Origin of the sequence: Kitasatospora sp. NPDC057940 (assembly GCF_042887425.1) — a bacterium.
Classification (GTDB): Bacteria; Actinomycetota; Actinomycetes; order Streptomycetales; family Streptomycetaceae; genus Kitasatospora.
The window spans coordinates 57,672-112,233 of the sequence record NZ_JBHVPH010000023.1 but is presented as its reverse complement, the minus strand read 5'-3'; the positions used below and the strand labels follow the sequence as shown (position 1 = coordinate 112,233).

General features: G+C 71.5%; 57 protein-coding genes and 6 pseudogenes (2 of these 63 only partly in view). 20 read left to right on the top strand and 43 right to left on the bottom strand.

What is annotated here, in order from left to right; translation table 11 throughout:
- From ACFVTF_RS28785 to paaK, 3 genes are all read right to left on the bottom strand, one after another.
- On the bottom strand, positions 1-297 hold the 5' end (the start) of the coding sequence (locus ACFVTF_RS28785) for a class I SAM-dependent methyltransferase (RefSeq protein ID WP_387817309.1). Its footprint begins 465 nt before the window's first position; only the first 297 of its 762 coding nucleotides appear in the window; it begins with the start codon at positions 295-297; its stop codon lies beyond the left edge, outside the window.
- Between the two features lie 45 nt (positions 298-342).
- Complete coding sequence (locus tag ACFVTF_RS28780) at positions 343-1,398, bottom strand: substrate-binding domain-containing protein (RefSeq protein WP_387817308.1); 1,056 nt, start codon at positions 1,396-1,398, stop codon at positions 343-345.
- A gap of 360 nt (positions 1,399-1,758) precedes the next feature.
- Positions 1,759-3,015: a phenylacetate--CoA ligase PaaK gene (gene paaK / locus ACFVTF_RS28775; protein ID WP_387817340.1), complete on the bottom strand. Its 1,257-nt coding sequence runs from the start codon at positions 3,013-3,015 to the stop codon at positions 1,759-1,761.
- Positions 3,016-3,449: 434 nt separating this feature from the next.
- On the opposite strand from paaK, the gene ACFVTF_RS28770 reads away from it, so the two are divergent.
- From ACFVTF_RS28770 to ACFVTF_RS28760, 3 genes are all read left to right on the top strand, one after another.
- Complete coding sequence (locus tag ACFVTF_RS28770) at positions 3,450-5,093, top strand: hypothetical protein (RefSeq protein ID WP_387817307.1); 1,644 nt, start codon at positions 3,450-3,452, stop codon at positions 5,091-5,093.
- Positions 5,094-5,113: 20 nt separating this feature from the next.
- A complete protein-coding gene (locus tag ACFVTF_RS28765; RefSeq protein WP_387817306.1) occupies positions 5,114-5,509 on the top strand; it encodes a hypothetical protein in 396 nt (131 codons plus the stop codon).
- Between the two features lie 247 nt (positions 5,510-5,756).
- The gene (locus ACFVTF_RS28760) at positions 5,757-6,935 is read left to right on the top strand and encodes an ROK family protein (RefSeq protein WP_387817305.1); all 1,179 of its coding nucleotides are present in this window, start codon (positions 5,757-5,759) and stop codon (positions 6,933-6,935) included.
- A 145-nt stretch (positions 6,936-7,080) separates the two neighbouring features.
- Here the strand turns inward: ACFVTF_RS28760 and ACFVTF_RS28755 are convergent, their stop codons facing one another.
- The gene (locus tag ACFVTF_RS28755) at positions 7,081-7,854 is read right to left on the bottom strand and encodes a GntR family transcriptional regulator (protein WP_387817304.1); all 774 of its coding nucleotides are present in this window, start codon (positions 7,852-7,854) and stop codon (positions 7,081-7,083) included.
- A gap of 284 nt (positions 7,855-8,138) precedes the next feature.
- Between ACFVTF_RS28755 and ACFVTF_RS28750 the strand changes: the two genes are divergently transcribed.
- Positions 8,139-8,933: an exodeoxyribonuclease III gene (locus ACFVTF_RS28750; protein ID WP_387817339.1), complete on the top strand. Its 795-nt coding sequence runs from the start codon at positions 8,139-8,141 to the stop codon at positions 8,931-8,933.
- A 980-nt stretch (positions 8,934-9,913) separates the two neighbouring features.
- Here the strand turns inward: ACFVTF_RS28750 and ACFVTF_RS28745 are convergent.
- The 6 genes and pseudogenes from ACFVTF_RS28745 to ACFVTF_RS28720 all read right to left on the bottom strand — a co-directional run bounded on the left by ACFVTF_RS28745 (position 9,914) and on the right by ACFVTF_RS28720 (position 14,601).
- A complete protein-coding gene (locus tag ACFVTF_RS28745; RefSeq protein WP_387817303.1) occupies positions 9,914-10,183 on the bottom strand; it encodes a hypothetical protein in 270 nt (89 codons plus the stop codon).
- Positions 10,184-10,285: 102 nt separating this feature from the next.
- Positions 10,286-11,470, bottom strand: a complete 1,185-nt coding sequence (locus ACFVTF_RS28740; RefSeq protein ID WP_387817302.1) for a PP2C family protein-serine/threonine phosphatase — start codon at positions 11,468-11,470, stop codon at positions 10,286-10,288.
- A gap of 350 nt (positions 11,471-11,820) precedes the next feature.
- Positions 11,821-12,276: pseudogene (locus tag ACFVTF_RS28735) on the bottom strand (SRPBCC family protein); the annotation flags it as partial.
- 404 nt (positions 12,277-12,680) lie between these two features.
- Positions 12,681-12,929: a hypothetical protein gene (locus ACFVTF_RS28730; RefSeq protein WP_387817301.1), complete on the bottom strand. Its 249-nt coding sequence runs from the start codon at positions 12,927-12,929 to the stop codon at positions 12,681-12,683.
- Positions 12,930-13,136: 207 nt separating this feature from the next.
- The gene (locus ACFVTF_RS28725; RefSeq protein ID WP_387817300.1) at positions 13,137-13,733 is read right to left on the bottom strand and encodes an NADPH-dependent F420 reductase; all 597 of its coding nucleotides are present in this window, start codon (positions 13,731-13,733) and stop codon (positions 13,137-13,139) included.
- A 49-nt stretch (positions 13,734-13,782) separates the two neighbouring features.
- The gene (locus ACFVTF_RS28720; RefSeq protein ID WP_387817299.1) at positions 13,783-14,601 is read right to left on the bottom strand and encodes an inositol monophosphatase family protein; all 819 of its coding nucleotides are present in this window, start codon (positions 14,599-14,601) and stop codon (positions 13,783-13,785) included.
- A gap of 136 nt (positions 14,602-14,737) precedes the next feature.
- Between ACFVTF_RS28720 and ACFVTF_RS28715 the strand changes: the two genes are divergently transcribed.
- The gene (locus tag ACFVTF_RS28715; protein ID WP_387817298.1) at positions 14,738-15,646 is read left to right on the top strand and encodes a LysR family transcriptional regulator; all 909 of its coding nucleotides are present in this window, start codon (positions 14,738-14,740) and stop codon (positions 15,644-15,646) included.
- Positions 15,647-15,942: 296 nt separating this feature from the next.
- On the opposite strand, the gene ACFVTF_RS28710 is transcribed toward ACFVTF_RS28715, so the two are convergent.
- A complete protein-coding gene (locus tag ACFVTF_RS28710) occupies positions 15,943-16,533 on the bottom strand; it encodes a TetR/AcrR family transcriptional regulator (RefSeq protein ID WP_387817297.1) in 591 nt (196 codons plus the stop codon).
- 321 nt (positions 16,534-16,854) lie between these two features.
- Here ACFVTF_RS28710 and ACFVTF_RS28705 point away from each other — a divergent pair, with 321 nt between their 5' ends.
- Positions 16,855-17,787, top strand: a complete 933-nt coding sequence (locus tag ACFVTF_RS28705) for an alpha/beta fold hydrolase (protein WP_387817296.1) — start codon at positions 16,855-16,857, stop codon at positions 17,785-17,787.
- A gap of 84 nt (positions 17,788-17,871) precedes the next feature.
- On the opposite strand, the pseudogene ACFVTF_RS28700 reads toward ACFVTF_RS28705, so the two are convergent.
- The 3 genes and pseudogenes from ACFVTF_RS28700 to ACFVTF_RS28690 form a co-directional block, all read right to left on the bottom strand.
- Positions 17,872-18,036: pseudogene (locus ACFVTF_RS28700) on the bottom strand (FAD binding domain-containing protein); the annotation flags it as partial.
- Positions 18,033-18,558: pseudogene (locus ACFVTF_RS28695) on the bottom strand (2Fe-2S iron-sulfur cluster-binding protein); the annotation flags it as partial. The pseudogenes ACFVTF_RS28695 and ACFVTF_RS28700, both read right to left, overlap by 4 nt.
- A gap of 223 nt (positions 18,559-18,781) precedes the next feature.
- On the bottom strand, positions 18,782-19,213 hold the full coding sequence (locus tag ACFVTF_RS28690) for an STAS domain-containing protein (RefSeq protein WP_387817295.1): 432 nt from the start codon (positions 19,211-19,213) through the stop codon (positions 18,782-18,784).
- 1,141 nt (positions 19,214-20,354) lie between these two features.
- Here ACFVTF_RS28690 and ACFVTF_RS28685 point away from each other — a divergent pair.
- The 3 genes and pseudogenes from ACFVTF_RS28685 to ACFVTF_RS28675 all read left to right on the top strand — a co-directional run bounded on the left by ACFVTF_RS28685 (position 20,355) and on the right by ACFVTF_RS28675 (position 21,983).
- Positions 20,355-20,990, top strand: a complete 636-nt coding sequence (locus ACFVTF_RS28685; protein WP_387817293.1) for a DNA polymerase ligase N-terminal domain-containing protein — start codon at positions 20,355-20,357, stop codon at positions 20,988-20,990.
- Positions 20,991-21,034: 44 nt separating this feature from the next.
- Positions 21,035-21,544, top strand: a complete 510-nt coding sequence (locus tag ACFVTF_RS28680) for a hypothetical protein (RefSeq protein ID WP_387817292.1) — start codon at positions 21,035-21,037, stop codon at positions 21,542-21,544.
- Positions 21,493-21,983, top strand: a pseudogene (locus tag ACFVTF_RS28675) (hypothetical protein). The gene ACFVTF_RS28680 and the pseudogene ACFVTF_RS28675 overlap by 52 nt, the downstream one beginning before the upstream one ends.
- Before the next feature lie 94 nt (positions 21,984-22,077).
- Here ACFVTF_RS28675 and ACFVTF_RS28670 read toward each other — a convergent pair.
- Positions 22,078-22,917, bottom strand: coding sequence for a helix-turn-helix transcriptional regulator (locus tag ACFVTF_RS28670; protein WP_387817291.1), 840 nt, complete (start codon positions 22,915-22,917; stop codon positions 22,078-22,080).
- Between the two features lie 407 nt (positions 22,918-23,324).
- On the opposite strand from ACFVTF_RS28670, the gene ACFVTF_RS28665 reads away from it, so the two are divergent.
- Complete coding sequence (locus tag ACFVTF_RS28665) at positions 23,325-23,825, top strand: hypothetical protein (protein WP_387817290.1); 501 nt, start codon at positions 23,325-23,327, stop codon at positions 23,823-23,825.
- Positions 23,826-23,875: 50 nt separating this feature from the next.
- On the opposite strand, the gene ACFVTF_RS28660 is transcribed toward ACFVTF_RS28665, so the two are convergent.
- Positions 23,876-24,727 carry an aldo/keto reductase gene (locus ACFVTF_RS28660; RefSeq protein WP_387817338.1) on the bottom strand — a complete coding sequence of 284 codons (852 nt, stop codon included), beginning with the start codon at positions 24,725-24,727 and terminating at the stop codon, positions 23,876-23,878.
- 277 nt (positions 24,728-25,004) lie between these two features.
- Here ACFVTF_RS28660 and ACFVTF_RS28655 point away from each other — a divergent pair, with 277 nt between their 5' ends.
- Positions 25,005-25,910, top strand: a complete 906-nt coding sequence (locus tag ACFVTF_RS28655; RefSeq protein ID WP_387817289.1) for a helix-turn-helix transcriptional regulator — start codon at positions 25,005-25,007, stop codon at positions 25,908-25,910.
- Positions 25,911-26,146: 236 nt separating this feature from the next.
- On the opposite strand, the gene ACFVTF_RS28650 is transcribed toward ACFVTF_RS28655, so the two are convergent.
- Both ACFVTF_RS28650 and ACFVTF_RS28645 read right to left on the bottom strand, forming a co-directional pair.
- Positions 26,147-26,380: a DUF6296 family protein gene (locus ACFVTF_RS28650; RefSeq protein ID WP_387817288.1), complete on the bottom strand. Its 234-nt coding sequence runs from the start codon at positions 26,378-26,380 to the stop codon at positions 26,147-26,149.
- Between the two features lie 8 nt (positions 26,381-26,388).
- Entirely contained in the window at positions 26,389-26,796 is a 408-nt protein-coding gene (locus ACFVTF_RS28645) for an STAS domain-containing protein (protein WP_387817287.1), read from the bottom strand.
- A 283-nt stretch (positions 26,797-27,079) separates the two neighbouring features.
- On the opposite strand from ACFVTF_RS28645, the pseudogene ACFVTF_RS28640 reads away from it, so the two are divergent.
- Positions 27,080-27,860, top strand: a pseudogene (locus ACFVTF_RS28640) (molybdopterin-dependent oxidoreductase); the annotation flags it as partial.
- A gap of 87 nt (positions 27,861-27,947) precedes the next feature.
- Here ACFVTF_RS28640 and ACFVTF_RS28635 read toward each other — a convergent pair.
- The 15 genes from ACFVTF_RS28635 to ACFVTF_RS28565 form a co-directional block, all read right to left on the bottom strand.
- The gene (locus tag ACFVTF_RS28635) at positions 27,948-28,781 is read right to left on the bottom strand and encodes a hypothetical protein (RefSeq protein WP_387817286.1); all 834 of its coding nucleotides are present in this window, start codon (positions 28,779-28,781) and stop codon (positions 27,948-27,950) included.
- A gap of 194 nt (positions 28,782-28,975) precedes the next feature.
- Positions 28,976-29,941 carry an SDR family NAD(P)-dependent oxidoreductase gene (locus ACFVTF_RS28630; protein WP_387817285.1) on the bottom strand — a complete coding sequence of 322 codons (966 nt, stop codon included), beginning with the start codon at positions 29,939-29,941 and terminating at the stop codon, positions 28,976-28,978.
- Positions 29,942-29,971: 30 nt separating this feature from the next.
- Positions 29,972-31,156 carry an alcohol dehydrogenase catalytic domain-containing protein gene (locus ACFVTF_RS28625; RefSeq protein WP_387817284.1) on the bottom strand — a complete coding sequence of 395 codons (1,185 nt, stop codon included), beginning with the start codon at positions 31,154-31,156 and terminating at the stop codon, positions 29,972-29,974.
- Positions 31,157-31,310: 154 nt separating this feature from the next.
- Positions 31,311-33,581: a catalase gene (locus ACFVTF_RS28620; RefSeq protein ID WP_387817283.1), complete on the bottom strand. Its 2,271-nt coding sequence runs from the start codon at positions 33,579-33,581 to the stop codon at positions 31,311-31,313.
- 276 nt (positions 33,582-33,857) lie between these two features.
- The gene (locus tag ACFVTF_RS28615; RefSeq protein WP_387817282.1) at positions 33,858-34,040 is read right to left on the bottom strand and encodes a hypothetical protein; all 183 of its coding nucleotides are present in this window, start codon (positions 34,038-34,040) and stop codon (positions 33,858-33,860) included.
- Positions 34,041-34,094: 54 nt separating this feature from the next.
- Positions 34,095-34,355 carry a DUF4235 domain-containing protein gene (locus tag ACFVTF_RS28610; protein WP_387817281.1) on the bottom strand — a complete coding sequence of 87 codons (261 nt, stop codon included), beginning with the start codon at positions 34,353-34,355 and terminating at the stop codon, positions 34,095-34,097.
- Between the two features lie 102 nt (positions 34,356-34,457).
- The gene (locus tag ACFVTF_RS28605; protein ID WP_387817337.1) at positions 34,458-34,934 is read right to left on the bottom strand and encodes a ferritin-like domain-containing protein; all 477 of its coding nucleotides are present in this window, start codon (positions 34,932-34,934) and stop codon (positions 34,458-34,460) included.
- A 206-nt stretch (positions 34,935-35,140) separates the two neighbouring features.
- Positions 35,141-36,061 (bottom strand): Rieske 2Fe-2S domain-containing protein, encoded by a 921-nt coding sequence (locus tag ACFVTF_RS28600; protein ID WP_387817280.1) that lies wholly within the window; start codon positions 36,059-36,061, stop codon positions 35,141-35,143.
- A 106-nt stretch (positions 36,062-36,167) separates the two neighbouring features.
- Entirely contained in the window at positions 36,168-36,884 is a 717-nt protein-coding gene (locus ACFVTF_RS28595) for a glycosyltransferase (RefSeq protein WP_387817279.1), read from the bottom strand.
- Positions 36,881-37,540 (bottom strand): class I SAM-dependent DNA methyltransferase, encoded by a 660-nt coding sequence (locus tag ACFVTF_RS28590; protein ID WP_387817278.1) that lies wholly within the window; start codon positions 37,538-37,540, stop codon positions 36,881-36,883. Before ACFVTF_RS28590 ends, ACFVTF_RS28595 begins: the two co-directional genes overlap by 4 nt.
- On the bottom strand, positions 37,537-38,352 hold the full coding sequence (locus ACFVTF_RS28585; RefSeq protein WP_387817277.1) for a PIG-L deacetylase family protein: 816 nt from the start codon (positions 38,350-38,352) through the stop codon (positions 37,537-37,539). Before ACFVTF_RS28585 ends, ACFVTF_RS28590 begins: the two co-directional genes overlap by 4 nt.
- Complete coding sequence (locus ACFVTF_RS28580) at positions 38,349-39,299, bottom strand: acyl-CoA dehydrogenase (RefSeq protein WP_387817276.1); 951 nt, start codon at positions 39,297-39,299, stop codon at positions 38,349-38,351. Before ACFVTF_RS28580 ends, ACFVTF_RS28585 begins: the two co-directional genes overlap by 4 nt.
- A gap of 333 nt (positions 39,300-39,632) precedes the next feature.
- Entirely contained in the window at positions 39,633-39,803 is a 171-nt protein-coding gene (locus ACFVTF_RS28575) for a hydrophobic protein (RefSeq protein ID WP_387817275.1), read from the bottom strand.
- Positions 39,804-39,974: 171 nt separating this feature from the next.
- Positions 39,975-40,472: a hypothetical protein gene (locus tag ACFVTF_RS28570; RefSeq protein ID WP_387817274.1), complete on the bottom strand. Its 498-nt coding sequence runs from the start codon at positions 40,470-40,472 to the stop codon at positions 39,975-39,977.
- Positions 40,473-40,705: 233 nt separating this feature from the next.
- The gene (locus ACFVTF_RS28565; RefSeq protein WP_387817273.1) at positions 40,706-41,782 is read right to left on the bottom strand and encodes an SDR family oxidoreductase; all 1,077 of its coding nucleotides are present in this window, start codon (positions 41,780-41,782) and stop codon (positions 40,706-40,708) included.
- Between the two features lie 122 nt (positions 41,783-41,904).
- Here ACFVTF_RS28565 and ACFVTF_RS28560 point away from each other — a divergent pair, with 122 nt between their 5' ends.
- The 5 genes from ACFVTF_RS28560 to ACFVTF_RS28540 all read left to right on the top strand — a co-directional run bounded on the left by ACFVTF_RS28560 (position 41,905) and on the right by ACFVTF_RS28540 (position 44,677).
- The gene (locus ACFVTF_RS28560) at positions 41,905-42,627 is read left to right on the top strand and encodes an HAD family hydrolase (protein WP_387817272.1); all 723 of its coding nucleotides are present in this window, start codon (positions 41,905-41,907) and stop codon (positions 42,625-42,627) included.
- Between the two features lie 9 nt (positions 42,628-42,636).
- Positions 42,637-42,984 carry a hypothetical protein gene (locus ACFVTF_RS28555; RefSeq protein WP_387817271.1) on the top strand — a complete coding sequence of 116 codons (348 nt, stop codon included), beginning with the start codon at positions 42,637-42,639 and terminating at the stop codon, positions 42,982-42,984.
- A 113-nt stretch (positions 42,985-43,097) separates the two neighbouring features.
- Positions 43,098-43,592: a flavin reductase family protein gene (locus tag ACFVTF_RS28550; RefSeq protein ID WP_387817270.1), complete on the top strand. Its 495-nt coding sequence runs from the start codon at positions 43,098-43,100 to the stop codon at positions 43,590-43,592.
- Between the two features lie 92 nt (positions 43,593-43,684).
- Positions 43,685-44,104 (top strand): DUF6328 family protein, encoded by a 420-nt coding sequence (locus ACFVTF_RS28545; protein ID WP_387817269.1) that lies wholly within the window; start codon positions 43,685-43,687, stop codon positions 44,102-44,104.
- A gap of 405 nt (positions 44,105-44,509) precedes the next feature.
- Positions 44,510-44,677 carry a hypothetical protein gene (locus tag ACFVTF_RS28540; RefSeq protein ID WP_387817268.1) on the top strand — a complete coding sequence of 56 codons (168 nt, stop codon included), beginning with the start codon at positions 44,510-44,512 and terminating at the stop codon, positions 44,675-44,677.
- A 528-nt stretch (positions 44,678-45,205) separates the two neighbouring features.
- Here ACFVTF_RS28540 and ACFVTF_RS28535 read toward each other — a convergent pair.
- From ACFVTF_RS28535 to ACFVTF_RS28500, 8 genes are all read right to left on the bottom strand, one after another.
- The gene (locus tag ACFVTF_RS28535) at positions 45,206-47,023 is read right to left on the bottom strand and encodes a complex I subunit 5 family protein (protein WP_387817267.1); all 1,818 of its coding nucleotides are present in this window, start codon (positions 47,021-47,023) and stop codon (positions 45,206-45,208) included.
- 4 nt (positions 47,024-47,027) lie between these two features.
- Complete coding sequence (locus ACFVTF_RS28530) at positions 47,028-47,375, bottom strand: sodium:proton antiporter (RefSeq protein ID WP_387817266.1); 348 nt, start codon at positions 47,373-47,375, stop codon at positions 47,028-47,030.
- Positions 47,375-48,127, bottom strand: a complete 753-nt coding sequence (locus ACFVTF_RS28525; protein WP_387817265.1) for an MnhB domain-containing protein — start codon at positions 48,125-48,127, stop codon at positions 47,375-47,377. The genes ACFVTF_RS28530 and ACFVTF_RS28525 overlap by 1 nt, the downstream gene beginning before the upstream one ends.
- Complete coding sequence (locus ACFVTF_RS28520) at positions 48,124-48,414, bottom strand: Na(+)/H(+) antiporter subunit B (RefSeq protein WP_387817264.1); 291 nt, start codon at positions 48,412-48,414, stop codon at positions 48,124-48,126. Before ACFVTF_RS28520 ends, ACFVTF_RS28525 begins: the two co-directional genes overlap by 4 nt.
- Entirely contained in the window at positions 48,411-48,713 is a 303-nt protein-coding gene (locus ACFVTF_RS28515; protein WP_387817263.1) for a cation:proton antiporter, read from the bottom strand. The genes ACFVTF_RS28520 and ACFVTF_RS28515 overlap by 4 nt, the downstream gene beginning before the upstream one ends.
- A gap of 44 nt (positions 48,714-48,757) precedes the next feature.
- Positions 48,758-49,048: a monovalent cation/H+ antiporter complex subunit F gene (locus ACFVTF_RS28510; RefSeq protein ID WP_387817262.1), complete on the bottom strand. Its 291-nt coding sequence runs from the start codon at positions 49,046-49,048 to the stop codon at positions 48,758-48,760.
- Positions 49,045-49,500, bottom strand: a complete 456-nt coding sequence (locus ACFVTF_RS28505) for a hypothetical protein (protein ID WP_387817261.1) — start codon at positions 49,498-49,500, stop codon at positions 49,045-49,047. Before ACFVTF_RS28505 ends, ACFVTF_RS28510 begins: the two co-directional genes overlap by 4 nt.
- A 378-nt stretch (positions 49,501-49,878) precedes the next feature.
- Complete coding sequence (locus ACFVTF_RS28500; RefSeq protein ID WP_387817260.1) at positions 49,879-50,202, bottom strand: plasmid stabilization protein; 324 nt, start codon at positions 50,200-50,202, stop codon at positions 49,879-49,881.
- Between the two features lie 356 nt (positions 50,203-50,558).
- Between ACFVTF_RS28500 and ACFVTF_RS28495 the strand changes: the two genes are divergently transcribed.
- Positions 50,559-51,113: a type 1 glutamine amidotransferase domain-containing protein gene (locus ACFVTF_RS28495; protein WP_387817259.1), complete on the top strand. Its 555-nt coding sequence runs from the start codon at positions 50,559-50,561 to the stop codon at positions 51,111-51,113.
- Between the two features lie 473 nt (positions 51,114-51,586).
- On the opposite strand, the gene ACFVTF_RS28490 is transcribed toward ACFVTF_RS28495, so the two are convergent.
- Both ACFVTF_RS28490 and ACFVTF_RS28485 read right to left on the bottom strand, forming a co-directional pair.
- Complete coding sequence (locus tag ACFVTF_RS28490; protein ID WP_387817258.1) at positions 51,587-52,543, bottom strand: TIGR03557 family F420-dependent LLM class oxidoreductase; 957 nt, start codon at positions 52,541-52,543, stop codon at positions 51,587-51,589.
- Positions 52,544-52,720: 177 nt separating this feature from the next.
- Positions 52,721-53,089, bottom strand: coding sequence for an SsgA family sporulation/cell division regulator (locus ACFVTF_RS28485; protein WP_387817257.1), 369 nt, complete (start codon positions 53,087-53,089; stop codon positions 52,721-52,723).
- A 280-nt stretch (positions 53,090-53,369) separates the two neighbouring features.
- On the opposite strand from ACFVTF_RS28485, the pseudogene ACFVTF_RS28480 reads away from it, so the two are divergent.
- Together ACFVTF_RS28480 and ACFVTF_RS28475 are read left to right on the top strand one after the other, a co-directional pair.
- Positions 53,370-53,773 (top strand): annotated as a pseudogene (locus ACFVTF_RS28480) (SRPBCC family protein).
- 111 nt (positions 53,774-53,884) lie between these two features.
- On the top strand, positions 53,885-54,562 hold the 5' portion of the coding sequence (locus tag ACFVTF_RS28475) for a CHAD domain-containing protein (protein WP_387817256.1). It continues 936 nt past the right edge of the window; the window shows 678 of its 1,614 coding nt (coding positions 1-678); the start codon lies at positions 53,885-53,887; its stop codon lies off the right edge, out of view.

The following is a 54,562-nucleotide window of genomic DNA, read 5'->3' as shown; positions in this document are numbered from 1 at the left end:
CACCCCGCCCGCCCAGGCGAACGCCCAGAACGGCGGCGGCAGTCCGACCTCCCCCCGCGCCCGCTCGGTGGTCTCCCACAGGGTGATCGCGTCCTCGGCCATGTGCAGGCCGACCTCGGGGACGAACGGGACGGGCTTCAGCTCGGTCTCGCGCCGGATGAAGGCGAGGTCGGCCTCCAACTGGTCGGCCTCCGGTTGATCGGCCTCCAACTGGTCGGCCTTCGCCTGGTCGGCCTCCGACGGGTGGGTCTCCGGCTGGTCGGTCTCCGGCTTGAGAGTGCGCAGCTCACTCGGCATCTCCGCAGCATAGGGCCCGCGCGGGGGTGCTCACGCCCGCCGCAGCTACTGGAGGCCAGCCGCGGAGCAGGCGGCGGCGCAGTCCGGCGTGCAGATCTGGGCGACGGTGAAGAGGCCATCGGCGACCACGGTGGCCTTGATGTTGTCCTTGGTGAGCGCGACCGGGGCGATCAGGCCGGCCGGCACCTTGTCGCTGCTGCCGCTGGTCACCGTGGTCGGCACGAGGGCGCCGCCGAACTCCTGGCCGTAGGCGAGGTCGACGGCCAGTTGCGCGGCCACGTCGGCCTGCGACTTGAAGGGCTTGTAGACCGACATGGCCTGGGTGCCCGCCAGGATCTTTTGCACGCCGTCGAGTTGGAAGTCCTGGCCGGTCAGCGGGACACTCAGGCCGGACGCCTCGGAACCGGACGCGTTGGGTTCGACCGCGGTGGGGATGGCAGCGTTGGGGTCAGCCGCGCTGGGGGCGGCAGCGTTGGGGTCAGCCGCGCTGGGGGCGGCAGCGTTGGGGTCAGCCGCGCTGGGGGCGGCCGCATCGGGGTCGGTGGCCGAGCCGTCGGTCGTGATCGTCCCGCCGCCGTCCGCCGTGCCGTCCACCGCCGCCGCGGCCTGGCCCCGCAGTTCGACGACCTTGCGGTTGTCGAAGGACACGTAGGCGTCGACCGGCCCCTGGGCGAGGCGGTCGTAGGCGACCACCCTGACGCCCGCGTCGTGCGCCTTCTGGATCGACGCCTGGATCGACTTGACGTCCACCGCGTCCAGGATCAGCACCTTGGCGCCCTTCTTCACGGCGGCGTCGATCTGGCTCTGCTGGACGGCGGCGTCCTGGCCGGCGTTGTAGTAGTCGACCTGCGCGTCCGGCGCCAGTTCCTTGATCCGCTTCTCGATCAGCGGCCGGTCGAACTGCTCGTAGCGGGTCGTCCTGGCCTCCGGCAGCAGCAGGGCTATCCGCCCGGCTCCCCTCCCGGCTGCGGCCGGGAGGGGAGCCGGCCCGCCGCCGGAGCCTCCGCTGGACGACTGCGACGCGCTGTCGCAGGACGCCGCGCCCAGGCCGAGGGAAATCGCTGCGGTCACCGCGAGGACGCGGCGCAGCCCGATGCTCATGAGGATGCCTTTCCGATTGGTTGGGTCCACCCCTCTTTCGTTCGAGTCTGGGAACCTTCGGCCGCGACCACGATCCCGGTGCGCCGAATGGGTCTCAGGCCTCCGTCGGCGGGTGTCCGTCAAAAGGCGTCCGCGAGGCGGAGGCTGGCGGGACGGCAGGCCGCGGGTCGGGGCCCGCGGCTGTGCTCGGCTGGACGCTCCGCCACCTGACCGTCTACATTGCTGTAGACGCCGGAGGCGTAGGGCATCACCCCCCGGACAGCCCTACGCCTCCGGCCTCGCAGGCCCCACACCCCCGGGACCCCACGCCCCCGGGACCCCACACCCCCGGGCCGCAGGGCTGCGGGCCCCCCGTCAGCCTCACTCCCGTTCGTCGACCACCCGTCGGATCTTCCCGACCGAGCGCTCCAGCGCGTACGGCTCCACCACCTCGACCGCGACGGTGACGCCCACCCCGTCCTTCACTCCCCGGACGATCGCCTCCCGCGCCGCCGCCCGCTGTTCGGCCGGGGCGTCCGGCCGCGCCTCGACCCGGACGGTCATGCGGTCCAGCCGCCCCTGCCGGGTGAGCCGCAGCTGGAAGTGCGGCGCGACGCCCGGGGTCCGCAGCAGGACCTCCTCGATCTGGGTCGGGAAGACGTTCACCCCGCGCAGGATGATCATGTCGTCGCTGCGCCCGGTGACCTTCTCCATCCGCCGGAAGGCCGGGCGCGCGGTGCCGGGCAGCAGCCGGCTGAGGTCGCGGGTGCGGTAGCGGATGACCGGCAGCGCCTCCTTGGTGAGCGAGGTGAAGACCAGTTCGCCGCTCGCGCCGTCGGGCAGCACCTGGTCGGTGAACGGGTCCACGATCTCCGGGTAGAAGTGGTCCTCCCAGATGTGCAGCCCGTCCTTGGTCTCCACGCACTCCTGCGCGACGCCGGGGCCGACCACCTCGGAGAGGCCGTAGATGTCGACGGCGTGCAGGTCGAGCCGGTCCTCGATCTCGCGCCGCATCTCCTCCGTCCACGGCTCGGCGCCGAAGATGCCGATGCGCAGCGAGGTGCTGCGCGGGTCGACGCCCTGCTTCTCGAACTCGTCGAGCAGGGTCAGCAGGTAGGAGGGGGTGACCATGATGATCTCGGGACGGAAGTCCTGGATCAGCTGCACCTGCCGGGCCGTCATGCCGCCGGAGGCCGGGATGACGGTGCAGCCGGCCCGCTCGGCGCCGTAGTGCGCGCCCAGGCCGCCGGTGAACAGCCCGTAGCCGTAGGCGATGTGCACCTTGTGCCCGGGCCTGCCGCCGGCCGCGCGGATCGACCGGGCGACCACGTCGGCCCACATCGACAGGTCGTGCTCGGTGTAGCCGACGACGGTCGGGCGCCCGGTGGTGCCGCTGGAGGCGTGGAGCCGGCGGACCCGCTCCATCGGGACGGCGAACATGCCGAACGGGTAGCCCTCGCGCAGGTCGGCCTTGGTGGTGAAGGGGAAGCGGGCGAGGTCGGCGAGGGTGCGACAGTCCTCGGGGCCGACGCCGGCCGCGTCGAACTTGCGGCGGTACAGCTCGACGTTGTCGTACGCGTGGCGCAGGGTGGCCCGGAGGCGGGTGAGCTGGTGGGCGCGCAGCTCGTCGACGCCCATCCGCTCGCCGGCGTCCAGCAGCGCGGGCGGGATCGGCTCGCCCAGGCGCCGGGCGGGCTGCCCGGCGCGGGCGGGCTCGTCGCCGCGGCTGCCGGGTTCTTCCCCGCAGGCGGGCTCTTCGCCGTACGGGCGCGGGGCGGGTGCGCTGCCGGTCATCGTCACTCCTCCGCAGGTCGGCCGGGACGGGCATGCCGACCGATCGTTCGGTCAGGGCGACCTCCACGCCAAGTAACCCAGCGCCCGCACCGGCTGTCAAGGGGTCGCACACCGGATTCGGAATGCGAAGTTCCGACCACTTCGGGTGGAGATCGGACCCCCACCTTGGCTGTCCGATATGAAAATCATTACAGAAGTTTGACCCGTGCACGGCATCACCCGGCCCGACCACGTGGTTCAGTAGTGCGGCTTCTCCCCCGCACCCCGGAGTGATCACCGTGCCCACGACTCCAGCCCTGGTCAGCGCGCTGCGCGAACTCGGCGACCGACCCGCCGTCGTCGCCGACGGGCGCGCGATCAGCGGCATCGGCCTGCTGCTCGGCGTCTCGCCGCCGGGCGGCCTGCCCCGGGCGCTCGCCCAGCGCGTCGCCGCCCACGCCGCGCTGCCGCCCTCCGCCGCCCGCACCGCCGAACAGCGGCTGCGGCACTGGGCCGGCGTCCTCGGCCCGCCGCCCATCCGGCACACCGTGCTCCACCCCGCCACCGACCTCGCCGTCGAACTCGCCCTCGCCACCCTGCTCGCCGGCGGCACCGTCCACTGCGGCGACCCCCGGCAGGACCCCGAGCAGCAGCTCGTCGACCTCGCCGCCAGCGGCACCACCCACCTCAGCCTGCCCTCCACCCTGCTGTGGAGCCTCAGCCGCCGCCCCGACCTGGCCGACCACGACCTCGGCGCCCTGCGGCTCGTCCTGCACGTCGGCCCCGAACCTCGACAAGACGACGTGTACGCCGCCGTCGACGCGCTCGGCGCCGTCCTCGCCCACGTCCGCGCCCCGCACAGCCACGCCGAAGCCGCCGACCGGCGGCTGCGCACCGCCGCCGACGCCGCCGACGCCATCGCCTGGAAGCACGCCATAGGCGTCACCGCCGAACAGGTCCAGGCCTTCGGCACCCACCTCGACCACGCCGTACTGTCCGCGCTGCTGCTGACCCTCCAGCAGAGCGGCGTCCTCACCGACCCCGAGCGCGGGCACACCGAGGCCGAGATCCTCACCGCCGCCCTCGTCACGCCCGCCCAGCGGCCCCGGGTCGGCCGCTGGCTCGACGCGCTCACCCGGCACGGCCTGATCACCCGGCACGACGACGTCCACTACGGCCGACCCGAACTCACCGCGGCCGAGGTCCGGGAGGCCTGGCGGCCCGCCGTCGAGGCCTGGAACGACGGACTCGGACCGGTCGCCGCCCTGGACCGGGTCCGACGCGGCGCACTACGGCTGCCCCGGCTGATCACCGGCGAGGAGGCCCCCCGCCCGGCCGCCGCCCCGATCCGCTGGACGGCCGCCCGCGGCTACCTCGGCGCCGCCCTCGGCGCGCTGGTCCGCGGCCTCGCCGAGACCCACGACGGGCCGCAGCCGCTGCGCATCCTCGAACTCGGCCAGGACGACGCCGACTCCACCGTCACCCGGGCCCTCGCCGCCCGGCCCCGCCCCGGCGCCGACCACCACCAGCTGCCCGACGGCGGCCGCTACGACCTCGTCGTCGCCACCGTGACCGGCCACCCGGACGCCGTCGTCCCGGAGCTGGTCGACCAGCTCGCGCCCGGCGGGCAGCTGCTGCTGCTCGCGCCCACCGGCGAACAGCTCGACCTGCTGATCACGGGGGACGCCGAGGCCCGCACCGACTCCCCGGCCTTCCCCGCCGCCGCTGTCCGCCCTGCCGCTCCCGCCTCCCCGGTCCCCGCCGCTGCCATCCCGGTCCCGGTCCCCGCCGTCCCCGGCTTCCCCGCCTTCCCGGCGCTCCCCGCCGAGCGCTGGCGGGCCGCCCTCACCGCCGTCGGCTGCCCGACCGTCCTCGCGCTGCCCGAGGACGGGCACCCGATGGGACTGCTCGGGCAGCGGCTGTTCGCGGCGCGGATGCCCTGAGCCGCCGCTACCATCGGGCCGTGCCCGACTCCCCCGTGCGGTTCCCGCAGTGCTTGCCGTCCTTGCGACCCTTCCAGCCCCAGCGGCGGCCGCGGTCGCTCCGGTCCAAGGCCTCCCTGGCCTCCTTGGCCTCGCTCGCCTCGATCGCCTCCGTGTGCTCGATCGCCTCCGTCGGGTCCGTCGGCTCGGTGCTGTCGATCGGCTCGGCCGGCTCCATCCTCTCGATCGGGTCGGCCGGCAGCGTCCTCTCGATCGGGTCCGCCGGCAGCGTCCTGTCCCTCGGGTCGGCCGGCTCCGTGCTCAGCGCCCTGTCGGCCGGCTCCCGGCTGAGCCTCGGCTCGCTGTTCTCCGCCCGTTCCCGCTGGTCGGTACGGTCCCGGCGGCCCGGCGGCGGGCGGCCCGTGGCCGGGCCGTGAAGCCCGGCTCGTGCACCGCCACCCGATGCGTACCATTTCGATACCGAAGCCTGGATGAGCTGCAAGGATTCTCGCCCAGCGGGCCCACCCCCGGGTAGGCTCCGCTTGTCCTCCGGCCCTGGCGCAGGCGGCCCCGCGCCGCCGTGCCGCGTTCCGGGGGTGGCACACCCCCGCGGGCCATTCGGTGGGCACCGCGCACTCGACACCGCGCGCCAGGGCAGTCGCGCGAACGGCGAAGGGCATCGCATTGGCGGATCGGCTCACCGGAGGAGACTCCTCGCTGCTGCGGCGGATCAACGCGGCGGTCACGCTTCGAGCGCTGCGGACCGGCCACTCCGTGACCCTCACTCAGCTCGTCGGCGAGACCGGGCTCTCCCGCCCGACCGTCGAGGGCGTCATCGAGGGTCTGGTCGAAACCGGGCTGGTCGCCGAGGTCGACCAGCCCAAGGAGGACGGCCAGCCCGGCACCGGCCGGCGCGGCCGACCGGCCCGCTGGTTCCGCTTCCGCGCCGAGGCCGGGCACATCCTCGGCATCGAGGTCGGCGTGCACGACATCCACGTCATCCTCGCCGACCTCACCGGCGAGGTGGTGGGCAGTCACTTCAAGCCGGTCGACGAGACCCTGGACGCCGAGGACCGGCTCGCCGCCGTCCGCACCGCCGTCGCGGAGGTCCTGCGCAAGGCCGGCATCTCCCGCGACAACCTCTGGGCCGTCGGCATCGGCACCCCCGGCATCGTCGACCGCGACGGCACCATCCAACTCGGCACCGCCATGCCCGGCTGGACCGGCCTCGACCTCGGCGCCCGGCTGCGGCGCTCCTTCCGCTGCCCCGTCCTGATCGAGAACGACGCCAACCTCGCCGCCATCGCCGAACACTGGCAGGGCGCGGCGGTCGGCGCCGGCGACGTCGTCTTCGTCATGGCCGGCCTCAGCCCGGGCGCCGGCTCCCTCATCAACGGCAAGCTGCACCGCGGCTTCGGCGGGGCGGCCGGCGAGATCGGCGCCCTCCACCTGCTCGGCCAGGAGGTCACCCCCGAGCGGCTTCTCTCCACCACCGGCAAGCCGCTCAACCCGCTCGACGAGGCCGCCGTCGCCCGCGTCCTGCGGCTCGCACGGGAGGGCGACGAGGTCGCGAAGGTCGCCATGGACCGCTTCCTCACCCGCCTGGTCCAGGGCGTCGCCGCGCTCGTCCTCGCCATCGACCCGCAGCTCGTCGTGATCGGCGGCTGGGCGGCCGGCCTCGACGGCGTCCTGGAACCGCTGCGCGAGCGCCTCGCCCAGTTCACCCTCCGCGCGCCCGAGGTGGCGCTCGCCGCGCTCGGGTCCGAGGTCGTGGCGATGGGCGCGCTGCGCGTCGCCCTCGACCACGTCGAGGACCAGCTGTTCGCCGTCGACCCGCCGACCACCGGCAACGGCCGCGCCTGACGGGCCCCTGGGCTCCGCGCCGGACCTCAGCCTCGGGCTGAGGTCCGGACTCGGCTCCGCCCTGACAACTCCACCTACACAACGGCCGAGGCCCGGACGCCAGTCGGGCGTTCGGGCCTCGGTCTGAGGGTGTCGGAAAAGTGGTTCAGGAGGCGGTGCGGACCTCGGCCGCAGCGCCGACCGGGGTGACCTCGACCAGCCCGGTCGAGCCGAAGGTCAGCTTGCAGGTGTCGGCCCGGTAGGTGGCGACGGCGAGCGCCACCAGGCGGCCGGTCGACGCGTACTGGGTGGTCATCACCAGCACCGGCGAACCGGGCGGGCGCTCCAGCAGGGCGGCCTCGTCGGCCTCGGCGACACCCAGCTCGACCGCGCGGGACTCGCCGTCCACCTCCAGCCGCTCCAGCTGGCGCAGCACCGAGCGGGCCCGGTCGCTCTCGGCCCGGAAGCCGGGCAGGTGCGGCAGCGCGGCGGCCGGCACGTGAAGCGACTCGGTGGCCACCGCCCGGCCCTCCACCAGGCGCACCCGGCGGACGGTGTGCACGGTGGCGCCCTCGGCGATGCCGAGGCCCTTGGCCAGCTGCGCCGGGGCGGGGGCGGTGGTGCAGTCGACCGTCCGCCAGGCGTGGTTGCGGCCGACGCCGGGCCAGCCCTCCTCCTGCCGGTTGACCGGGACGCCGACCCGCGGGGCGGCGATCAGGGTGCCGATCCCCCGGCGGCGCACCAGGCGGCCCTCCAGCTCCAGCTGGTCGAGGGCCTGCCGCAGGGTCGCCCGGGCGACCCCGAAGCGGGCGGAGAGCTCGCGCTCGTTGGGCAGGACCTGGCCGGTGGAGAACTCCGAGTCGATGGCCCGCAGCAGCACCGTGCGCAGGTGCCAGTACTTCGGTTCCGGCACCGCCGAAAGCTGTCCAGTCGTCCCCACCGTGTCCTCCACCCTGCTTCGTCCACCTGCGGTAAGGAGGTCGGATCCCGGGCCCGCTGTCCGCGGATGCGGCAGGTGGGAGAGCGGGCTTTTATCCGTCCTTCTTTATTAAAGGTCTTTGCAGTAAGCGACCCTAGGGGCATCGTCCGGAGATGGTCAAGACCAATGGCGTGGCTTGGTGCGACTGTCGCACACATTCATGCCGCGTTCACGTCATCCCGCGGCGGCGCGCGTCACGCTTCGGCGCAGGCCCCGGCACTCGGTAGGCTGCCCGGGTGATCGTGGTGACGAGTGTGAACGTGAACGGAATCCGGGCGGCGGCCAAGAAGGGCTTCGTCGAGTGGCTGGCCGGCACCGAGGCGGACGTGGTCTGCCTCCAGGAGGTGCGCTCCGAGCCGGAGCAACTGCCCGTCGAACTGCGCGACCTCGACGGCTGGCACGCGGTCTGGGCCCCGTCCGTCGCCAAGGGCCGGGCCGGCGTCGCCGTCCTGTCCCGCCAGGAGCCGCAGCGGACCGTCATCGGATTCGGGTCCGAGGAGTTCGACAACACGGGCAGGTACGTCGAGATCGACCTGCCCGGGCTGACCGTCGCCAGCCTCTACCTCCCCTCCGGCGAGGTCGGCACCGAACGCCAGGACGAGAAGGAACGCTTCATGGCGGAATTCCTCGTCCACCTCACCGCCCTCCGCACCCGCGCCGCCGCCGACGGCCGCGAGGTCGTCGTCTGCGGCGACTGGAACATCGCCCACCGCCCCGAAGACCTCAAGAACTGGAAGGCCAACCAGAAGTCCGCCGGCTTCCTCCCCGAAGAACGCGCCTGGCTCTCCCGCGTCTACGACGAAGCCGGCTACGTCGACGTCGTCCGCACCCTCCACCCCGACCGCACCGGCCCCTACTCCTGGTGGTCCTACCGCGGCCGCGCCTTCGACAACGACTCCGGCTGGCGAATCGACCTGCATTGTACAACCCCGGGCATCGCCGCCAAGGCCCTTGAAGCGACAGTCGAACGCGCCGCCAACCATGCCGAGCGCTGGTCAGACCACGCGCCGGTCACTGTGGTGTACGACCACGAGCTCTGACGGTCCGTCTGCTCACTGGCGAACTCTGGCTTGCGCGAGGCCATCGTTGCCATCCAGGTCGCCCACCGTGGTCGTCCTCCCCGCAACTCCCCTCGCTGCGGGCCTGGCTTCACATGCAGAGGGCCAGACCCCACGGCCGCACTGAGCGAACCCGAAGCAGCTGATTCCCTGGCTCCGGGCACACCCCCCGGCCGACGGGGCAGATCGAATAGAGGCCGAGGGCGGTGTGCTTCGAGGGTCTCCTTGGGCAGTGCGGCGAGCGTGCCGAGCCCAGGCCGGCATCGTCATGCCCTTGGCCGGCGTGGCGCCGGGCACCGCCGCGTGGACGAGCGCGTCGAAGTCGCGAAGGAGGTGGCGGCGAGCGTCGGCGTGCCGGACGCCCTTGCGGTAGTGAATCAGGAACGGGTCGGCTGCGGCGGGGACCAAGGTCCGGGTGGCCCACGCGACCCAGCAGCCGACGGCATTCACCCCCTCCGGGGCTAGGTCCAGCAGCACGGCGTGGGCGGAGCGGCCGATCAGCAGGGTCACCGGCCCGCCTGGCACGACCGGGTGCAGCGGGTCCGGGAGGTCCTCGCGCTCCCACGGTGCCCGGTCGTCGCCGGGGGGATCGGGCCACAGGTGCGGAGGCGTGCAGCCGAGCACGAGGCTGGCGAAGAGCGTGCCGGCTAACCGGTGGTAGGAGACGGAGCCGCGCAGTGCGCCGGCCCGCATCTGCTTGCTCACCACGTTGCCATGGGCGCGCAGGGCCCCCCATGCCCGCGGGGCCGAAGCCCTGCCAGGCCAGCACCCACAGCAACGCGTCGGCCGCGTCTAGCGGCTCGTGCTCAGGGGTGTGCGGGCGCCACGGCTGGTTGTGGCCCGACGGCCGGTCCATCGCGAGCTTGCCCGGGGCCGCGCTCTTCGAGCACTCCTCTCGAAGCTGCGGGTCCTGCAACAGCGCGGACAGGAGCCGCCCGCGCCGGATGACCGCGGCCAGGTGCCTACCAATCCCCCCGGTCAGCCGCGGCGTCGAGGCCGGTAGTGCGGCCTACCGTCACGGTCAGCAGGCGCCTCAGCATGGTCTCGCAGGCGGGGTTGGTCACCACGAGGTCCTCGACCAGGTGCGCGCCCTTGAGGGTGGCCGACATCCCGGCCTTGGTGACCTCGCCGGGAGATGCCCCGGGGAACAACCGCGTCAGCTCGGCTCGATCAGCGGTACGGCTGAGCCGTAGTCGGAAGAAGGGACCGGAACACAGGTCGTCGGGGTCCATGGCGCATAGCGCCGCCCTTCACGATGCCGGATTGGCGCTGATCGTCACGACGGTGGGCGAGTCAGTCGTTGAACGCCGTGGCCACAGCATCTCCGAGCTGATTCAAGATGGCTGCCACTCGACCATCATAATGGTGGCGTCGTCGGAGAGTGCGTCGTTCTGGTGCTCCAGCAGGGCGTGGATCAGGCGGCGCAGCGCTTCCGGTGCGCGCTCGCCCGCCGCCGTGGCGCGGATGACGAAGTCGGCGAACCGGTCGAGGCCGAAGAACTCGTGGTCCGTCCCCTTCGCCTCGATCACGCCGTCGGTGTACATCAGCAGGCGGTCACCCGGGCGCAGTTGGAGCGTGTGGACCTGGCGGGTGGTCGGGGCCAGGCCCGCGAGCCCGAGTGGCGGCTCCGGTGGCCGCACCAGGGCGTCGGCCACCACCACCTGGTCGCGGATGAGCAGCGGGGCGGGGTGGCCGCAGTTGGACCAGCGCAGGACGCCGCTGGCGAGGTCCAGCCGCAGGAACACGCCGGTGGCGAAGCGGTCGGGGAACCAGCGGGACAGCGCCTCGTCGATGCTGGCGACCAGCCCGGGGAGGTCGGCACCGTTGCGGCGGGCGTTGCGGCATGCGGCGAGTGCCAGCGCGGCGGTGAGGCCGGAGGCCAAGTCGTGGCCCATCGCGTCGAGGACGGCGGCGTGCAGCACGCCGGCGGCGAGCGAGTGCTCGAACGCGTCACCGCCGAGGTCGTAGGCGGGTTCCAGGACGGCGGACGAGATGACCTGGTCGGAGCAGAGCGTGCGGGGTGGCAGGAAGGCCCGCAGCATCTCGGCCGGTAGGGTCATCGTGGCGGCGCGGGTGCTCAGCGCATAGCTGTCGCTGGTATCCCTCCGGGCGGTGATGACCAGCGCGAGCAGCGCGGTCAGCAGCCTGCACCGGCGCACCACCTCGCGGTCGAGCGCAGTGGCCCGCAGACACAGGACGCCCAACCGGTCCGCGCCGTCGACCAGCGGGAACCAGGCCACCAGCCCCGAGGTCGGGTCCTCGGCGACCCGCAGCGCGCCCGTGCGGTACGTCCAGCCTGCCAGCGTCCCCTCCACCGGCAGCGCCAGGCCCGCCGTCATGGGGACGAGCTGGTTCTGCTGGATATCGACCAGGTAGACGACGCAGCTGCCCAGGCCCAGGGCCCGGCCGTACTGCTCGGCCATGGCCTGGGCGTCCAGCGGGTCGAGGGTGCGCCCGGTGGTGAGGAAGCGCTCCAGCAGTTGCTCGCCGAGGTTGAGCGGCGGGGTCTCGTCGGCCATGGGCCCAGCCGACCCCGAAACCCGGTGCCCGGCCAGCCGAACCCCTGGCTGCCGTGCCGCGAGTCCCCCGAAGGGAGGACACGGACCGTGTCATTCGCCCGACCCGATCACCTTGTCGAGCCCCGACCGCGGTGGGCGGTCGGGGCCCGGCGGCTACCCAGGCCAAGTCCTCAGCCGTGCCGCATGTCGTCCGGGTCCGGCGGCATGGCGGAGACCGGACCGGTGCTGCCCGGTATCCCCTCGGACAGCCCCTGGTCGGTCGGCGGCGCCCCTTCGCCGGTCATCCGGGCCTGCGGGGTCTCCCTGGGCGGCGCGTCGGCAAGGTGACCGGCGCTTCCCGCGGCGGCGGCGCCCGGGGTGATCCGGCCGCGCCAGCCGCCGCTCTCGTGTCCACGCTCCTCGATGAAGCCCTTGAAGCGCTTGAGGTCGCCCTTGACCTGGCGGTCCAGGACGCCGAGCACCGCACCGGCCTTCTCGCCGATGCCCTGCGGCTCGAACTCCATCGTGAGGCTGACCCGGGTGTGGCGGTCGTCCAGCGACCGGAAAGTTACGACGCCCATCTGCCGGACGTCACCGCTCACCGTGCGCCACGAGATCCGCTCGTCCGGCAGCTGGTCGACGATCTCGGTGTCGAACTCGCGCTGGGCGCCGCCCACCTTCGTGCGCCAGTGGGAGTGCCGGTCGTCGATCTGCCGGATCTCCTCCACGCCGTCCATGAACCGCGGGAACTCCTCGAACTGCGTCCACTGGTTGTACGCGCTGTGCACCGGGACGTCGACGTCGATCGTTTCCTGAACCCTGCTCATCAGGGCACTCCCTTCGCCTGGCCGATCCGGACGATCCGGACCGATGGGCGCCTGCCCGACCGTCCCGGCTTCAATCACCCCGACCGGTACAGGCCTCAGCGCTGCGAGCATGTCCGGCGCGTAACGCTTCGGGGAGGTCCAGCATCCGCCGTCCTCGTTAGGGCGACCGGCTCTGTCCCGTGTCCGATGGCAAGCAGAGCCCCGGCCGTCTACCGTGAGCGCCGTGCGGTCGGGTACGGGATCAACCGGCCCAAGAGAAGTCGCACCGTCGCCACGCGATACGACAACCCGCAGTCCGCTACGACGCGACCGTGTTGATCGCGGCTGTGAAACGTGGGCTCTGCCTCGCGCGTCCGGCCGCTGCGGGGGGGGGACGGAGGAGCCGGCTGATCGGGGCGTGTCGGTCAGGCGGTGCGGCCGATGGCGTCTTCCATCTGCTGGAGGCCGGGGTCTTCGAGGGGGTAGTGGCCGGAGTTGTCGAGCATGACGGTGTCGACGGGGACCTTGGTGATGCGGGAGAGGGCGGGGGCGCGGAGGTGGTGGGGGGTCCAGCGGTCCTCGGCGGGCTGGGTGAGCAGGACGGGGCAGGCGTCGAAGTCGGGCGGTTCGACGGCGGCAGCGTAGTGGAGTAGCTGTCGAGGAAGCGGACACAAGCGCAGAACCGTCCTGCTCGGAGCGACCGGCTCCACCGGCCGACGCATGCTGCGCGAGTTGCTCGTCCGCAGCAAGAAGCCGACCTGGTCGGCTGCGGCCGCGCAAGGATACTCACCCTGGTGTCCGGCACTTCACCGCCGGCCCTGGGTGTGCTGTCGTACCCGCTTCGGCGGTGAGCCCGCCGGGGGCGGTGCACTGGGTGCGGGTCAGCGGGCGATCGAGATCGCGAAGGGGGTGAATCCGGTGGACCGGATGACGTGCGGCACGAACAGGATGGCGGCCTCCGTGGCGCGGGCGGTCCGGATCCCGCCGAGGTCGGTGATCCACTCCTTGTGCCAGCCGAGGTCGGTGAGCAGTTCACCGACGGCCTGCTTGGCCTGGGGGTCATCGCCGGAGAGGAAGACGGTCGGTGTCTGGGTGAGCGTGGCCGGCGCGGTCATCACCGGGAAGAGCATGGTGCTGAGGGTCTTGACGACGCGGGTTTCGGGGAGGGCCTCCTGGAGTTGCTCGGCGAGGCTTGAGCCGGGGTAGATCAGGTCGGCGGGCAGTCCGTCCGGTCCGTCGGTGGTGGCGTTGGAGACATCGACGAGGACCTTGTCCCGCAGTTCCTCGCGCAGGGCGGCGAGCCGCTCCAATGAGCCGGCTCCCGGGGTGGCGTTGATGACGACCTGGGCGCTCCGGGCGGCGTCGGCGGCGGCGCCCGGCGTGCGGTCCGCCACGGTCACCTCATGCCCCGCCCGGGTGAGCGCCACGGCCAGGTTGCCACCGACGCGGCCGTTTCCGAGAACTGCGATCGTGGTCATGATGGTGTGGTCCTTCTCGTGGGTGCGGGTTGCGGGTCGTGGTGCGCGGTCAGCGGGAGAGCGTGGCGACGGCCTGGGCGTGGACGCCGGGCGCGGCGGCCAGGAAGCTCTCGCTCTGCGGGGTCCAGGGGCGGCCCTGGGCGTCCGAGATCCGTCCGCCGGCCTCGGTAACCAGCAGCGCGCCGGGGAGCAGGTCCGCGCGGGCGCCGGAGAACTGCCAGAAGGCGTCGATGCGGCCGGCGGCGACGTTGGTCAGGTGCAGGGTTGCGGGCACGGCGGTGCGCACGACGAGCGCGTCGAAGAGCATCGCGGTGATCGAGGAGCCGACGCGCCGCACGACCTTCTCGTCCTCGTCGGGGCGGGCCTGGCTGGTGGCCACGATGCTCAGGCCGAGGTCCGCCGTTGGGGAGACGTGCAGCGGCCGGCCGTCGAGGTGGGCGCCGGCGCCGGTGAGCGCGGTGTAGGTCTCGCCGGTCAACGGCAGGTGGACCACGGTGAGCACCGGCTGGTTCTCCCGCACGAGGGTGGCGGTCACCGCCCACTCCGGCAGGGCGTGCAGGTGGTTGACGTTGCCCTCGGCCGGGTCCACGACCCACCACTCGCCGGGCGGCAACGCCCCGCCGTCCAGCTCCTCCTCCACCCAGCCGGCGTTCGGACGCAGGCGCGTGAGGCGGGGGCGCAGGGTGTCCAGGGCCGTGTCGTCGTTGACGGCGAGCGCGCGCATCAGCTCTTCACGGCTCTGGTAGCGGACCACCTCACCGAAGCGCTCGCGCAGCACGGAGCCCACCTCACGGACGGCGATCGCGGTCTGGGCGAGCAGGTCGGCGTCCAAGGCGGCAACGTCAATGGCCTGAGGGGTTTCGGGCATTGTGAACTCCCTTGTGAGTAAGAGACATTGAGGCTTTCGGGCCGAGCTTTGCGCTCTGTCCCGCGCTCTGGTGTCGAAGGTATACAGCCCCTTGATTAACTTCAAATGCATGTTAAACACGGCTAGGATTACTCACATGCAATTGGACTTGAACCTGCTGGCCGCGCTCGACGCGCTGCTGGAGGAGGGCAGTGTGGCCGGGGCGGCCGCACGCTTGCATGTCACCGCCCCCGCGATGAGTCGCAGCCTGGGCCGGATCCGGCGCACGACCGGGGATCAGATCCTGGTGCGCACCGGCCGCACGATGACCCCCACGCCGTACGCGATCGCGGTTCGGGAGCAGGTGCACGAGCTGCTGCACCAAGTCCAGGGGGTGCTGGCGCCCAGCCGTGAACTCGATCTGGTCACGCTGGAACGCACCTTCACACTCCGCTGGCACGATTCCCTGGTCGCCTTGAGCGGCCCCGCAATGCTCTCGGCCGCTCGTGAACAGGCGCCGGGCGTGCGATTGCGCTTCGTCGCGGAATCGAGCATCGACACCCCCGAGTTGCGGCGCGGCGACGTGGACCTGGAGGCGAACGCCAACCGCCCGAGCGCACCGGACATCCGTGCCGAGATCGTGGGCGAGACCCGCCTGGTCATCGTGGTGAGACAGGGGCACCCCCTCGCCCGTGCCGGGACCGTCACCGCCGAGCGGTACGCCGCCGCTGAGCACGTCACCGTCTCCAGGCGCGGAAACCTCACCAACGCCCTCGACGACGCCCTCGCGCAACTCGGCCTCACCCGCCGCGTGGTGGCGACCGCGCCCACGGAAGCGGCCGCGCTGGAGTTCGCACGTGGCTCCGATCTCCTGGTCAGCGTCCCCGAAGCCACCACGCGCTCAGCGGTCGCCGACCTCGGCCTGGTCGTGCTCCCCCTCCCGCTCGAACTGCCGTCAGCACCGATCTACCTGTCCTGGCATCAGCGCTACGACACCGACCCCGCCCACGCCTGGCTGCGCGCACTGGCGCGAACCGCGCTGACCATGGCCGGAGCGTCGTCGTAGCCGGCGCGGCCCGGTGCACTTCACCCCGACGCCCGTGCGACCACCTCGATGCCAGCCGCAGTGCGGACCCGCATCAGATCACCCGCCCCCGGCGGAGGACTTAAGACGGCCCGTCAGCAGCTCCGTGCCGGCTCGCCAACCATTGGGGCCCGGCGACCGCCCTCTTTCAAATCGGCTCTGCTCAATCGGATTACCTGTGCGCCTCGCTGGCAGTTCGCCTGCTTTCAGGGCCCACACCGACGTCAACCAAGAAGCCGGTACGGGCCGGGCGAACACCGGGGCCCGACGCGCAAATCTCAGTCGATCGCGCCGAGAGTCCGCGCAAGTGCGTCGAGGGTCACCTCGACGATGGCGCGCAGCTGCTCCGTGCTCGTTCCGGCTCTGCTCATGACGGCGAGGGACTGGTTCACGGCCGCGAGGTGGGTCGCGAACGACTCGGCCGCCTCATCGTGCAGCCGGGCGGCCTTCAGAGCGGCGCGTAGCCGGGTGCGCTGGAAGCCGATCGCCTCCCGTGCACGCGCCGCGATGTTCGCGCTCAGCACTGGGCTCGCCATGACGGTTTGGGCCACCAGGCATCCGTCGGGCAGGCCGGGATCCGCGATGCGTTCCAGGGTGATGTCGAAGAACGCCCGCGCGGCTGCCAGGGGCCGGTCGGCGGCGCAGGACAACGCGGCGTCGTACTTGTCTCCGTAACGCGCGGTGTAGCGCTCCAGGCAACGTGTGAAGAGCGTGTCCTTGTCCCCCAGGGAGGAGTAGATGGAGCTGCGGTTGAGCCCGGTCGCCCGGGACAGGTCGTCCACCGACGTGTCCGCGTAGCCGGCCCGCCAGAACTGGATCATCGCGGCGTCGAGCACCGTGGCGATGTCGAACTGCTTCTTGCCTGCCACGCCGGCACCTCCCTCCTGCGCTCTGCCTTCCGAGCAGAGGAGACCATCCTCCCATCTTGAACTATGCAGTTCAAGATGGGTTAGAGTGAAGGCGCGATCATGGCCGGACACCCCGCGGCCGCGCAGCAGAGCGACACACGCACCGCGTGCTCGCGGTCGGCGCCCCTGCGTTCGTCGGCGCCAGCCAGGCCGAGCATCGCGGCCGACATCAGCGGCCTGGTCTCAACGTCGTGGGCCTGGCCCCGGCTGACACACCGAACCAACCAGCACACCTGGCATCCAGCGGACCGTCACCACACCGCACAGCAGTGGAGGAAAGCCATGAATGACCCCGCAAGCGCCCGCCGCGGCTCAGGCAACCCGGTCCGCGACCTGCCGCTGGCCAACCTGGCCGGTTTCACCCACCGTTGGGTCGACGCGGGCGGCGTCCGGCTTCACACGGTTGAGGGCGGTCAGCCGGACGGTCCAGCCATCGTGCTGCTCGCCGGATTCCCTCAGACCTGGTGGGCCTGGCGCAAGGTGATGCCGAACCTGGCCGACCGATTCCAAGTCATCGCGATCGACCTGCCGGGCCAGGGCCACTCGGAACGCCCGGACATCAGCTACGACACGCACACAGCCGCTGCGCACGTCCATGCCGCGGTCAAGGCACTCGGCATCTCGACATACTGGCTGGCCGCCCACGACATCGGCGCGTGGGTCGCCTTCTCCCTGGCCTTGAAGCATCAGCGTCAGCTGCGTGGCCTGGCACTGCTCGACGCCGGCATCCCGGGCATCACACTGCCCGACGCGATCCCGACCGATCCCGAACAGGCTTGGAAGACCTGGCACTTCGCCTTCCACCTCGTGCCCGACTTGCCCGAGACACTGCTAGCCGGCCGCGAACGGGAGTACGTCGGCTGGTTCCTGAAGGCCAAGTCTCTCTCCTCCGACACCTTTGACAACGCCGAAATTGAGCAGTACGCCGCGTCCGTGGCCGCCGCCGGCGGTCTCCGTGCGTCCCTGGCCTACTACCGGAACGCCGTCGAGTCGGCGCACAGGAACCACGAAGCACTGCAACAACAGCGCCTGACGGTCCCGGTCCTCGGGATCTCCAGCAGCCACGGTTCCATCCCCGATATGGCAGCTGCCCTCAGGCCGTGGGCCGACCACGCCACCGGGATCGTCGTGCCGGACGCAGGACACTTCATCCCCGATGAACAGCCCGATGCCGTGGCTGCCGCGCTGACCGACTTCATCACCGAAGACGATTGAGACCGGGCGGAAACAAGTGTCGGGACCGGCGCCCCGCAGCCCTGACCGACCCAGCTGTCCAGCATCGCAGTACTGTGACTTGCGTGGCAGCCTGCTCACGTCGACCAGCAGCTCCGGCACCTCCACGCCGAGCTTGAGAAGGTCCACCAGGTTGGTGCCGCCGGCGATGAACTTGGCACCCGGGACCTGCGCGGCCAGTGCCACGGCCGCGTCGACGTCGGCGGGCCGGTGGTAGCCGAACGGCTTCACGGCGCGACCTCCCGCACGGCGCGGACGATGCCGGGGTAGGCGCCGCACCGGCAGAGGTTGCCGCTGAGGCGTCCGCGGATCTCGGCCTCGTCAAGCGGCGGCGGCGCCTGCGCTCCGGCGTCCGTCACCGCGCTCGGCCGGCCCTTCGCGGCTTCCGTGAGCATCCCGACGCCCGAGCAGAGTTGCCCCGGCGTGCAGAAGCCGCACTGGAACGCGTCGTTCTCGATGAACGCCCGCTGCCGGGGATGCGGCCCAGTCGTCGGCGGCCAGGCCCTCGACCGTGGTGACCGAGGGTCCGTCGCGGGTGACCGCAAGCAGCAGGCAGCTGTTCACCCGCTGGCCGTCCAGCAGCACCGTGCACGCCCCACACTGCCCGTAATCGCAGCCCTTTTTGGCCCCCGTCAGCGCCAGGTCCTCGCGCAGCAGGTCAAGCAGGGTGCGGCGGCGGTCCACGGTGAGGCGGCACTGTTCACCGTGGACGGAGAGGGTGACGGTACTGGCCGCGTCCGTGGGCTTCCTCGGGGTCGGGTCAGCGGCCGACCGTGCCGGCCGGCGCGGTCACGCCTTCCACCTTCCGGGCCGCACCCGGACCCGGGACGCCCGCAACCACCGGTTCGATCCTGCCGCAGTGAATCACCGCCGGATCGCCGCACCGCGCGCGACTACGGCAGGCCGAGAAATCGGGTGGCACCCGCCCACCAGGCGCCGCGACCCGCACAGGCCTGTGCCGCTCTGTTCCTGAGCGCTAGCGGTCTGCGGGGTTCCCGGCGGTCTCATGCAGTCGATCTTGGCCATCCGCCGGGTGTCCGAGCGGGATGCCCGGGAGCACGGGAAACAGGTCGGCGGTTTCGGTGAGCTGCATCAGGCGCCTGACCTGGGGACTGGGGGCGATCAGGGCAATCGCGCGGCCGACGCCAACCGCCTCGCTTCGGGCGCTCAGGAGCTGGTTCAGCCCCGCGCAGCAGAAGAAAGTGACCTCGCGCATGTCGACGCACAGCAGGTCGCAGGGGTAGGCGCAGGCCCGGCGCAGGGCCGCGGCGGCGATGTCCTGGGTGTCGAGATCGATCTCACCGGACAGGTGGCACACGGCGGTCGTGCCGATAAGGGCCGCGCGAGCCTTCAGCACCGGCAGCATAGGGTCGGCGCCGCGCGAGAGTGCGACGGTAGCGGCTGGCATGGCGGCCTCCTCGCCCGCCGGGGCCCGATGAGGCACCGATGCCGTGACGGCCGTACCAGGAGGATTCCGAGCGCGGAGGCTGCAACCGGCGGGGCCGGGCACGGTCCGGCGGACCGCGGCCGACGCCTTCACCATACGCCCCGCCTCCCGAGCGGGTGGCGGGCACGGTTGGCACCGAGATTGATCTTGGGGCTGGCGTCGGCCTCGGGATAAGAGCCGACCCACCGGTCTTCCCGTCACGTTCCCGGTGCTGGGCCTTCTCGCGGTGACTTCGGACGCTGGCCGCAGCGCCGTGCACAGTCCGCCCCTGGTCACGCCTCCCAGTAACTCTCAGTGGCGGCCTCGCGGATGCTGTCGTCGCGACCGCAGCCGTGATGGGCGATGAGTCGGACAACGGAGTTCCCGTACCGGGCGGCCAGCAGGGCAGCGCGTTGATGAATCACGGCTCTGTGCGCTGGCGCTGCGCGGAGCCGCCGTGTTCTTCGAGTACGTCGATTACGCTCCGTAAGTCAAGTTGGGTGTTCCCCTTATCGGGACCGTTCGCTCTGGCTGACGAGAACCGGCCGTCCGGTGAGAACTCCACCCGCAGCTTCCAGCCGAGCTGTGAGAACCTCATCGACCCGTCCTGCTCGCGAGCGACGTGCCAGCCGTATAGGCGGGCTGTCGCATCAAGGTAATGGGCGTCATGGCTTAGCGGTGAAGGCTCGGGTTCCGTCATGGCCCGATGCTCGCGTGGCTGGCGCAGGGGCGCCAGACGCCATGCCGCAGGCGCTCGCGGGTCCGGCGGGGATCGCCGCGCTGAACTGCCACTGCGGGGTAGCCGCTCTACCGTGAGAACGTGGGCGGCGACCAGGCGGACCCGGACCTCGATACTCGCGGTGCCGATGGCGGCCATGGCCGCTGGGTTCTCGCCAGCAGCCATATCGGCCGCGCACCGCAGACACGGTCATCTGGAAGGAGCACGTGGATGAGTACACCTCCGAACGATCCGGTGCCGCCCAATCCGACACCAGCGCCGGGCCCTGGCGGGCCGCAGCCCGGGCCCGTGCCCGGCCCGATTCCGCCGGCTCCTCCGCAGCCTGAGCCCGATCCGCGTCCCGCACCTGTACCCGCTCCGAACCTGGGCCCGCGGCCCGGCCCGATGCCGGGGCCCGCACCGGCACCCGAAGCGCTCGCCGTCTACCGCCGCAAGCGGGACTTCTCCAGGACCGCCGAGCCCACCGGCGGCAGCGCACCCGAGGCGCCGGGCGAGCCCACGTTCGTGGTGCAGATCCACGATGCGAGCACGATGCACTTCGACTTCCGGCTGGAGGTGGACGGCGTCCTCAAGTCCTGGGCGGTGCCCAAGGGGCCCTCCGACGACCCGCACGACAAGCGCCTGGCCGTGCCGACCGAGGACCACCCGATGGAGTACGCGGACTTCGAGGGCGTCATCGCGGAAGGCGAGTATGGAGCCGGCACCGTGATCGTCTGGGACGAGGGCACCTACCGCAGCACGGCGGCCGACCACCACGGCCGGCAGATCCCGTTCGACGAGGCACTGGAGCACGGTCACGCCTCCTTCCGCCTGAACGGCCGCAAGCTGCAAGGCGGTTACGCACTCACCCGGATCCGCCAGGACGGAGATCGCGAGGCATGGCTGCTGGTCAAGCGCGACGACGCCCGCACCTCCCACCACGGCACGCCCAACCCGTCCCGGGCCCGTTCCGTACACACCGGACGGACCCTCAAGCAAGTCGCGGCGCAGGCCGGGGAAGGTGGGAGGGGCGGGCGGTGACTGGCACGCTGCTGGAACGGCTACCCGCCGACCAACGCGACCGTGTGCGAATCGCACAGCACACACCGTCCGCGCGGGCAGCCGAACGGCCGATGCTCGCCGTGCTCAGCGACCGCCGTTCCTTCGGCGGCGTCCGCGTCCGCGCCCTACGCGACGGCGACCGGGTACAGCTGCTCTCCCGCGGCGGCAAGCTCTGCGAACGCAGCTACCCGGAACTCGTCCACGCGCTCGCCGGCCAGTCCTGCCGCGAATTCACCGTGGACGGCGAGATCGTCGCCGTCCACGACGGGCGAACCGACTTCTCCCTGCTCCAGCAGCGCAGCGGAATCACCGACCCGCGAGCTGCCCTCGCCGCCAGCATCCCGGTCTTCTACTACCTCTTCGACCTGCTGCGCCTCGACGGCCATGACCTCACTCTGCTGCCGCTGCGCACCCGCAAGGCGCTCCTGCGCGGCGCACTCGCCTTCGACGACCCGCTCCGCTTCACCCCGCACCGCAACCATTGGACCCGCGGCTCCTCGACACTGCCTGCGCCCGCGGCTGGGAGGGCTTGATCGCCAAACGCGCCGACGCGCCGTACGTCCGCCGCCGATCGCCCGACTGGCTGAAGCTCAAGTGCGAGGGCGGCCAGGAGTTCGTCATCGGCGGCTTCGCCGAGCCCGCCGGCAGCAGGATCGGCTTCGGCGCCCTGCTGCTGGGCTACGCCGAGGTCGGGCGCCTGTGCTACTCCGGCAGGGTCGGCACCGGCTTCGATGCCCGCACACTGCGCGAACTGCAGCACCGCCTCGACGGGCTCGAACGGAGCGCCCGCCATTGGACGACGAGATCCGCGAGTGCGCGGCCCACTGGGTGCGCCCGGAGCTGGTCGCACAGGTCGGCTTCACCGAGTGGATTCGCGCAGGCCAACTGCGCCATCCCCGCTACCTCGGCCTGCGCGACGGCAAGTCTCCGACCGAGGTGGTGCGCGAACAGGCCGCAGTAGGAGGATCGTGAGTCCCGACCAGGTGTTCCCTGCCGGCCGACCTCAACGCCGAGCTGGTCACCGCCCGCGGCCTTCCCGCACCGACGGCATCAGCCGCCCGGGCCCTCAGGGCTGCCTCTGCAGTGTGGTGTTCGGCGCGGTCCCGTAGGCGTCGCGGTAGTGGGCGGCGAAGTGGCCGGGGTGGGCGAAGCCCCAGCGCATCGCGATCTGCGTCACCGTGGTGGTCCTGGGGTCGGCGGCGAGCAGGTCGCGGTGTGCGGCGTCGAGCCGCACCCGCCGCAGGTATGCCAGTGGGGTGGTGCCCAGGTGCCGGCGGAAGGCGTATTGCAGCGCCCGGGGGGTGACGTGCGCGGCTGCGGCGAGCTGCGTGAGTGTGAGGTCCTGGTCGGCGTGGGACTCGATGAACGCGATCGCGCGCCGCAGGGTGTCGGGGGTGGCGTCCGTGGTGTCGGCCCGCCGCCCAGTGTCGCGGGCGGTATGCGGCAGGGCGGCCAGGGTGGCGGCGGCCAGGTGCTGGGCGGCGGTGGACACCAGGAGGTCGTGGGTGCAGGCGACGGGGTCGTGGAGGACGTGGTCACGCACGTAGGCGACGGCGGCGGCGAGCTGCCGGTTGGCGGCCGGCGTGACGGCGCGGGCGCCGGTCAGGCGTACCGGGCGCTTGCCGGTGCTGGGAGCCACGGCTTCCAGCAGGGCGGTGTCGAACAGGGCGATGGTGTAGCGGGCGGCGCGGACCTCCCCTTGGTACGGCTGGTCGGGCGGGGCAAGGAGGAACGTCTCACCAGGCCCGAACACCTCATCGCGGCCGCCGCTCAGGTCGGCGAGGGTGCCCGCGTGCATGCTGACCAGGCACACCCGCCCCAGGTCGTGGGCGTCGTAGGCCATCGTGTAGCCGAAGTCGAGGCGGTCCATCGCGACCGGGCCGGCCGCCCGGCGACTGATGCGCACCCGTGCGTTCTGGACGGGGCCACCGATCCGCATCGGCGTGTACGCAGACGACAGGAACTCCTCCGTCTCCCCCAAGCTCGTGCTGTCGAACAGCAGGGATTGCCCCATCACCATCACCGACCGGTCCGGTCGCCCTTCCTCCCACAGGTGCCTGCCGCCGGGCGGGCACGCCGCGCCCACGCTACAGGGAGCCGGGCCACCGAACACACCACGAGGAGACGTTCCGCGGTGAGCGCTTCGCTCCTGGGACCCCGGCCCTGACCTGTTCGTTTCCGGGGCTGCGGGCAGTGCGGCGGAAGTGATCCTCTGAGGGACGGATTCCGCTCGCCGGGTCCGGCTTTCCGAAAAATGGCCCACCAACTCCTCCTCACTCACGGTCGAACCCTGGCCCCACCGGAAGGCACGCCTTGCATGACGACACCTTCCGCCCGCCCCAGGCCGGTGCGGGCATGCGCGAAGAGATCACGCGCCTCGTCGCAGAAGCCGAGCGGCTGCTGCGGGGCGGGCTGTGGGATCCGGCGCAGGGCAACGCCGCCCTGGCCCGAGAGACCGCCACCGGACTAGCGGAGGCGGTCCGGGAGGAGAGCGTGCAGGGGCGACTTCCGTTCCCCGAGCGCCTGGAACGCCTGCGCGAAACCCTCGCAGTCATCGCCATCGCCATCGCCCGCACCCACGGTCAACTCACCTGGTTCCTCGCCCAGGCCGGCGCTGCTCTCGCTCCCGTCCTGCAGTGGAGTGCCCTGCCCGCCGACCAGAAGTGGTCCTTCGGCACCGTCGTCCCGACGCCCGACGACCTCGCCGACGCCGAACAGGCCGTTCGCCGCCTGCACTTCGTCCTCGCCCACATCGGCGCCGCGGAACCGCCACAGGCAACGGGCGAAACCCGGGCACCGGCGCCTCACAGCTGAGCACCCGGGAACCGGACACCTGCTCGCCGAGGCCCCTGCCGGGTAGACGTTCAGCCCTCAACCCGGCGCTTGCTGAGCCAGGCGACCATCTCGGGGTCGTGGTGGTCGAAGAACAGCGTCGTGCCGGTGTCGAGGGCGGCGATGGCGGCCATCTGCCCGTCGGTTAGGCCGAAGTCGAAGACGTCGATGTTCTGCGCCATCCGTCCAGGGTTGACGGACTTGGGGATGGTGACGATGTCGCGCTGGATCAGCCACCGCAGCACGACCTGGGCCACGGACTTGCCGTGCGCGTCACCGATGCCGGCCAGGACGGGGTGGGTGAACAGGTCGTTTCGGCCTTCGGCGAAGCCGCCCCACGCCTGGTGCTGGACATGGTGCTGGCGCATCAGGGCGTGGTCGGCGGTCCGCTGGAAGAACGGGTGGGTCTCGATCTGGTTGACCTGCGGGCTGATCTCGTTGTTGAGGATCAGGTCCAGGAGCCGGTCGGGGTAGAAGTTGGCGACGCCGATCGCCCGCGCGAGGCCCTCGCGGTTGGCGGCCTCCATGGCGCGCCACTGGCCGTAGACGTCGCCGTAGGGCTGGTGCATCAGGTAGAGATCGATGTGGTCGAGGCCGAGCTTGGCCAGGGAGGTCTCCAGGGCGCGGCGGGTGTTGCCTTGGGCGGGCGCGTCCTGGACCCACAGCTTCGTGGTGATGAACAGCTCCTCGCGGGGGATGCCGCTGTTCTTGATCGCCCGTCCGACGGCCTCCTCGTTGCCGTAGGCGGCGGCGGTGTCCAGGAGTCGGTAGCCGGCAGCCAGGGCGTCGGCGACGGCCTGCTCGGTCTTCTCGGCGGGAATCTGGTAGACACCGAAGCCGAGGATCGGCATCTCGACGCCGTTGTTCAGGGTGACGTGCTGCACGGTGTACTTCCTCATCGTTCGATCTGGGGGATGCCATTCGGCCAGGACGGGGTACACGGGACACCGGTCCCAGCGTGACCGCCCGACCGCCGAACCGCTCGGAGGTCTTCGAAGGGCGGGCAGGACGGCGGGTTCACAGCGGCGGCATCAGGCCGGCCTTCCGGACGCGCTTCCTTCAGCAAACACCGCCCGGGACGCCAATGGGACGGTGAAGCAGACCCTGATAGGCACCCCCACGCTGGCGCCTTCGCGAGGTATGCGGTCGTAGGGTCAGGGTATGGACCGCCGCCGCGAGATCCGCGACTTCCTCACCACCCGCCGGGCCCGGGTCACCCCCGAGCAGGCCGGCCTCATCCTCTCCCCGCTTTCCGGTGCGCGCCGAGTCCCCGGCCTGCGCCGCGAGGAGGTCGCCCAGCTCGCCGGTGTCAGCGTCCCCTACTACACCCGTCTGGAACGCGGCGACGCTCACGGCGCCACCGACGCCGTCCTCGACGCCATCGCGCGTGCCCTCCGACTGGACGACGCAGAACGCGCTCACCTCTTCGACCTCGTCCGCGCCGCCAACGCCGCCGCCAGCAGTGGCGCAACGCCGTCTCGGCCCGCCCGGCAGCCCGTCCGCCCGAGCCTGCGCAACCTCGTCGAGACGATCGGCGGTGTCCCCGCCTACATCCGCAACGCCCGCCTCGACCTCCTCGCGGGCAACGCCCTCGCCCAAGCCCTGTTCGCCCCGATCTTCGACAGCCCCGCCCGCCCGGCGAACGCCGCCCGTTTCACCTTCCTCGACCCCGCCGCGCCCGCGTTCTACCCCGACTGGGACGCCGTCGCCGACCAGAACGTCGCCACTCTGCGTGCCGAAGCCGGACGCAACCCCTACGACAAGGCGCTCTCCGACCTGATCGGCGAACTCTCGACCCGCGGCGGCGATGCCTTCCGCGGGCGCTGGGCCCGCCATGACGTACGCCACCACCGCGCCGGCGCGAAGCGCATCCACCACCCCCTCGTCGGCGACCTCACGTTCACCTACGAAACCACCCAGCTCACCGCCGACGACGGCCTCTACCTCATCCTGTGCACCGTCCCGCCCGGCAGCCGGGACGCCGAAACCCTCGGCCTTCTCGCCAGCTGGAACAGCCCCCAGCCCGCAAATCGATCGGCACCTGATATCACTTCTCACGGGCAGTGATCAGCCAACCCAGCGGGGGCACACCATCGGCGCCTCACCCGGGCAGGGCCAGCGCTGGCAGGCACATGTGGTGCCGAGCCCGGATGGCTGCCCCCATAGGCTCGCCTTGCCGATGATCTCCACTCGTAACCTGACGCCCGTGGCCGCCTACACGGGCGCGCCAACCACGGGCGTGTACATCTCCGATCACCTCATCGGATACGTGCAGCGGTGACGGCGGACGCGGGCAATCGCGGTCAGCGCAGCCGGGTGGCGTACAGACAGGTGTGATGACCTGGTCCGGAGACGGCGCCCAGCAGTTTTGCCACCTCGCCCTGAATCTCCACCTGGAAAGTGCCGGCATCGTCGGCGTAGATCGGAATGCCGTCGGCGGTCAGCTCGCCGGTGGCGTGGACAACGACGACCTCGGGCGGCCGGTGCGCACCTGGCGGGCCCGGCAAGGTGACGGCGTAGCGCTCGGTGATGTTCACGGCAGGCCTCATCTGGCGGGTGGGACGGCCCCCGCGCTGGGGAGAGCAGCACGGACACTGGGACGGATGGTGAAGACCTCATTGGTACCGCTGATCTCCAGCAGTCTCCTGGTCTGCGGCAGCGGGGCGGCCAGCACCAGCTCAATGCCGCAGGCGTGAGCATCCAGACGCGTCTGGAGCAGGGCGTTGAGGCCGGTGCAGTCGCAGAAGACGAGACGGGACAGGTCCACGACCAAGCGCTGCAGGCCGTTCTCGAGCGCGCAGGCCAATGCGTCCTGCAGGAGGCCCCGCTGTCCGAGGTCGACCTCGCCCTCCAGACAGACGACACTGGTGTACCCCGCCAGATCTGCGGTGGTGATCCGAAGGGCCGGATCAGCGCACGCGCCGGGTGGGTCGGGGCCGTGGCGGGCGGACATGAGCGGGTGGGCTCCTCGCGCGGGGAAAGCTGTCCGCTTACGATCCTCCCCCCTCTCGCCGACCCGAGTCCACCACCCGCGTGTACTGAAGGCGACCACTCGTTCAGCCCCGGCGTCACTCCCTGCAGCGGCCCAAGCCAACGAGCAAGGGGCCGGGGCGTACGAGTGGCCGTCCGGGCGCAGGGCGGGCACGGTGAGGGGCACGGAGCCGACGGTGGACCGGATCGCGAACCCCTGGAGCGAGCGCACGCCCTACGGCCGGGGTCGGCCGTGGACGGCCAGGGTGGACATGTTCCTGGCCGGTGGTCTGGAGCCGGGGAGGGTGGAGCGGTGGGTGCCGACGGCCTCGCTGCTGCACTCCAACGGGGACGCCATGGACATCGCGATGCGCGACGGGCGGATCGTCGGGGTGCGTGGTCGCGCCGCCGATCGGGTCAACCGCGGTCGGCTCGGGCCGAAGGACCTGTTCGGCTGGCAGGCGAACGCCTCGCCCGACCGGCTGGTTCGGCCGCTGGCGTGAGGCGGGCGGCTGATGGAGTGCGGCTGGGACACGGCGATGGGTCGCGTGGTGGCGCGCTCCAAGGAGCTGCTGGCCGAGCGGGGGCCGGGCTCGATCGGCTTCTACACCAGCGGGCAGCTGTTCCTGGAGGAGTACTACACGCTCACGGTGATCGCCCGGGCCGGCATCGGCACCAACCACCTGAACGGCAACACCCGTTCGTGCACCGCCACCGCCGGACAGGCGCTGAGGAGACCTTCGGCTCCGACGGCCAGCCAGGTTCCCTGCCTTCGATGTGATCGCCCTGTTCGGCCACAACATGGCCGATACGCAGCCAGTGTCGTGGATGCGGATCCTGGATCGGCTGGCTGGCCCCGGGGCGCCCCGGCTGCTCAGCGTCGATCCGCGCCCCACCCTGGCGGCCTGGCACGCGGCCGTGCACCTCGCCCCGCGGGCGGGCACCAACGTGGCCCTGCTGAACGCTCTGTTGCACGAGATCATCCGCACCGACCGCAACTACATCGAAGCCCACCCCGTTGGCTTCGAGGAGCTCCGGGCACAGGTTCCAACACCGGGGCCTTCTCATGGCCCATGAGCTGCGCGTGCCCCGATGCCCCGAGCGGAGAAACGCGATGGCTGGACGACCACCCCATCAGGCACGCAAGCGCGTCAGCTGCCGTATCAGGAGAGCAGCGCGCGCACGGCATCCTCGATCGGACCGTGCGTTGCGACTGGCGCCCCGGTCACGCGAGTTCGCCAAGTGCCGGGGCGATGGTGGCCCCTTCGTCGAAGAGCTCGATGAGCCGCGGGTTGACGTACGAGGCCCGGCACAAGCCGGGGTGTTGCCCAAGTAGAGCTCCACCTCCCGTACGACCCTGGCCGCGGCCCGCTTGCGCGCGGTCTGCAACTCTCCTGCCACCAGCTGCGGCACCACCAGGCCCACCGCCGCCAGGACGGTGGCGTTCCAGGTCCGGAAGTCCTTGGCCGTGAGGTCGGTTCCGCTGACCTCGTGCAGGTATTCGTTTAGGTCGCTGCCGTGGACCTCGTGCCACTCCCGCCCCTGGTAATGGATCAGCAGCCGGCCACACCGGGGTGGCGGCTGCTCAGCAGTGCTTGCAACACCGGGCGGGTCGGCCAGGGCCGCGACCCGCTGCCGGCCGGACTTCGCCGGGTAGTTGAACCAGACCTCGCCGCGTCCCAGGGTGACGTGCGGGCGCAGGATGCTGGTCAGTCCGTAGGAGCCGTTGTCCCGGGCGTAGGCGTCGGATCCGATTCGGAACAAGCCCAGGTACAGCAGCCGGACCGCGCAGGCCAGGACTCGATCGCGCACCAGCCCGCGCCGCAGGAGGTCCTGTTCCACGGCGGCCCGCAGCTTCGGCAGGCAGGCCGAAGCCTCCAGGACGTGTTCGTGCTTGCCCTGGTCACGCAGGGCCCGGAAGTCCGGATGGGAGAGGTACTGCCGGCACCCGGCCTCGTCCGTGCCCACGGCCTGCAGGTGGCCGTGGGCGAGCGGGCAGATTCACACGGCGGTCCAAGCCGGAGGAACGACCCGCGCCTTGATCCGGGCACGCCCGTCCCCGGCCACCGGGGAGCCGTCGGGCGTCCCGCGCCTGTGCCGTCTACGCCGGTACCCCGGCTTGTGCAGGTCGCTGGTTCTCCGGCGCATCTGCCAGCTTCCGATCAGGGCCCGTTATTCGGGCGGGGCTCGGCGAACCGGGCCCCGGCCCGGTCGCCGAGGGCGGTGACCCAGCTCGGCAGGCCCGACAGCTCGGCCGCCTCGGCGCCCTGGACATCGTGGAGTGGCCGGTCGCCGGCGGCGGGCAGGGCCCGGGCGACGAGTGCGAGCAGCCGGGACGTGGTGGCCGGCGCCAGCCCCTGCACCCGGACACCGATCTTCGCCGCGGGCGTGAGGATCAGCTCGGGGCGGCGCCGCTCGGCGGCCCGGACGATCGCGCGAGCTGCCCGCTCGGCGTCCATGGAGAGCAGGGGCAGGCTGGCTGCGGCGGCGAACCAGCCGTACTCGGCCCCCGGTCGGCCGTGGAAGCGCGCCGCGGTGTGCGACCCGGTGCGCATCAGCCCCGGTAGGACGGTGGTGACGCTGACTCCCGTCCCTGCGAGTTCCGCCCGCAGCCCCTGGGAGAAGCCCGCGGCGGCGAACTTTGCGGCCACATACGGCAGCAAGTGGGGCGCGGGTATCCGGCCGCCGACGGACGAGACGGTGACAACCGTGCCGGCCCTGCTGGCCCGTAGGTCGGGCAGGGTTGCCAGGGTCAGGCGCAGTGGTGCGAAGTACATGGTCTCCATTGCCTGCCGGAAGTCCTGTTCGCGCAGGGCCGCCAGGGGGCCGACCTGGATGATTCCGGCGTTGTTGACGAGGAGGTCCAGCGAGCCGAACCGCTCGTGCACCGCGTCCAGGAGCTCGCTGGGGGCATCGGGTTCGGTGACGTCGCAGGTGAACGAGGCGGCGTCGGATCCCTCGGCTCGCAGTTGCCGCTCTGCCTGGGCGAGGGCGTGCGCGTCGCGGGCGCAGAGCATCACGCGGGCGCCGTGGTGGGCCAGTTCCCGGGCGATGAGCAGACCGAGCCCTCGGGAGGAACCGGTGACCAAGGCGGTGCGGCCCATGAAGCGGTGCGAAGGTGCGGGCATGGCAAACTCCTGGCCGGCCGGGACGGGGGATCAGGGCTTGAAGAGCACCTTCACCGCGCCGTCCTGCTTCTTCTGGAACATCTCGTAGGCCGCGGGGGCGTCGTGGAGCGGGACGTGGTGGGTGGCGAAGGTGTCGACGCCGAGCGGGTCGTCGTCGGTGAGCAGCGGGAGGATGTCGTCGGCCCAGCGGTGCACGTTGGCCTGGCCCATGCGGAGCTGGATCTGCTTGTCGAACATGGTGAGCAGGGGCAGCGGGTCGCTCTGGCCGCCGTAGACGCCCGAGAGGGAGATGGTGCCGCCGCGTCGAACGATGTCGATGGCGAGGTACAGGGCGTGGAGGCGGTCGACGCCGGCGTGCTCCATCAGCTTGGCGGCCAGGGCGCTCGGCAGCAGGTTGGTGGCCTGGGCGGCGAGTTTCGCCGCGGGCGAGCCGTGGGCTTCCATGCCGACCGCGTCGATGACAGCATCGGGGCCGCGCCCATCGGTGAGGTCGCGGACGGCACCGACGAGGTCCTTGCCGTATTCGTTCAGGTCTAGGACGCGGACGCCCCGGTGTCGGGCCCGCACCAGCCGTTCGGGGACGAGGTCGACGCCGATGACTTGGGACGCGCCGCGGTGCAGGGCGATCCGGCAGCTCATGTCGCCGATCGGTCCCAGGCCCAGGACGACGAGGCTGCCGCCCTCGGGCACGGCTGCGTACTCGACGGCCTGCCACGCCGTGGGCAGCACGTCGGAGAGGAAGACGAAGCGGTCGTCCACGGGCCCGTGCGGCACCCTGATCGGCAGGGTATTTCCGAACGGGACGCGCAGCAACTCGGCCTGCCCGCCCGGGACCTGCCCGTAGAGCTTGGTGTAGCCGAACAGTGAGGCGCCGCTGCCGTACTCGCGCACCTGGGTGGTCTCGCATTGCGAGTGCAAGCCCTGCCCGCAGGTGTGGCAGGTTCCACACGAGACGTTGAACGGGATGACCACCCGGTCGCCGATGTTCACCGTCGTGACGTTGGGTCCGGTCTCCGCAACGATGCCCATCGATTCGTGACCGAGGATGTCACCGACGTCGAGGAAAGGGCCCAGCACCTCATAGAGGTGGAGGTCCGAGCCGCACAGCCCGCTAGTGGTCACCTTGACGACCACGTCGGTCGGGTCCTTGATGGCCGGATCGGGAACGCTGTCGACACGGACATCTCGCCTGCCGTGCCAGGTCAAGGCCTTCATCATCACTCCTCGCGGGGACCGTACCAACTCTCTTTCCGGGCGTCTGTCCACATCCTGGTGTGCGAAACGGTGGCCTCGACCCAGGCGCAGGCCGCGCCTAGGGCTGGCCGAAGCACCCGCTCCAGCCGGCCCGAGGCTCGAACGACCGGAGGGCTCAGTGCGCCCCCGCCGGGAAGCGTTCCCAGACCCGGTGTGTGCTCAGCTGCTCCACCAGAGAAGAGATGGCCCTCGCCGCGTCGGTCTCGGTGAACACACCGGGTGCCTGCGGGTCGACCCCGGCCGCAGCCCAGAGTGCGCGGGCGTCCGCGAGGCCGGCGATCGGTTTGGCGTGGCGGTAGGCCTCGTTGATCAGCAGGACGATCCGGGAGTCGAGCGTCGGCTGCCCGCCTGCGACCGCGCCGGACTTGGCGTCCCGAGCCCCTCGGTCGTCTGCGCCCGGCGCAGGCGCGTCGGCCACCAGGAGGGCATCAAACTCGACGGACCGGGCGGCGCCGAAGGTCCGCTGCACAGCGACATTCTCGGCCAGTGGCGCTCCGGTGGGTCCGATGACCAGCGGCAACAGCCCTGCGCCCAGCGCGGTTTCACGCATCGCGCGTACCACTCCGGGGTCGCTGCCAGCGCCGGTGATGATGCCGAGCACGCGGCCGGTCGCCGGCCAGCGCTGCCCCAGCTGAGACAGGGCCGCACTGGCGGTGGTGTCGGCGGGCGCCGTGCCCGCCGGTGCGGGCAGACCCAGGCCGGTGGCTACCTCTCGGCAGAGACCTTCGTCGATCCGCGCCAGCACGGTCAGGACGCGTTCCTTGATCGCCTGCTCGTACACCTTCGACAGCTCGAAGGTATAGGCGGCGATCACGTGTTCGCGCTCGACCGGGCTCAGGCTGAGCCAGAACAGGCGGGGCTGGCTGAAGTGGTCGTCGAATGAGGCGGGCGCCTCGCGCACCTTCGCGGCCGCGGCGATCGGGGTCGGGTACTCCACGAAGGCGTGCTCGCCGGCGCCGGCGAAGAACGGGCAACCGCCGTCCAGCGAGTTCGGCTTGTACGGGGCGACGCCGCTGTGCACCGCGTCCTGGTGGAAGCCGTCGCGCTGCATGTCGTTGACGGGGGCGTGGGTGCGGTTGATGGGGATCTGGGCGAAGTTGGGACCGCCCAGGCGGGTGATCTGGGTGTCGAGGTAGGAGAAGAGGCGACCGGAGAGCAGCGGGTCGTCGGTGATGTCGATGCCCGGCACCAGGTGGCCGGGGTGGAAGGCGACCTGCTCGGTCTCGGTGAAGTAGTTGACCGGGTTGGCGTTCAGGGTCAGCAGCCCGATCGGCTGCACCGGGGCGAGTTCCTCGGGGACGATCTTGGTGGGGTCGAGGAGGTCGATGCCCTCGAAGGACTGCTCGGGGGTGTCGGGGAAGGTCTGGATGCCGAGTTCCCACTGCGGGAAGTTGCCCGCCTCGATCGCGTCGGCGAGGTCGCGCCGGTGGAAGTCCGGGTCCATGCCGCCGATCAGCTGGGCCTCCTCCCAGACCAGGGAGTGCACACCGGCCTTCGGCTTCCAGTGGAACTTGACCAGCGTGCTCGCCCCGTCGGCGTTGATCAGGCGGAAGGTGTGGATCCCGAAGCCCTCCATCATCCGCAGCGAACGCGGGATGCCCCGGTCGGACATGTTCCAGATGGTGTGATGGGTGGCCTCGGTGTGCAGCGAGACGAAGTCCCAGAATGTGTCGTGGGCGGACTGCGCCTGCGGGATCTCCCGGTCCGGGTGCGGTTTGCCCGCGTGGATGACGTCCGGGAACTTGATCGCATCCTGGATGAAGAACACCGGGATGTTGTTGCCGACCAGGTCGAAGACGCCCTCGGAGGTGTAGAACTTCGTTGCGAAGCCCCGGGTGTCGCGGACGGTGTCGGCCGAGCCGCGCGAGCCCAGCACGGTGGAGAAGCGCACGAACACCGGTGTCTGCACGCCTTCCTGGAGGAACGCGGCCTTGCAGACGCTGCCGGCGGTTCCGTAGCCGCGGAACACGCCGTGGGCGGCGGCGCCGCGGGCGTGCACGACCCGCTCGGGGATCCGCTCGTGGTCGAAGTGCGTGATCTTCTCCCGCAGGTGGTGGTCCTGCAGCAGGACCGGCCCGCGCGGACCGGCCTTCAGCGAGTGGTCCGAGTCCGGCAGCCGCACTCCCTGAGCGGTGGTCAGGTAGCCGCCGTTCTGCGCCGCCGCGTCCGCAGGAACGCCGATGTCGCGGCCGGTCGGCGACAGCGGCAGGGGCGCGCGCTGGTCTGGCTTCGGGCCCAGGGGTGCCCTGGGTTCGGTGGGCTCAGCCAGCGGCGGCGGCTTGCTGCCCGGGGCACCGGGCACCGTCACCGACGGGCGGCCGTCCTCACGCACCGTCTCAGCGACGGCATCGACGAACTTCTTCACAGGGCCCGGCTTGTCGTCCATCGTTCCTCCGGTATGGGCGGGCATGGTCACTGGACCGCCGCCCGCGTGGTTAATGGTGATGTACGAACTATCTCGACGGGCGGTTCTCCGTGGGGCATGACACACCCTGGTGGGAAACGCTCCGTCTTTTCGCCTGCCCTCGTAGTGGCACATGGAGAGGGGGTCGAGGGAGGATTGGCAGAGGGGGCTGCCCAGCCAGAAGGCATCCAAGCCCATCGCGGCCAGTTGCGGCCGTCGCGGGTACGGCTCGTCGCGTGCGTGATGGGCTGATCAGCTTCAGCCGGCCCGGGGCGGGTGCGGCTGCTCGGTGGCGTCCTGCTCAGAGTCAGGGCGCTTGGTGGCGTCCTCGTCCTGCCTGGCGCGTTCGATGTGCTCGGTGTTCTTCTCGTCGACGTCGTCCTTGAGATGTGACAGGTCCTTGGACTTGCGGTGGGCTCGCTCGCGGTCGAACTCGTTCAACAGACTTGCCTTCCTACTGTCGCCGGCGGGATGGCTGGGGCCGCGGAAGCGTCGTCAGTCGGGCCATGCGCCGGTCAGGCGATGGGTGCCGACGGCGCCGCTGCGGTCGACCGCGGCCTTGACGAGGGCGAAGACCGCCCCCTGCAGGGCGGCGGCAGTCAGTACCTCTCTCCAGGTGCGGTCCTGGTCGGTGGCCTGGGGCGCTTTCTCTTCGTGTCCGAGTAGGGCCCACAGGCGCTTGAAGAGGGCGCCTGCGATGACCCCTCCGAAAGCGCCGAACACCAACCCGAATGGCTTGTAAAGGATCTTTGCCATCGCGACCTTCTTCATGCATGTGGCCGCCGGGAGAGACGGCTGCTGTGCGTCTGTCCCGCGATGGGTGTGGACAACCGCTCGCCGCGGAGCAGGCTGCCCTGATCAGATGGCGAGCAGGTCGGTGAGGTCGTCGGCGTGCTCTTCCTCCTCTTCGAGGATGGACTCGATGAGGCGCCGGGTGGTGGGGTCGTGGTCGCCGAGCCAGCGGGCGATCTCCTGGTAGGTGGAGATGACGATCCGCTCGGCCAGCAGGTTGTGCTCCAGCATGGCCTTGAGGTCCTTCTCGTCCGGCGCGGTGTAGTCGGTGTGGGCGCGCTGGACGAGGGTGGCGGGGTCGAAGTCCGGTTCACCGCCGAGCTGGGCGATCCTCTCCGCGGCCCGCAGGGCGTGCTGCATCTCCTCGGCGGCGTGCTCGGTGAACTCGGCCGCCACCTGCGCGCGGTCGATGCCGGTAGCGGAGATCGCGTGCCGGGTGTAGCGCAGCCAGCAGACGACCTCGGTGGCGACCACGTCGTTCAGCACCGCGATCACCTTCCCGGTGTCGAGGCCGTAGGTGCTCGTCACCGCGCCCTCGGCCATCTTCTGCCGGGCCTCGTCCCGGATCCGGCTCACGTCGATCACGAAGTCGTCGCCTGCCACGGTGTGCTCCCAAGGGTTGGAGAAGAACGGTCCCGGCTCGTCTTCCCGGGCACTGGATTTGTCATGCCGGATTGCTCACGGCTCCACCGGTTCGCACCGGAACCGACTCCATGTCGACCCGGCCACCCGTGTTGACGCGGTCGCGCTCAGCCCGCGTCGGGCAGGCGAGCCTGAAGGTTGCCGTCGCCGTCCGTCCGGGTGGCGAATCTCGGCTGCGGGGCGGTAGCCGGGCCACCCACGTTCCAGCCGTCCGAGAGGCGGAAGACGCTGCCGTGCCAAGGACAGGTCACGCAGCCGTCGGCCACCTCGCCCTGCGAGAGGGGGCCGGAGAAGTGGCTGCAACGGTCGGCCAGGACGTGGAAGACGTCGTCGGATTCACGCACCACGAGCACGGGCACCTCGCCGATCATCCGGCGTGCTGCCTCGCCCGTGGCGAACTCCTCGACGCGTCCGAGCGTGTGCCAGCCGGGCTCCACCAGGTGAGCGACGGGCTCCGCCTTGTTCGCTCCTCCGGCCTGCCGGTAGGCCAGGTGGCCGCCGATCGCGGCCCCGGCGCCGACCGTCGTCAGCCCGGCGAAGCCCAACGCGCGCCCCAGCCCGCTCCGGCCTCGTGAGCGGGCGGCCCATGACGCGCTGTAGAGGCCTACCGCGGCGGCGATCAAGGTAGCGTGCAGCAGACCGGTGCGCATCTGCTGCTCATGCTGCTCGGCCCAGTCGACCCAGCCGCTCCACGCCGCCGGGGCGGCAGTGACGACGCCGACCGCGACCAGCAGGCGTGCGGCGCGCTCCGAGCCGGGCACGAGGTCGAGGACGCCCGCGGAGATCCACGCGCCGACCGGAACCTGGACCAGGGCCGGATGCAGCGGGTGGCCCAGGGGGCGGCCGTGCAGCACGCCGCGTAGCCGCCCCAGCGGCAGGCTCTGGACGATGCGCTTCAGCGGCTCGGTGACCGCGTCGAGCTCCTCAGAGGTGCCCACGGCGTCGAGCAGCTTCAGAGTCCGGCCGCCGATGCCGCCGTCGCCATCTGAACGGGCGGCGGCGGTGAGACGGGCGGTCAGGGTTCCCATGGGGCTCACGTTGCTCCCTTTACATGAGTCGGTGCGGGTTCGGGCTGGGCCGGCCATCGGACCAGCCGCCAACGGGCGCGGCTGCCCGTGGTGGCGCCTGCGCAGGTCAGCCGGTCAGTGCGTCGAGGTCGCGGAGGTAGTCGCCGAATCCGCCTCGGGCTCGGGAATTGCGGCGTGCGGAGGTGGTGACGGGGTTGCGGCTGGTGCGTTTGACGCGGAAGCCCGCCGCTTCCAGGGCGGCGACGAGTGTCCGGTCCTCGCCGACGGGTAGCGGCTGGAAGCCGCCGGCCGTGCGGTAGGCGTCGGCCCGCACGGCGAGGTTCGCCCCATGGACGTGCCGATGCCCCTCGGTGCGCTCCTCCTGGTGATAGTGCAGTCGAAAGGCCGTGGCGGTGCTACCCGGATGACCGCTCCAGTCCGCGACGCGGACCGTGCCCACGACGGCCTGCCAACCGCAGGCCGCGTAGGCGAGCTGGCGTGCGAGCCAGTCAGCCGGGACCCGGGAGTCCGCATCGGTGTGAGCCAGCCACACACCGTCAGGGGTCAGGGTCCTCTGCGCGGACAGGACGGTCGCCAGGGCGTGGCGGCTGCCCGCCGCGCGGGCCGCCCCGACGTTTCCCGCCGTCAGTTCCAGCAACTGCGCGCCGTGGCGGCGCGCGATGGCGGCGGTGGCGTCCCGGCATGCGTCGGCCGCCACGAGCATGTGGCACGGCAGGTCCCGTACTTGCGGGTGCCGGGCTGCCCGGTGCAGCGCGTCCAGGCAGTCGGCCAGCAGTTCCTCTTCGTCGCGGGCCGGCACGACGACGGCCAGGGCGCGGATCACGTCAGCCCCTCGATGGCGGCCACCGACAGGCGCTCCGCCGGGGTTCCGGGCTGGCGGGGACGGGTGAACACGTCGAGGAGGAAGTCCGGCTCGCAGTGGGCGGCGGTCCGCACCAGGGCCGGATGGCTGCGGACCCGCTGGTGGACTGCCTCGGCGCTTTGAGCGTGGTCGGCGACCGGGTGGCACCAGTGGACGAGTGCCAGAGTTCCGCCCGGCTCCAGGGATTCCACCGCGCGCTCCAGAAGGTCGGCGGTGTCGGCGGAGGTGAAGTAGTACAGCAGCTCGGACAGGACGACGAGGTCGAAGGTCTCCCCCGGCCAGTCGCCAGGCAGCAGGCGGTGCTCCACGCGCACGTGCGGCAGGTGCCCGAGCCGGGCGCGGGCTTGGGCGAGGGCACGTTCCTCCCGGTCACAGGAGAGCAGAGCCCGGCAGCGCCCGGCGAGCAGGGCGGACAGGACACCGACCGAGCAGCCGGGCTCGAAGGCGCTGCGGTACGTGCGCTCGGGCAGGGCAGCGAGGGTGAGGGCGTATTTGCGCTGCTCGTACCAGCGATCGGCGAGCCGCCAGGGGTCGGCCTGGTCGGCGTACATGCGGGTGAAGTAGTCCCCCGGCGTGCCGGCCCCCTGGTTCGCGGTGCCGTGTCGAGAGGCCGTCATCGCCAGATCACCTCGAACTCGCGACAGAAGTGGGCGAGTTCGGCGGGCGGCAGGATCGCCGCGTCCCCGGGCCGATCGCCGAGCGGCTCGGTCTGGCTGCGGAAGCACGCCAGTGCCGCTCGCTTGCGCTCCTGGGCGGCGAACGGCAGCGGGAGGCGGGCGGCGCGGTGCCACGGCAGCCGTCCGTCGCCCGGTGCGGCCCAGTGCCAGGCCCAGACCGGGTACTCCCACACCGCCACGCTCCGCGCTGCGCCGGCCGCGAGGGCGGCACGCCCTGCCGCCTCGTGGTCCGGATGGAGGTCCTGGCTGTACGGCGCGACGCACAGGTCGCAGTCCCGGAGCAGCTCGGCCAGTTGGCCGGCCAGCTCCCGCTCGTGCCGGGCGACCTTGCCGTCAGATACCCCGAGGGCCACGCTCTGCACGTCGGCGGCGCCCAGCCGGGCCAGGGCCTCGTGCAGTTCCCGGGTGCGGACGGCTGCCAGGTTGGGGGCCACCGGCGTGTGGCTGTGCGGGTGGGAGGCCTCGCCCGCTGTGACGGACACCAGGCGCAGCCGGACTCCGGAGGCGGCCAGGACGGCGAGCGTGCCGCCGAAGCCGAGGACCTCGTCATCCGGATGGGCGGCCACCACCAGGACCCTCGGGCGGCGATCCGGGCGGGTCGGCAGAGCGGCGAGCGGGTCGGCGGTGGGAAGGTCCCGGAGCCCGGGCCAGGCTTCCCACGCCGGTTCGGGGGTGCCGGGGGCCTGGATCGGGTCGGCCGGGGACGACCGAAGGTCATGGGTGGAGCGGGGCTGGGCTTGGCGGCCGGTCACGCATCCTCCCAGTCCAGGCGGGTAGCGGAGGCGGCCTTGCCGAGGGCGGCGAGGTCCCGTTCCGCGTGGTGCTGGCGCAGGTAGACGGTGAGGTCCGCGACGGCGCGGGCGTGCGCGGCGTCGTGGCCCAGTGGGGTGGCGCCGAGCGAGCGGCCGACCCGGACCAGGACGTCGCCGGCGGCGTCCTCGACGGCCGCGCGCACGCGCATCGTGCGCAGGCGCGCGGTGCCGTCGTTGTCGAGAGGGTCGGCGTCGACCGAGTCGGCTGCGCTGTCCAGCAGCGCTTCGGCGGTGGCCAGCCGGGCGTCGATGGCGCCGAGGTGGGCGAGGGCGTGCGGGTCCAGGTCCCACTTCCGTGAGGCGGTCAGGAGCGTGCTCGCGACCGCGCGGGCGCCGCCGTACCAGCATGCGGCGACGCCGATCCCTCCGTGGTGGAACCCGGGGCGTTCCAGGTAAGCGCCCGGCTCGCCAACCGGTCTGGCCCGGACGCCGTCGAGGTTGACGTCCAGGGTGTCACTGCCCGCCATGCCCGGGCCGGGCCAGCTGTCCGGCAGCGGTTCGACGCCGGGCTGCGCTACCTCGATGGCGAACAGTCGCCGCAGCTCACCCTCGCGGGCGGTGACGAGCGCGTGCGTGCACACCCTGGCGCCCGAGCAGAACGGCTTCACACCGAACAACCGCCAGCCGCCCGCCACCCGGCGCGCCTCCAGCGTGTAGCCGGGTGGTTCCGCTGCCCACACGCCCCAACGAGCCCCTCCATCGTCCGTCGGCAGGTCGCCCCTGCCCTCCGCGCCGAGTTCGGCGAGGATCGCCACGGCATCGGTGTGCCCCTCGGCGAGCCGGGCCAGGGACAGGTCCTGCTGCCCCCATCGCGTCAGCGCCTTCCACCGGGCACGGGTCCGGCCACCGCCTGGCAGCGGCAGATTCAGATCGCCACGGGCGGCCATTCGTGTGAACGCCTCGGCGATATACCGACGCTGTTGCGCTGCACCGGCATCGGCCTCCAAGGGCCCGCCCGCCATGAAGCTCATCAGGCGGCCTCCCCACGACGGCCAAGCTGGCAGCGCAGCCCCGCAGGCCATGACGGCAGGGCGGACGACCGGACGGACACCCCAGCGGTCATGATCTACTCCTCAGCATCGGGACGGACGTGCGCAGCGCCGACGCGCGGCGTCCTCTGACACTGCGCCGCGCACCGGACGCCTGCGACCGAGTGCCCGAGGACGCGGCGCCGCCCCCACGTGTGTTCGGGCCCGGCCAGGTTGTGTGAGGCCCGCCCGCTACCACCGGTACCAGCGGTTTCGGCCGCCCGAACCGCTGGTGCTGCGCACGAAGAACCCGATCAGCCAGATCACGAACACGACGATCGCCACCCACCAGAGGAACTTCAGCGCGAATCCCGCGCCGAAGAGGATCAAGGCCAGCAGCAGGACAAGGAGAAGAGGAACCATGGTCGACCTCCAAGGTCGGTACGGACGGGTGGAACCTTCTGCCCACCCATGGGGATCCAGTCACGCTCCGGGCCGCCGACCCGCGCGGGGCTGCGGCGATGGCGGGGAGCCGGCGGTCGTTGCCGTGGGCTCCGGCCGCTCAGGGTGTGCCGGTGCCCGCATCGGTTTTGACTACCGGCGGTTGAGAACCTCGGCGCTGACCGTCTGGTGCCAGCGGTTCAGTGTGCGTGTCTGCTCGGTGGCCCGCTGGATGAGTCGGTCGAGATCACCCGGGTCCAGGCGCGGCTCGTTGTCGGCGATGGCGCGCAGTGCCTGCCACAGCGCGGTCTTGCCTTCGACGCCGGCGCGCATGCCCTCCAGTTCGATCAGATCGCTCAGCGGAGAGCGGCGGGTCAGCGTTCCGTTCGGCTTGAGGCGTGCGATCCGTTCGCCCGCGAGGCCGAGCCAGGTGCGGTAGTGGCGTACGGGCACAGCGAGGCTGCTCATGATCCGTACGAGGGCGTCGCGGTCCTGCTCCACGTCACGGGCCAGCTGGCGCAGCTCGGCCGCGCGGCGGCTGCCCGGGTGGGTGTCGGCCATGCGGCGGGCGAGCGCGGCGCCACCGAACGCACCGGTGAGGTGGTCGTTCAGGTAGATACTCAGGGGTTCCGACAGGAGCATGGAAGTCATCGCGTGTCCTTCGAAGGGTTGGCCGACTGGGAACGCCGTACCGGAGCGGTCGCCGGGCCGGGCTCGCGCCCGGTGGGACCGCGCCGCGGCTGGCGGTCTTCGACTCCCCGTGCCGGGCGCGTTCCTTGTTCACGGTGCGCGCGGCGTTTTCCTTGGCACGCTTCTCGCTCTCACCCGCTCCTTCGCGCTGTCCCTGATGTGCTCCCGTTTGGCGCTCGATCCGCGAGGCATGGTCACGCCTTCCGTCTCGATGGTCGCGGGGCGCGTCTACCGCGCATCCGTGTAAGACACCCGGCAGTGGCGGCGGGCAAACCCGCCGCCACCTGTTCAGCTGTGTGTCGCAGGGCGTCGGTGATGGCGCCGACGGTGTGAACGGCCCGCTGCTGGAGGCTGCGTTGGCGCGCCCGGTCGTCGAAGCGGCCGTGCGCGCCGAAGTCGCGCTTGTCGTCCACCGGGGTGAACAGGTTGTCCGGTTCCCCGGCGCTGCGCCGGTGCCCGTCCTGCTGGGATTCGAAGCCCGTCCTGGCGAGGTAGCGGTCCAGCAGGCCAGGCGCGATGGCGTTGGCGACCAGCGTGGCCACGGTGCTGGCGCCGACCCAGTACTCGCGCCGGCGGGGATGGTCGGCCGCATAGAGCACGGCGCGGGCGGCGACCTCGGGCTGGAAGATCGGTGGCACCGGCTGCGCTCGCTCGGGCAGGCGGGAGCGGACCCAGTCGAACTGCGGGGTGTTCAGGGCTGGCATCTGCACCATCGTGGTCCGCACCTGGGTACCGGAGGCCAGGAGTTCACAGCGCAGGGCCTCGTTGAAGCCCTGGATGGCGTGCTTGGCGCCGCTGTAGGCGCTCTGCAGCGGGATTCCGCGGTAGGCGATCGCCGAGCCGACCTGCACAACGACACCCGCGTCGCGGGGCAGCATCCGCTTGAGGGCGGCGCGGGTGGCGTACACGTAGCCGAGGTAGCTGACCTCGGTGACGCGCCGGAACTCCTCGGGGGTGATCTCGATGAACGGGGCGAAGACGGAGGTGAACGCGTCGTTGACCCACACGTCGATCGGTCCGAGCTCGTCCTCGGCCTGCTGGGCGGCGGCCTCCACCGCCTGTGCGTCGGCCACATCCGCCTCAATGGCGATGACCTTGGCGGCGCCCGCCTGCTCTGTCTCGCGCACCGCCGCCTCCAGCCCGGCCCGGCCACGGGCGATCAGCGCGAGCCGGTCGCCGCGGGCGGCGAACGCGACGGCACAGGCGCGGCCGATGCCGCCGCTGGCTCCGGTGATCACGACGGTTCGCGGTACGGCTCCCACATCGTCCATGCTGCCCGCGTTTCCCCGATCCGGCGCGGCAAACGTCCGCGACCGGGCGGGTCGCTGGGGCTGGCCGTAGCGTCGAACGGGTGGACACGCCTCTTCTGGGGCGTGAGCGGAAGGAGGCTTTGATGGCAGCCGCAGCACTGTTCGATGTCGACGGCACACTGCTCGACACCAACTACTGGCACACGATCGCCTGGGCCGAGGCGTTCGCCCAGTTCGGCCACGCCCCGGCGATGGCCCGCATCCACGGGGCGATCGGCATGGGCGGCGACCAGCTCCTGGACCATCTGCTGGGCGAGGACCGCGACCGCGCCGAGGACGATGCCCTCAGCGCCGCCCAGCAGGCACTGTACGCACGCTTCTGGCCTCGCCTGCGGGCCTTCGAGGGGGCAGCCGGGCTGCTGCGGGCGCTGGCGGCCCGCGGCTGGACGGTCGTCCTGGCGAGTTCGGCCTCCAAACGGGACCTGGATGTCATGCGCCGCGCCCTCGACGCGGATGACGCGATCACAGCCGTCACCGGTGCGGACGACGTCCAGACCAGCAAGCCCGCGCCCGACCTGGTCCGCGCCGCCCTGGACAAGGCCGCCGCCCGTCCCGACGAGGCGGTCTTCATCGGTGACACCCTGTGGGACGTGCAGGCTGCGGCCAGAGCCGGCGTCCCGTGCATCGGTGTGCTGTCCGGCGGCTGGGCCGAACGCGACCTGCGCGCCGCCGGAGCCCTGGAAGTCCACCAAGACGTGGGGAAACTCCTGGACCAGCTGCCGGACACCGTCCTGGGCCACCCCCTGGCCACACCGGACCGCCTCGACGGTGCCGGCCGGGAGGCGGCCAACCGCCAGGGGCCATAGGTTGCCGACATGACCACCACCGAGGCGACGACGATCCTCACCGTGGGCGCGCGCGGGCTGGGCGAGGTGCGAGAGGCGACCAGGGCGGCCAACCGGCACCCCTCGCCGTGCACCGATTTCGAGCACGGCGTGCTGGCGTCCTACCGGTGGGCCACCGCCGCCCAGTCCGAAGCCCCCGTGACCGCTTCCACCACACCCGACGCCGCAGGGCCCTGCCGTGATCGACTCCTCGCCGAATGCCGGAGCGCCGCCGTGAAACTGCGTGTCGCCATGCACAACGGCACCGACGCCGGCTACGCCCTCGGCGCCTACCAAGCACTGGCCTGGCTCTGCGGTCACCACGACGACCATCCGTGACCCAGGGCCACCGGGCCGCCCCCGGACGCACGGACTCGGCAGCTTCCGCCATAGCTCCGGGATCTGCGGGAAGGAGCAGCAGCGTGGGTCAATTCGATTCGTTCAGCGCGCTGTTGGACTACCCGGTCTACGTCGTCACCGCGGCGGTCGGTGAGGAGCGTGCGGGGTGCCTGGTGGGCTTCGCGGGCCAAGTCTCGCTTCAGCCGCCCCGGTTCACCGTGTGGATCTTCAAGGCGAACCACACCTACGCCGTCGCGTCGCGCTCGCGGGTCCTGGTGGTCCACCTGCTGCCGGCACGCGGCCATGACCTCGCCGAGCTCTTCGGTGGTCTTACCGGCGACGAGGTCGACAAGTTCGCCGCCACCACGTGGGAGCCCGGGCCGGGTGGTGTCCCGGTGCTGACGAGTGCCATGGCCTGGTTCGCCGGCCGCGTCCTGGACCGGGCAGACTGGGGCGACCACGTGGGTTTCCTCCTCGAACCGATCGACACCGTGACCGCGCTCGACGACAGGCCGCTGACGTTTCACGACGTCAAGGACATCGACGCCGGACACCCCGCACAGCCTGAACGAGGGCGCCGGGACGAGTTGGGACGAGGCGACCGGTGACGCCCAGGTCGGGTGGCGCGTCAGAAGGGCGCGACGAGAGCCCACAGGAGCGCGCTGACCGGCTGTGGAGCGAGATGCTCCAGGAGGTCCGCGTGTCCCAGACCGGCGCACAGATCCTCTTCGGGTTCCTCCTCAGTGTCGCCTTCACCCCCCGTTTCGCCGCGCTGTCCGACTTCGACAAGGGCCTCTACGACGTCACCGTCGTCCTGGGCGCCATCGCCACCGGAGCACTCGTCGCACCGGTCGCCTTCCACCGCTTCCTCGCCGGCCACGGCATGAAACCGGAGCTGATCCGCGTCGCCGGCCGACTCATCACCACCGGCCTCATCACGCTCGCCCTGACCATCACCACAGCCCTCCTGCTCCTGCTGCGCACCGCCACCGGCAACGCGACCGTGGCGTGGATCCTCAGCGCCGCAGTCTTCCTCTGGTTCACCACCGCCTGGCTCGTCCTGCCCCTGATCGTGCTGCGCCGCACCGCCGCCCGTCAGCGCCGCGTGCAGGAACCGTGACCGACGACACCGCGCACCCCGCACCGAGGACCGGCACGGTCCCCCGGCGGTGACCGCCAACGAATGAGCGACACAAGACGCCCAGGGTCCTTCAGCCGCATACAACCGCTCAGTGCCGCACGAACCGCCTCACGAGTCAACCTGGTTCTGCAGTGAAGGAGTTAGCAGGCCGAGCTGCGGCGCGGCCCTGGCGGTACTCGCCGAACCGTGCTGAAGCAGATACGGCGACGTCGCGTTGGCGAGTCGGTTCATACGGCATCGTCGCATGATCCGGACTGTCCAGCCCAGCTTCTGCGGCCATCTCGTCGCCGCGGATGGGTGGGCCGGCTCCACCCCAGGCCTGACGGCGTCAGGCGCCCCCTGCCTCGACTCGAAAGATGACAATGCTGGGGAGAGGATGGAGCCATGAGCACCACCGACGGAAACGAAACTGACCAGGTCGATGACGAGACACGGGAGCGGTCCGCAGAGCAGCGGAATATCACCGCGCCCACGCCAAAAGACGTCCAGGAGAAGGCCGAAGACGACGACCAGGCAGATGACGGGAGCGATCCACAGCCAGCCGGCAGCTAGCCTGCGCGATACTGTCAGTGCGAGCGCCTCGTCGCGGCCACGCTGGAGTCGCTACGCTCGCGAGATGGTGTCGGCGCCCCAGACAGCGGCACGGCCGCCCGCCACGGACCGCGAGCTGTGAGGCCCGCGCCCCGCCGACAATGGCCCGCAACGGTGCGAGGCAGCAGGACGGCGCGCCAGTGTCCTGCTGATCTCTGCCCCGTACCGACCACGGTCAGTTCGGCGCGGCACTGCAACGCGGCGCCCTACTCGTCCTTGCCCTTGCCCGATGCGAGAACTCGGCGGTGGGTGCCGTCCACAGGCGGCGGTACGGGTGAACGCCCCGGCTTGCCCCCCCCGATCAGCCCTGTTGGCATGGCCCTTTTGCTGCTGGCGATGCTGGAGGACTCCGCGCGGCGGGCCGAGCACGCGATCCAGCGCAAGCTCGGTGCGATCGCCCGCGCGATGCTGGAGCAGCAGGAGGGCAAGCGCGAGGACCTCAAGGCCGCGATCCGGATGGAGGAGCGGCTGTGGGGACGGCGGGGTGGTTCAGGTCTGGGCGGCGATCGCGGCGCACAGCACGGCGACGCCGAGAGCGAGCCAGGCGAGGTAGTCGCCGAGGTGCCCGGAGTGCAGGCGCCGCAGCGCTCGCACGGCCCAGGCACCGGGATGGTGAGCGGCTGGTGCGGGAGCAGTTCGGTGGACTGCGGTCGCGGCCAGGGCGGTCGCGATGGCGGTGGAGAGGAGGCCGAGCAGAGCGCCGGCCGCGGTCCAGTCGGCGGTCGGCAGGTGGCCGGGTTCCGTGCTGGGGAGGGTAAGGACGGCTGCGGTGTAGGCGGCAGGGTCGGTGAAGACGGCCGCCCCGGGGGCGAACGAGGCAGCGACGGCGGGCAGGAGGCCGACGACCGCGGCGAGCCCGATCAGGACGGCCGGGATGATGGCCATCACGGGCGGCAGGGTGCGCTGCGGTGTGCGGATCTCGGGCTCTTCGCCCTCGCCGGTGGTCTCGTCCTGGCCCGGTCGGCTGCGCGGCGCCAGGCCGGCGCCGTAGAAGATCCGCAGGCCCGCACGGAGGACAGCGGCCCCGGTGAGCGCGGAGGCTGCGACAAACACGGCGGGCAGCCACGCCTGCCAGCGGTCGGCGGCGTCCTCGCTCAGGGCCTTGCCGAGGCCGGTGCCGAACGGCGGCAGTCCGGCCAGCGCCAGCGCGCCGATGACGAACAGCACCCCGACCAGGCGCAGTTCGCGGGCTTTGCCGTGCAGGCCGTGTTCGTCGACGGAGCCGTACCGGTCCAGCAGCACGCCGGTGAGGGCGAACAGCGCGGCTTTCACCAGGCCGTGCGCGGCGACGTACACCGCAGTCCCGAGGACCCCGTCGGGAGTGAGCAGCGCGATGCCGATGAAGAACAGCCCGATGTGACTGACGGTGGAGAAGGCGAGCAGGCGCTTGAGGTGGCGCTGCTGCCAGCACATCACGGCGCCTACCAGGGTGGTGAACACGCCGAGGGCGGTGAACGTAGTGCGGAAGGCCTGGTGGGGGATCCCGCCGGGGCCGGAGAAGACGGTCCAGTAGATACGGGCGATGCCGTAGACGCCGAGTTCGACCATGGCGCCGGACATCAGCATGCACACCGGGGTGGGCGCAACGGCGTGGGCGTCTGGCAGCCAGAAGTGGAACGGCACTGCGGCCGCCTTGACCAGCAGGGCCGTGCAGATCAGGGCGAAGGCCACGACGGTGAGCAGGTCGGTGTGGTGGGCGGCGAGTTGCCGGCCGAGGCGGGCAAGGTTGAGTTCGCCGGTGCGGGCGTAGAGGAGGCCGATGCCGAGCAGGGAGCAGTAGGCGGCGAAGGAGGTGACGATGCCGAAGGTGAGGGCGCCGTGCAGGGGGCGGGGGTCCTCGATGTGGTAGCCGGTGAGGGCGTAGGCGGCGGCTCCCATGAGTTCGAAGAAGACGAAGGCGTTGAACAGGTCGCCGGTGAGGGCGAAGCCGGCCATGCCGGCTTCGAAGAGCAGAATCAGGGCGGGGAAGGCTCCGGCGTGCTCGCCGGTGGGTTCGTCGAAGTACCGCCAGGAGTAGACGACGACGGCGAGCACCAGGACAGCGACGAGAAGTGCGAGGCCTGCGCCGACCCGGTCGGCGGCGAGCACGATGCCCAGTTGGGCGGGCCAGCCGCCGAGGTCGGCGGTGGCGAGGTGGCCGCCGGTGTGCGTCCAGAGCAGGACTAGGCAGGCCGTCTCGGCGCCGGCGCAGGTGGTGGCGAGGATGTCGCAGCCTGTCCGGGGCAGGCTGCGACCGGCGACGGCGAGCAGGGCCGCGCCGAGCAGCGGGATGGCGACGGCGAGGGGCAGCAGGGCGTTTTCGGTCACGGTGTCAGCCCTTGAGGCCGGTGAGGGCCTGCGGGTCGACGGTGTGGTGGCGTTTGCGCAGTTGGATGGTGAGGGCGAGCAGCAGCGCGGTGACGGTGGCGCCGACGACGACGTCGGTCAGGGCAAGGGCTTGGACGACGGGGTCGACGACGGGCCGGTTGCCTGCGGTGAGGTCGGAGTAGACGGGAGCGGTGGCCCCGTGGCGGTAACCGACCGCGAGGAGCAGGAGGTAGGTGGAGGACTGGGCGACGGCCAGGCAGCCGATGGCGTGGATGAGGTTGCGGCTGGTAACCAGACCGTACAGGGCGATGAGCAGGACCCATCCGGCCGCGAGGAAGACCCACGTCCCCATCAGGTGACTCCTTGTCCGTGCTGGTCGGGGTCGGTGAGTTCGACGGCCTGGTCGAGGAAGTGGGCGAGCAGGGCGATCAGGGCACAGGCGACCTCGACGCCGACCGCGGCGTTCAGCACCGGGACGGTGCCGCCGGAGGTGATGGTGTTGAAGGTGCCCAGCGCCAGCACGTTCTTGAGGAACGCGCCACCCGCGATCAGCCCGGCCAGCCCGATGAGGCTGTAGGAAGCGGCAGCGAGTGAGTCCACGACGTCGAGGACGGCGAGCGGCCGGAGCTTCTGCAGGGCTCGGTAGTCGGCGGCGACGTAGGCCAGGTGGAGGGCGGTGGCGAGGACGACGCCGCCCTGGAAGCCGCCGCCCGGCGAGAGTTGGCCGTGCGCGACGATGTACACGCCGACGACCAGGGTGACGGGAAGCAGCAGCGCGCCGAAGAGGCGGGTGGTGGGCATGACCCGTTGCGCTTGGGCGCGGCGGTGGCGTTCGTCGCGGGCCCGGCGCAGCAGCAGAGTCGCGCCGAGGACGGTGCCGAAGAGGATGGTTTCCTCGCCGAGGGTGTCGAAGGCGCGGATGTCGAAGTTGACGGAGGAGATGACGTTGGCGGTGTGCCGGTCCAGGGCTGCCGCCACGGCCCGCTGGCCGTAGGGGTGGCTGTCGGTTCCGAAGGGTGGGAGGTCGGTGCAGGCGGCGGTGAAGAACGCCGCGATCACGGCGGCCGTTGCCAGAAACATCAGCAGTCGGACGCGGGCCGTCACTTCCCCTTCCGCCCGTCGTCGCCGGTGGCGGGGTAGTCGTCGGTGCGGGCGGGGCGGCGGGTGACCTTGCGGACGGTGAGCAGGATCAGCAGCGGCGTCAATGCGGTGCCCACGGCGAGCTGGGACAGGGCCACGTCGGGGGCCTGGAGGACGGCGAACAGCACCGCGAGGCCCAGTCCGAGTACGGACAGGACGACCGCCTGACGGGCCGGGTCACGGGTGAGGACCGCCGTGGTCGCGGCGAGGACGACAAAGGCGATGGCGGCGCCGACCAGCCACTGGTTCATGCCCTGCTCCCGTTCTCGTCTTCGGCCTGGCGGGCGGCGCGGCCGACGGCGATCGTGGTGACCGTCCCGCCGATGGCGAAGACCAGGCCGATGAACAGCGTCTTGGCCGCCCCGCGGCCGAGCCCCTGGTCGAGCGCGACGGCTGCGGCGATCAGCGGCACCCCGGCCACCGATGCCGGGGCCAGGGCGTGCAGACGCATCAGTGTGGCTCGGAAGCGCACCACCGCCGTCGCGGACAGCAGCAGGCACCCGACGCCGGACCACAGCAGGACGAACTCGATCACGTGGCGCGGTGTCAATCCGGACTCCCTCCCCCGGCCGCCCGGGTGGTGAGCGTGTCGTTTCAGGTCTCGGGTGTGGAACCGTGGGGCTGGGCGACGTGGCGGTGGTCTGCGACGAAGCGGGTGAAGACGAGGGTGCCGGCGGGGGCTAGGACGGCCAGCATCAGCGCGAGGTCCTGGTAGGAGGACCGGCCGTAGGCCATCGGCAGCAGCAGGAACACCGCACCGACCACGCTGGAGAGCAGCGAGGCCCCGATCAGCCGTCGGACCGCCGCGCCGCGCGCCGCCGCCCACAGGCACGCCGGTGCCGCCGTGGCCAGCAGGACCAGCGCGGCCGCGGCCCAGGCGTTCACGGGGCCTCGGGCGCCCGGGCGACGGTCTCCTCGACCGGTCCCGTGCCGGGGCGCAGGGCGTGCACGACGACCTCATCGTCACTGGGGACGTCGATCACGCAGGTGTCGGGTGACGCGGCGATCAGCACGCCGGCCCATCCGGCCGCCGCCCCGGGCCGCAGCCGGATCCGCCGCACGCGTGCTGCGCTCGGAGCGGCAGCCATGGCGGCCACCAGAACGGCGAACCCTCTTAGGACCGCGCGCGGCAGCGCGACGAGTGCCCGCACCGCGCCACGGCCACCCGCGATATGGACGCCTGCGGCCAGGCGCATCCGCTGGGCCGCGAGCGCCCCGCCCAGGGCAGCGACGCCAGCCACCACTAGTTCGACGGGCGACACGACGCTGATGAACACCACTGTCAGCCCGCTCAGCACCGCACCCCACACAACGATCTCCACCAGCCGGGCGAGCACCGGACCTCCTGTCGTCCCCGCGCACCGTTCGATTGCGGGTCGCCACGCGACACCAGCCCCGGCGGCGCGTCCATGGTTTGCCGTCTTCGCCGGTTCCGGTCAGTCGGGCGGCTCCGGCGGGCGGGGCCGCGAGGGCTCCGGCGGGGCAGGCTCCGGGGCAGGTTCGGCCGGGCCGGGTGGGGCCGGCGGTTCCGGCGGAGGTTCCGGCGAGCCGGGAGGCGCGGGCGGGTCCGGCGGCACGGAGGGCTCAACCGGCTCGGGTGGGCTGGGCGGCTCCACCGGCTGGGGCGGGCCGGGCGGCTGCGGGGGCTTGGGTGGTGGAACCGGGGTGACGTCGGAGTCGGGCGGCACGGGAACAGTGCCCACGGTCACCAGCTCCTATCGGCCGAGGGCGTGTTCGAGCTGCTTCTTGTTCATCTTCGAGCGGCCGTGGATGCCCCGCTGCTTGGCCTCGTTGTACAGCTGCTCCTTCGTGGGGCCCTTCGACCCGCTGTGCGAGTGCAGCCCGCCGCGCCGGGAGGAGGACATGTCCTTCACTGAGCTGCGGCTGGCGGTCTTCGACTCGCCGTGCCGGGCGCGTTCCTTGTTCACCGTGCGGGCGGCGATCTCCTCGGCGCGTTTGGTGCTCTCACCACGCTCCAGCGCGCTCTCCTTGATGTGCTCGTACTGCCGCTCCCGCTTCGGGCTCGATCCGCGAGGCATGATCACACACTCCTGTCCGCTCGCTGCGGGGCGCGTGGTCCCCGCATCCGTGAGAGGAACCCGCTACCGGCACCGGGCAAACCCGTATGCACCCGTGTGGCCGCGCGCCGCACCGCCTCGGTGAGGCCGCCAGGGCGTGCACGACCTGCTACTGCCGGCTGCGTTCCCAGGCCCGGGCGTCGAACCGGCCGTGCACTCCGAAGTCGCGCCGGGCCTCCAGCTGTGCCAGCGTGGATCCGTACGGCGAGCGAGCCCCACCAGCAGGTGCGTGCCCGTTCAGCGACGGGCCCGGCTGACAGTCGGCCGGTTTCGCTGCCGGGCGCTGACTGCTTGGTTTAAGAGCCGAGGGAGCCCACATGGTCACGTTGCAGGGAAAGACCATCGCGTTCCTGGCCGCGCCCGAGGGTGTCGAACAGGTCGAACTCACTGGGCCTTGGCAGGCCGTCCAAGAGGCGGGCGGCACTCCACGCCTGGTATCCACCCGCAGTGGCAGCATTCAGGCGTTCCACCACCTCGACCGCGGGGACACCTTCAAGATCGACGCCGTGGTCTGCGAGACCTCAGCAGCGGACTACGACGCGCTGGTTCTGCCCGGCGGCGTCGCCAATCCGGACGCCCTGCGGCTGGACACTGAAGCAGTGGCATTCGCCAAGTCGTTCTTCAACTCCGGTAAGCCGGTGGCCGCCATCTGCCACGCCCCGTGGATGCTGATCGAGGCCGACGTAGTCCGCGGGCGCAGCCTCACCTCCTGGCCGAGCCTGCGCACAGACCTGGTCAACGCCGGCGCGCACTGGGCCGACAAACAGGTCCAGGTGTGCACCGACGGGCCAAACGTCCTGGTGAGCAGTCGCAAGCCGGACGATCTGCCCGCCTTCAACGAGGCACTGGTTACGGCCTTCGCCACGACCTGACGGAGCCGGGCCGTCGGCGAGCGAGCTGCCCTGCAGTGAGGTACCGGGCATCGCCTCGGGTGTTCGCTGGTCGTCTAGCTCAGCATCGACCCGAGCTTCGCCCTGCCCGCGCCGATCTGCGGCGTCACATACAGCAAGCCGTCAGACAGACGGCAAGCAACCCCGCCGCTGAAGGTAGAAGTAACTACTAGTCCTACACATTTCAGCGTTGGCACCACGTCATGGCGCACGATTTCCTGCGTGGCGGGCACACGATCCGTTCTGCCGGTGAGCAATTGCGAGCTGACTGACTGTCATGAGAGATTGATGCGGGGCCGCTGGCAGCAGACCGGCTCGGTCACCGGGGCCCCTTCCGGGCCGGACCTCTCACGACATCCAACCTGCCCACGGCCCCATGGCGCCGACCTGGTGAACCTGTGCGTCACAGCACCAGGGGGCGACCCGCCGTGAACCGACAGCCGAGCGGGACAGGATCAGCCGCGCAGAGCGGGCAGGACGAGCTCCCGGTAGGCGTCGAAGAAGACCTCCTGGTCCGGTCCGATCTGCCCGACGTAGACCTCGTCGAACCCGGCCCGGGCGTAGGCGCGTACGGTCTCCACGTGCTCCTCCACCGCGTCGCCGCAGGTGACCGCATCTGAGACCATCTCGCGGGTGACCAGCTCGCTGGCCTGCTCGAAGTGCGCCGGGGTGGGCAGGATCTGGGCGAGTTCGCCGGGCAGCAGCTCGGTCGGCCACAGCCGGTGCGCGGTGTCGACGGCGTTGTCCCGGTTGCTGCTCCAGCACACCTTCACCCCGCCCACCACCTTCTTCTTCCCGCCCCCGCCCTCTCGGAAGGCGCCCACCAGGTCGGCGTCGGGGGTCATGGTGACGAAACCGTCCCCGATCCGGCCTGCCAGTTCGGCGGCCTTCGGCCCGAACGCGGACACATAGATGGGCAACGGCTGCTCGGGCACTGTGTACAGGCGAGCGGTGTCGACCGTGTAGTGCCGCCCGCGGTGGCTGACCACCTCGCCGGTGAACAGCTTGCGCATCACCTCGACGGCCTCCTCCAGCATCCCGGCCCGCGTCTCAAACGAGGGCCAACCATCGCCGTGGATATGCTCGTTGAGCGCCTCCCCGGTCCCGACGCCGAGAGCGAACCGGCCGCCGAGAAGCACACTGGAGGTGGCCGCCGCCTGCGCGGTGACCGCCGGATGCAGCCTCACCGTCGGACAGGTCACCAATGTGGTGACCGGCAAGTCCACGGCCTGCGACAGCGCGCCGATCATCGACCACACGAACGCGCTGTTGCCCTGCGCATCGTTCCACGGATGGAAGTGGTCGGAGATCGCCAGGCGAGTGAACCCCGCCTCCTGGGCCCGCCGGGCCTGGTCGATCAGTTCCCCGGGGGTGAACTCCTCACTCGACAGGAAGTAGCCGAACTCGGTCATCGAAATCCCATTCCTTTCGAGCGGTGCGCGCCCGCCTTCCGCCCGGGCGGCGCCCGGATCACCACGCTAGGCGCGGCGCCTGCCGATCCCGGGACGCCACCGCCGGACAGCACCCGTTCGGTGGGCCATCCGGACGGCAGCGGGCGCTGTACCCGGTCAGCGGACCGGGCGCTAGGGTCAGGTGGCCAGGAGGGCCGTGATACACCGCTCCCAGTCGAGGTGTGAAGACTCGCGGCCGGTGGGGACCAGGTCCTCGGTCGCTGCAAGGAACCGGGCGAGCGGGTCGGCAGGCGCGTTCAGGAGGGCGATGCCGACCCGGCCGCCGAGGGCGATGAACACCATATCGCCGTCTCCGGGTTCGATGTGAACGTCGCCGTCCCCGGCCGGGCCCCGCAGTCCGAGACGGAGCAGTTCGCGTGACAGGACCCACACCGCCCCGCCTTCGTCCGCGCCGAAGTCCAGCTCGACCGCGTAGGGGTCGGCGCTACGGTACCGGCACTGCACCGCGAGCTTCCGGCGTTGCGCCGCCCCGCTGATCAGGTGCATGGCCACGCTCCCTGACACATGTCCCATCCGGTGCCCTCCCCGTTCGTTCCGATGGACAGTTGCAGGTGTCCGTCTGCCCCGGCGGCTTCCCCCCCACACCCCCGCAGCGACGCGCCGGACGGCATCCTGGTCCGCGAGCGAGGGCCGTCCGCCCGGTGCGCGCCGTCGTACCCCCGGCCCGCCACCTTCTCTCGCCGACCCTGCGGCGGGCTTTTAGCCCCTCCACTGTCACGGGCAGACGCGCGGACGCCGCAGATCGACAAAGCAGGGAGGCGCGGACATGAGTGCCGTGCAGGAATCCGTCGCGGTGGCGGTGCCTCTGTACACCGCCAACAACCGGTGGACGCAGTTCGAGGACTTCCCCCGGTTCATGGAGGGCGTTCAGGAGGTCAGCGAGCTCGACGATCGGCGCGACCGGTGGACGACCGGCGTCGCCGGGGTGGCCCGGGAGTTCGAGACCGAGATCGTCGACCGGCTGCCGGACGAGACGATCGCCTCGACGACCGGCACACCACCGTGCGCATGGCCACGGACTTCGAGCCCGCCGGCGTCGCCGAGAAGGCTGCGGACATCATGGGGATGGTGGACAGGCGCATCAGGGACGATCTGCGGCGCTTCAAGTCCTTCATCGGGGACCAGAGCATCGCGGGCGGAGGCGGGCGGGGACGGATCACTCCGGGCTGACCGCAGGCCGCACCTGCGTCGCCGGCACGCAATAGCGGGTAGCGGGGGCAGCGTCCGAGGCCGCCACGGCATCCGGGTGTGTCCGGGGCCGACGCGGGAAGGCGCGGAAGTATGGCCAGGGAACTGAAGGAGATCGAACGCAAGTATGACGGAATCACGCTGCCCGCAGCCGGCCTGGAGGGGCTGCCCGGCGTGGCGGCAACCCGAGGTGCCGAGCCGCAAGACCTCGACGCCGTCTACTACGACACCCCGGATCTGCGCCTTCTGCGCCGACGGATCACGGTTCGCCGCAGAAGCGGCGGCAGCGACGCCGGCTGGCACGTCAAACTGCCGCTCGACGTCGACTCGCGGCAGGAAGTGCGCCTCCCGCTCGACGCAGGGGGCCCACACCAGGTACCCGAGCAGTTCGCCAACCGGCTCGCGGCCTTCACGCGCGGCGCAGCCCTTCTCCCCGTGGCCCAGTTGCGCACCCACCGGTCCCGGCGGCAGCTGCTGGACGACAAGGGCCGCATACTGGCGGAGGTCACCGAGGACCGGGTGGCAGCCCAGACATTTGACGCCACGCCGGCGCCCAACGCCCCCGGCCGTCGGGGAAAGAGCGTGCTCCCGACCGCTGTGGACTCGGCAGGCGGCACCGCAGCGCGGGCCAGCGGATGGACCGAGTTCGAAGTCGAGCTGGAGCACGGCACACGGTCGCTGCTCGATGACATCGATGACCGGGTCGCCGCAGCGGGCCTCACCCGCTCCGCGTGGCCGTCGAAACTCGCCCACGCCCTCGGCTCCACCGGC

Excerpts from the sequence above, each read along its gene's own strand:
- ACFVTF_RS28575 (WP_387817275.1), bottom strand. The coding sequence starts at position 39,803 with ATGGTTCCTCTTCTCCTTGTCCTGCTGCTGGCCTTGATCCTCTTCGGC.
- ACFVTF_RS28655 (WP_387817289.1), top strand. The coding sequence starts at position 25,005 with ATGGACCGCCGCCGCGAGATCCGCGACTTCCTCACCACCCGCCGGGCC.
- ACFVTF_RS28500 (WP_387817260.1), bottom strand. The coding sequence starts at position 50,202 with ATGCCTCGCGGATCGAGCCCGAAGCGGGAGCGGCAGTACGAGCACATC.
- ACFVTF_RS28490 (WP_387817258.1), bottom strand. The coding sequence starts at position 52,543 with ATGACCGAGTTCGGCTACTTCCTGTCGAGTGAGGAGTTCACCCCCGGG.
- ACFVTF_RS28625 (WP_387817284.1), bottom strand. The coding sequence starts at position 31,156 with ATGAAGGCCTTGACCTGGCACGGCAGGCGAGATGTCCGTGTCGACAGC.
- ACFVTF_RS28720 (WP_387817299.1), bottom strand. The coding sequence starts at position 14,601 with ATGCCCGAAACCCCTCAGGCCATTGACGTTGCCGCCTTGGACGCCGAC.
- ACFVTF_RS28495 (WP_387817259.1), top strand. The coding sequence starts at position 50,559 with ATGGTCACGTTGCAGGGAAAGACCATCGCGTTCCTGGCCGCGCCCGAG.
- ACFVTF_RS28620 (WP_387817283.1), bottom strand. The coding sequence starts at position 33,581 with ATGGACGACAAGCCGGGCCCTGTGAAGAAGTTCGTCGATGCCGTCGCT.
- ACFVTF_RS28570 (WP_387817274.1), bottom strand. The coding sequence starts at position 40,472 with ATGACTTCCATGCTCCTGTCGGAACCCCTGAGTATCTACCTGAACGAC.
- ACFVTF_RS28740 (WP_387817302.1), bottom strand. The coding sequence starts at position 11,470 with ATGGCCGACGAGACCCCGCCGCTCAACCTCGGCGAGCAACTGCTGGAG.
- ACFVTF_RS28610 (WP_387817281.1), bottom strand. The coding sequence starts at position 34,355 with ATGGCAAAGATCCTTTACAAGCCATTCGGGTTGGTGTTCGGCGCTTTC.
- ACFVTF_RS28485 (WP_387817257.1), bottom strand. The coding sequence starts at position 53,089 with ATGCACCTGATCAGCGGGGCGGCGCAACGCCGGAAGCTCGCGGTGCAG.
- ACFVTF_RS28560 (WP_387817272.1), top strand. The coding sequence starts at position 41,905 with ATGGCAGCCGCAGCACTGTTCGATGTCGACGGCACACTGCTCGACACC.
- ACFVTF_RS28645 (WP_387817287.1), bottom strand. The coding sequence starts at position 26,796 with ATGTCCGCCCGCCACGGCCCCGACCCACCCGGCGCGTGCGCTGATCCG.
- ACFVTF_RS28600 (WP_387817280.1), bottom strand. The coding sequence starts at position 36,061 with ATGGGAACCCTGACCGCCCGTCTCACCGCCGCCGCCCGTTCAGATGGC.
- ACFVTF_RS28685 (WP_387817293.1), top strand. The coding sequence starts at position 20,355 with ATGCCGGGGCCCGCACCGGCACCCGAAGCGCTCGCCGTCTACCGCCGC.
- ACFVTF_RS28705 (WP_387817296.1), top strand. The coding sequence starts at position 16,855 with ATGAATGACCCCGCAAGCGCCCGCCGCGGCTCAGGCAACCCGGTCCGC.
- ACFVTF_RS28590 (WP_387817278.1), bottom strand. The coding sequence starts at position 37,540 with ATGACGGCCTCTCGACACGGCACCGCGAACCAGGGGGCCGGCACGCCG.
- ACFVTF_RS28555 (WP_387817271.1), top strand. The coding sequence starts at position 42,637 with ATGACCACCACCGAGGCGACGACGATCCTCACCGTGGGCGCGCGCGGG.
- ACFVTF_RS28780 (WP_387817308.1), bottom strand. The coding sequence starts at position 1,398 with ATGAGCATCGGGCTGCGCCGCGTCCTCGCGGTGACCGCAGCGATTTCC.
- ACFVTF_RS28530 (WP_387817266.1), bottom strand. The coding sequence starts at position 47,375 with ATGGGGACGTGGGTCTTCCTCGCGGCCGGATGGGTCCTGCTCATCGCC.
- ACFVTF_RS28520 (WP_387817264.1), bottom strand. The coding sequence starts at position 48,414 with ATGAACCAGTGGCTGGTCGGCGCCGCCATCGCCTTTGTCGTCCTCGCC.
- paaK (WP_387817340.1), bottom strand. The coding sequence starts at position 3,015 with ATGGGCGTCGACGAGCTGCGCGCCCACCAGCTCACCCGCCTCCGGGCC.
- ACFVTF_RS28580 (WP_387817276.1), bottom strand. The coding sequence starts at position 39,299 with ATGGCCGCCCGTGGCGATCTGAATCTGCCGCTGCCAGGCGGTGGCCGG.
- ACFVTF_RS28725 (WP_387817300.1), bottom strand. The coding sequence starts at position 13,733 with ATGACCACGATCGCAGTTCTCGGAAACGGCCGCGTCGGTGGCAACCTG.
- ACFVTF_RS28630 (WP_387817285.1), bottom strand. The coding sequence starts at position 29,941 with ATGCCCGCACCTTCGCACCGCTTCATGGGCCGCACCGCCTTGGTCACC.
- ACFVTF_RS28605 (WP_387817337.1), bottom strand. The coding sequence starts at position 34,934 with ATGGCCGAGGGCGCGGTGACGAGCACCTACGGCCTCGACACCGGGAAG.
- ACFVTF_RS28715 (WP_387817298.1), top strand. The coding sequence starts at position 14,738 with ATGCAATTGGACTTGAACCTGCTGGCCGCGCTCGACGCGCTGCTGGAG.
- ACFVTF_RS28690 (WP_387817295.1), bottom strand. The coding sequence starts at position 19,213 with ATGCCAGCCGCTACCGTCGCACTCTCGCGCGGCGCCGACCCTATGCTG.
- ACFVTF_RS28745 (WP_387817303.1), bottom strand. The coding sequence starts at position 10,183 with ATGGACCCCGACGACCTGTGTTCCGGTCCCTTCTTCCGACTACGGCTC.
- ACFVTF_RS28540 (WP_387817268.1), top strand. The coding sequence starts at position 44,510 with ATGAGCACCACCGACGGAAACGAAACTGACCAGGTCGATGACGAGACA.
- ACFVTF_RS28565 (WP_387817273.1), bottom strand. The coding sequence starts at position 41,782 with ATGGACGATGTGGGAGCCGTACCGCGAACCGTCGTGATCACCGGAGCC.